Genomic DNA, 56,044 nt, shown 5'->3' on the forward strand with positions numbered 1-56,044 from the left:
GTTCCACCGTTTGGCCAGGATGTGGCCGAAGGACGACACCAGCATGGCGGCGACCGAGGCGAGGACCCCCGGGACGCTCACGCTTCCCACCCCGCCGAGCAGCATGAGGCAGACCCCTCCGAGTCCGATCACGGCGCCGGCCAGATGGGCGGTCCGCGGCCGCTCGGACACCAGGGGCCAGGCGATGAGCATCATCGTCAACGGGGCCACCGCCATGACGGTCGAGGCCACGCTCGTCGGAAGCAGCTGGGAAGCGGCGTAGACGAGGACGAAGAACACGCTCATGTTGAGCAGCCCGAGCACCGCGGACCGCCACCACCACGCGCCGCGCGGCAGTTTCCTGCGCACGGCGAGCAGGACGAGGCCGGCCGGCAGCGCCCGCAGGGCGGCCCCGTAGAGCGGCCGGTCGGCCGGCAGGTACTCGTGCGTCACGAAGTAATTGGTCCCCCAGGCCACCGGCGCGACCGCGGTCAGCGCCACCCATCGCATATTAGCTTCCATGGAAGACAATATAACTTCCCGGGAAGCTACAATGCCAGCCATGGAGCACGGTGAATCCCTGGACCGCGTGGCCCGCATCCAGGCGGAGTGGCGTCGCGAGCGACCCGACGTCGACATCACCCCGCAGGGAGTGATCGGCCGACTGCACCGCCTGGCCGACCGGCTCGGTGAGGAACTCCGCCTCGTCTACGACCGCTACGGTCTGGGCGAGGGCGAGTTCGACGTCCTGTGCGCGCTGCGCCGCGCCGGTGAGCCCTACGAACGGGCACCCGGCGAACTCGCCGCGCACACCATGGTCACCACCGGCGCGATGACCAAGCGGATCGACCGCCTGGAGCGGGCCGGACTCGTCACCCGCCGCCGTTCCGACGACGACCAGCGCGGCCGGATCGTCGCGCTCACCCGGCCCGGACGCGAACTGATCGACCGGGCCTTCAGCGACCACATGCGCAACGAACGCCGCCTGCTGGACCTGCTGACGCCCGCCGAGGCCGAGTCGCTCGAAACGCTGCTCACCGCCTGGCTCTCCCAGGTGGAGCATCCGCGCGTTCCCGACGGCGGGTGACCGGGCCCCGGAGGTCGGGAAAGTTGTCCGAGTGGCCCGCTACGTTGGCAACATGATCGAGGAGAAGAACAGAACCGGCCACATCCGGCCGCGCCGCTTCCACGAGACCGCCGGTCTGGAGGACTGGCGCGTGGTCGGCGAGGGGGCGTGCGCGTACTTCCGTACCGGATCGTTCGCCGCCGGGGCCCAACTCGTCCGGGCCATCAGCGAGTTGCCCGGCGTGGTCGACGACCACCCGGACGTCGACCTGCGCCGGGAGGGTGTGACCGTACGACTGATCGCGCTCACGGACGACTACTACGGACTGACCGAGCGGCACATCGATCTCGCCGGACAGATCTCGGCGATCGCGCGCTCGCTGGCCCTCCCGGCCGACCCGTCCGCCGTCCAGACCGTCCAGGTCACCGTGGACGCGCTCTCCGGCGCCGACGTGGTGCCGTTCTGGCGCGCCCTGCTCGGTTACCGGGACCGCGCGAAGAGCGACGAGGACCTGGTCGACCCGGGCGGCCGCGGGGCGCCGTTCTACTTCCAGCGGATGGACGCCCCACGGCCCCGGCGCAACCGCGTCCACATCGACGTGTGGGTGCCCTACGACCAGGCCGAGGCACGGATCGCCGCGGCCCTGGCGGCGGGCGGCCGCCTGGTGAGCGACGCCGACGCCCCGTCGAACTGGGTGCTGGCCGACCCCGAGGGCAACGAGGCCTGCGTCGGCGTGGCCGGTCCCCCCGAGCCGCTCACCGGAGGCCGGTAGGCTCGCGCGAACACATCTGGAGCAGAGGGCGGGCCGAGCGGTGATACGAGACCTTTACAACGTCCGGACGCGGCCCGCGGAGGACGCGCCCGAACCCCTCACCACCGAGGAAGAAGCGCGTTTCCGGGCCCTGCTGTTCACCGAGCTCGGCAGCAGGATCGCCGACGAGGGATGGGCGCGGTACCCCGCGTACACCCGGGAGGACCGCCGGCGGCTGGTCGACGTCGCCCACCGTCTCACCGCCCACTGGGGGCGGCAGGTGGGTGTCGAGGCGGAGGACGAGTGCCGCCTCAGGCTCTTCCTCGTCGGTGACGAGGTGCCGGGCACCTCGTCACCGGACGGTCCGGGCACCCCCTGAAGCACCTCATGTGCGCGTCCTGAGCCGGGGTGATCGAACCCCGTGTTCTACGGGGTCGCGCCGCGGCAACGTGCATCGTCCCGGGACCGCCACGAGGCCGGAGGTTCCGTGACTCCGCGGTCGAGCAGCCAGGCCGTCGCCTCCACCAGTCCTCCGGCCGCTTCGAGCGGTGTCGTGAAGGTCCCCGCCTTCTCGGCGAGGATGTGGCCGCCGCATTCCCGTACCTGGTCGCACACGGCCATGACCTCCGCCGTGACCTCCCAGGGAGGACCCCATCGAAGGTCCCACGGACACCGGCGGGGAAAGTACAGCTCGGCGGTGAAGGTGAGGCCCTCCGCCTCGGCGGCGCCGAAGAGGCCCGCCACCACGATCCCCTCGACCCGGTGGAATTCGAGGCCGCCGCCCGCCCCGCCCGGAAGCACACCGAGGTGCCGGGCCAGGGCCCGGACCTGTACGTCCGCCTCGGACAGGGCACCACGGACCGTGCCGGGGTCCCGGACCTCGGGGAAGACCCACCGCAGGTCTCCCCGGCTCAACGGGATGGTGTCCGTACGCCCGCTCCGGTCCTCCGTCACGTCATTCCTCGGAGCGCATACCGGCCAGCTCCGTCGCCCTCTTCAGCGCCGGCACGAACTCCGGTTTCGCCTTCAGGACGAGGATCGCCACCGGCTTGGCGTCGGTGCGCACCAGATCGAACCGGTGGAAGGTGAGCAGGGGCGTCAGGTTGGACATGTGCTTCAGGACGGCGAGCCGGTCCCACGGCACGACGTGCTTCACCTGGCCGAACAGACCGGTGACGACGAGACCGCCGGTGTGGATGTGGCACACGCGCACCCCGAGGCGCGCGGACGTCCAGCCCCACGCCGCCCGCAGGCCGACCAGACCGAGGATCACGGCCGCCGCGATCAGTCCCTTGGAGAGGTCGCCGTCGGACCCCTTGTAGATATTGAATCCCAGCAGGATGAGACAGAAGAGTATGGCGAACCGCCGGAACATCTGCAGCAGCGTCCCGGTGACGCCCGCTATCGGGTAACTCCCGCGTCTCGCACCGAGTTCCGCCTCGTTCCCACCGCGTCGCACGGCTCCGCCCCCTCGTCACCTGAACCGACCCCACCGGACGGACAAACTATCAGGGTGCTCCTCTCGCCCTGACAAGGCCGTGTATGTGCCCGGCTGTCCGTGCCCGGCCCGGCGACCGCGTCACGCGGCCCCGGAATCCGGGCACTTGACCCTCACGCGGCGTCATGCCGCATCGTCGGCCGCATGGAGGAACACCTGACCGTGGGCCGCGTGGCCGAACTGGCCGGCGTGAGCGTCCGCACGCTGCACCACTACGACGAGATCGGCCTCGTACGGCCGTCCGCGCGAACAGCGGGCGGATACCGGGCCTATTCGGCGGGCGACGTGGAGCGGCTGCGGGAGGTGCTCGCCCACCGGCGGCTCGGCTTCGGACTGCGGGAGATCGCGGATCTGGTCGACGACCCGGCCACCGACGCGGTCGCGCGTCTGCGCCGGCTGCGCGGCCTGTTGCTGGAACAACGCGACCGTGCCGCCGCCATGGTGACGGCGATAGACGAGGAACTGGAGGCACGGGCCATGGGGATCAGGACCACGCCGGAGGAACAACTGACCATGTTCGGAGCCAAGTTGTACGACACCATCGGGTCCGCCTACCCGGCCACACGGCGGACCGAGCCGCGGATCGCCGCACGGGTCTGGGACGCGCTCGGGGACGCCCGGACGGTACTGAACGTCGGCGCCGGTACCGGCTCCTACGAGCCCCCGGACCGCGACGTGACCGCGGTGGAGCCGTCGGCGGTCATGCGGGCCCAGCGTCCCGCGGGCGCGGCACCGTGCGTGGCCGCCGAAGCGGAGAGCCTCCCGTTCGAGGACCGGACCTTCGACGCGGCGATGGCCTTCAGCACCGTCCACCACTGGCGGGACCCGATCGCCGGGCTGCGCGAGATGCGGCGCGTGGCCCGCCGCGTGGTGGTGTTCACGTACGACGCGAGTGCCACCGGCGGACGTGACCGGTTCTGGCTCGCGCGCGACTACCTGCCCGAGTTCGCCGACCTGCTCGTCGGCCGGCCCTCGCTGGCCGACCTGACCCGCGCGATCGGGGGGCGGGCGGAGCCGGTGCTGATTCCGTGGGACTGCGCCGACGGCTTCTTCGAGGCCTACTGGCGCCGGCCCGAGGCCTACCTGGAGGAACCCGTGCGGCGCGCGGTGTCGGTGTGGACCAGGGTCGGGCCGGAGGCCGAGCGGCGGGCGGTGAACGGCCTCCGCGACGACCTGTCCTCGGGCCGGTGGGCCGAGCGCAACCGCGACATCGTCGCCCTCGACACGGCGGAGCTCGGCCTCCGCCTGCTCGTCGCCTGAACCCGACGGGGCGTTCCCTCGCCCCGGGCGCCGTCGCGCCGCGGGAGAAGGCCGCGAGAGGAGAGCGCCGGTCCGTCCGGACCGCACATGGCGAAGGCAAGGAGAGCCCTCTCCTTGCCTCTCTCAACGTATAGCGCACCGGGGGTCTTGCCGCAAGGCCCCCGTCACGGCGCACAATCGTCGGCCTGTGCCACGGCCCGCGGAGACGCGCAGGCGTGCCGCCCGACCGGCGGAGCGGCCGGGCGGCGCGCGGACGGGAAGACGATCAGGGATGGGAACGTGCCCGACAAGAGGTTCGACGGAGTGGGAGACGCCGGTGATGCGACCGGACACCGCGGTACGAGGGAGCACGGCCGCCTCGGAGGCGTCGCGATGACCGAGCGGTACGTGCTGGATCTTCAGGAGGCCGACGAGACGCTGGGCGCGGTCGTCGGCGGCAAGGGCGCGCATCTGGGCGGGCTGTCGCGGATCGAGGGCGTCCGCGTGCCGGACGGTTTCTGTGTGACGACGGACGCCTTCCGGCGCGTCATGGCGGAGGCGCCGTCGGCCGACGAGCTGCTCGACCGGCTGTCACGCGTGGACCCGGACGACCGGGAGGCGGTCCGGACGCTCAGCGCGCGGATCCGCCGGACCGTCGAGGAGGTCGCCGTCCCGGACGATCTCGCGGCGGCGATCACCGGCGCGCTCGCCCGGTTCGGCGAGCGTTCCGCGTACGCCGTCCGCTCCAGCGCGACGGCGGAGGACCTGCCGACGGCGTCCTTCGCCGGCCAGCAGGACACGTACCTGAACGTCGTGGGGCCCGCGGAGATCCTGCGGCACATCAGCCGGTGCTGGGCGTCGCTGTTCACCGAGCGCGCCGTGATCTACCGGCGGCGGAACGGCATCGACGACCGTACGGTCCACATGGCCGTGGTCGTGCAGCGGATGGTCTTCCCCGACGCGTCCGGGATCCTGTTCACGGCCGACCCCGTCACGGGCAACCGCAAGGTCGCCACCGTGGACGCCGGCTTCGGCCTCGGCGAGGCCCTCGTCTCCGGCCTGGTGAACCCGGACGTCTTCAAGGTGCGCGACGGCGAGGTCGTCGCCAGGACGATCTCCGCCAAGCGGCGTGCCGTTCACGCCGTGCCCACCGGCGGCACGCGGGAGGTGGCGGTCGACGAGGAGTCGCAGGAGCGGCCCGCGCTGACGGACGAGCAGGCCGTACGGCTCGTGCGGCTGGGACGGCGGATCGAGGCGCACTTCGGCCGCCCGCAGGACATCGAATGGTGCCTGGTCGACGACGGTTTCCGGATCGTCCAGAGCCGGCCGGTCACCACGTTGTTCCCGGTCCCCGAGAGCGACGACCAGGAGAACCACGTCTACGTCTCCGTCGGCCATCAGCAGATGATGACCGACCCCATGAAGTCCCTGGGGCTGTCCATGTGGCGGCTGACGGCCATGGTGCCGATGCACGAGGCCGGCGGGAGGCTGTTCGTCGACGTGGCACCGCGCCTGGCCTCGCCCGCGAGCCGCGCCGCGCTCCTGGACGTCATGGGGAGGGGCGATCCACTGGTCAGGGACGCCCTGGAGACCGTCCTCGGCCACGAGGACGGTCTCCCGTCGCCCCCTGACACGGGTCCCGGCGGTCCGCCGGTGGCCGATGCGTCCATTCCGGCCGAGGCCGATCCGGCCATCGTCACGGAGCTGATCGAGCGCAGCCGGGCGTCCGTCGCCGCCCTGGAGCGCGACATCCGCACGAAGACCGGACCGGCGCTGTTCGAGTTCCTGCTGGAGGCCTTCGAGGAGCACAAGCGGGTCCTCGGTGATCCTCTGAACATCCGGGCGATCATGGCGGGGATGGAGGCCACGTGGTGGCTCAACGACAAGCTCCTGGAGTGGCTGGGCGAGAAGAACGCCGCCGACACGCTGACGCTGTCCGCCCCCGACAACATCACCTCGGAGATGGGCCTCGAACTGCTCGACGTCGCCGACGTGATCCGGCCCCACCCGGAGGTGGTGGCGTTCCTGCAAGGTGTCGAGGACGAGGGTTTCCTGGACGAGCTGGTGAAGCTGCCGGGCGGGACCGAGGCCCGCGACGCCATCGAGGCGTACCTCGACCGGTACGGCATGCGCTGCGTCGGCGAGATCGACATCACGAGGCCGCGGTGGCGCGAGCGCCCCACCACGCTCGTGCCCGTGATCCTCGACAACGTCAGGAACTTCGGGCCGGGCGCCGCCGAGCGGCGCTTCGAGCAAGGGCTGCGCAAGGCCCGGGAGAAGGAGCGGGAGGTGCTGTCGCGCCTGCGGTCCCTGCCGGACGGGGAGCGCAGGGCCGACGCGACCAAACGGATGATCGACCAGGTCAGGGCCTTCGCCGGGTACCGGGAGTATCCGAAGTACGGCATCGTCAGCCGCTCCTTCGTCTACAAGCGGGCCCTGCTGGAGGAGGCCGAGCGGCTCGTGCGGTCGGGCGTGCTCCGCGAGAAGGAGGACGTCTTCCACCTCACGTTCCAGGAGTTCCACGACGCCGTGCGCACGAACCGGGTGGACGACCGGCTCGTCCGGCGGCGCGAGGAGGCGTTCCGGTCGTACCGGGCGCTCACGCCGCCCCGGGTGCTCACCTCGGACGGCGAGGCCGTCACCGGGTCGTACCGGCGCGACGACGTGCCGGCCGGCGCCCTGGTCGGCCTGCCCGTCTCCGCCGGGACCGTCGAGGGGAGGGCCCGCGTCGTCCTCGACATGGAGGAGGCCGATCTGGAAGCGGGCGACATCCTGGTCACGCCCTTCACGGACCCCAGCTGGTCGCCGCTGTTCGTCGCGGTCGCGGGGCTGGTGACGGAGGTGGGCGGTCTGATGACCCATGGCGCGGTCATCGCCCGGGAGTACGGTCTGCCGGCCGTCGTGGGCGTGGAGGGGGCCACCCGGCTGATCCGGGACGGACAGCGGATCCGGGTGCACGGCACCGACGGGTACGTCGAGATCCTGTCCTGACCGACGGCCCCGGCGGGCCCGGTCCGCGAGCACGGCCGGGGACGTTCATCCGTACGCAAAAGGGGAACCCGGGCCGTACGCCGACACCGCTCGGCCGTGGGTGTCGAGGGGTCACTTTTGGGGACTCGGGGTCTTGCGCACACCGTCGTCGGCAGTCGCCGACGACGGTGTGTCCCGATGCCTGTGGCAGGAAGGTGGCACGACGTTGCGTACCGTCGGGGTGGAGGAGGAGCTTCTCCTGGTCGATCCGGTGACCGGGGAGCCGAAGGCGTTGTCGGGGGCGGTCCTGGCCCACGCCGACCGGGACGACCCCGGGCAGGACGTCTTCGAGAAAGAACTGTTCGGGCAGATGCTGGAGTTCGCCACGCATCCCCGGTCGGACCTGGCGGACCTCGGGGACGAGATCGTGCGGTGCCGCAAGGAAGCGGCACGCCTCGCCGGTGAGATCGGCTGCGCGGTCGCCGCCCTGGCGACCTCCCCTCTGCCGGTCAGCCCGTCGGTCAGCGTGAACGACCGCTACCGGTGGATGGCCGAGCAGTACGGCACCACGACACGCGAGCAGCTGGTGTGCGGCTGCCACGTCCATGTGTCCGTGGCGTCCGACGAGGAGGGCGTGGCCGTCCTGGACCGTCTGCGCCCCTGGCTGGCGGTGCTGGCCGCGCTCAGCGCGAACTCGCCGTTCTGGCAAGGGCAGGACACCGGCTACGCCGGCTACCGCAGCCGGGCGTGGGACCGCTGGCCCTCGGCGGGACCCTCGGAGCCGTTCGGTACGGCCGAGCGGTACCACCGCCGCGTGAGGGACATGGTGGCGACCGGCGTCATCCTCGACGAAGGGATGGTGTACTTCGACGCACGCCTGTCCGCGAACTACCCCACCGTGGAGATCCGGGTGGCCGACGTGTGCCTGCGCTCCGACACCCCCGTCCTCATCGCGGCCCTGGCCCGCGCCCTGGTGGACACGGCCGCACGTGACTGGCGGGCCGGCCGGCCCGCACCGGACCACAGCGTGAACGTGCTCAGGCTCGCCGCCTGGAAAGCCGCCCGCTGCGGCCTCGAACAAGACCTCCTCGACCCCACGACCATGCGTCCCCGGCCCGCGGCACACGTCCTGCGCACACTGCGGGAACACGTCGACGACGCCCTGACGCGCAACGGCGACACCGACCTCGTCGACAGGACACTCGCGGAACTGCTGCGCCGGGGTACCGGCGCCCATGAGCAGCGCCGGATGTGGGAGCGCACGGGCAGCCTGCGGGACGTCGTCACCGAGTGTGTCCAGCAGAGCCAGGGGTGAACGCCGCCGGGACCGTGCCGCCGCGCACCGAGGTGCGGGCGGTCGAGGGGCCCGGCGTCGAGGGACCCAGCAAGGCACCGGGCCCCTCGGCCGTTTCCCGGCCGGGGTGAGCGGTCAGCCGGTCTTGGGGCAGATCGCGTGGACGGCCGCGGTGTACGTGTTGCTGCCGCCGTCCAAAAAGCCGGCGGTCCAGCCGACGGGTGTGGTGCCGGAGACGATCGGGTTGGAGTGCAGCGTCGACCGCCGTCTGCAACTGCACGGCGGCTACGGCTGCATGACCGAGTACCCGATCGCCAAGGCGTTCGCCGACGGCCGTGTCCAGACCATCTACGGCGGGACGACCGAGATCATGAAGGAGATCATCGGACGCTCCCTGCTCGCCTGATTCGCTGTGTACGGTGCGGACATGTCCGCCTTCCTTCAGCAACTCCCGGCTCTCGTGGGCGTCGTGATCGGCGCCCTGGGTTCGTATCTGGCCCTCGTCCGCAGCGATCGCGAGCGCTTCGAACGGGACCGCGCGGACCGGTGGGACGAGCGGCGCCTCGCCGTGTACTCCGAGTACGCGCGGTCGCTGAAGAAGTCGGTGACGCTCACCTACCGCGTCGCCGCGCACATGGGAAACGACCCGCACCCGCACCCCCTGCCCCTGGCCGAGGCCGAACCGCTCCTGGCCCGGGCCACCGACGACCGCGATCCCGCGGGCGAGGCCCTGATCATGCTGGGCAGCCGCGAAGTGGTGGACCGGGCCCGGGACTGGGTGACCGTGGTGATGGAGATGGAACGCTTCCAGCGCGCCGGCACCCTCGATCCGCAGGCGTGGCAGGCACTCCTGGAGCGCCAGCGCAGGGGTCGCGAAGGCTACTACGCGGCCGTGCGCGAGGACCTCCGGCTGCCTCCCGGCCATCCGGGCCGCTGGCTGACGAGCCTCGGGACGTGACACCGGAGCACACCTGTCAGCGGGCCGCCGGGCGCGCCACCCCGGTCCACCGTCACACTCGTCCCGTACCGCTTCACTCCCGCCCGCCACCCCGCGGACCGTCCGTCCGCGACGGCCACCGCGGCGGATCGGCACCCGGCACCCGCCCGAGGAGGAGAACGTTGGCCCCCACCGATGTCACCTACGCGATCACCGGGTCCTCCGGCCGCCTGGGCGGGCGCGTCGCGCGCAGACTGGCCGCCGCCGGCATCGCGCAGACCCTCCTGGCCCGCACCCCTTCCCGCGCTCCTCGGCTGCCCGGCGCGATCGCGGTCCCCGGCTCCTACGACGACCACGAAGCCCTGGTGCGCGCCCTGCGCGGCACCGACCGCGTCCTGATGGTCTCGGCCTCGGAGTCCCCCGACCGGCTCCGGGACCACCGCACCTTCGTCGATGCCGCGGCCCGGGCCGGTGTCGCGCACCTGGTCTACGTCTCCTTCCACGGGGCCGCGCCGGACGCGACCTTCACCCTGGCCCGGGACCACTGGCACACCGAACAGCACGTCCGCGCCGCCGGGATCCCCTTCACCTTCCTGCGTGACAACCTCTACGCCGACTTCATGCCCGCCCTCGTGGGTGCCGACGGCGCCATCCGCGGGCCGGCCGGGGACGGCAGGGCGGCCCTGGTCGCCCAGGACGACATCGCCGACGCCGCGGTGGCGGTCCTGCTCGATCCGGGTCCGCACGCCGGCCGCACCTACGAGCTCACGGGACCGGAGGCGCTGGGCCTGGCCGACGTGGCCCGGATCCTCACCGCCGTCGGCGGCCGGCCGGTCTCCTACGTCCGGGAGACGACCGAGGAGGCGTACGCCTCCCGCGCGGTGTACGGGGCACCCGACTGGCAGCTCGACGCATGGGTGTCCACCTACGCGGCGATCGCCGACGGTTCCCTCGCCACCGTGACCACCGCCGTCGAGGACCTCACCGGACACCGGGCGACACCGCTGGACCAGGTCCTGCGCGCCGCGGCCGACGGCCCCGCCTCCCCTTGACCGGGCGCGGGGCCGGGCACGAGCGACCGCCCCGAGGGATCCGACGGCGAGGTCCCCGGCCGCCGCCGTGGAGGGCCGGAGCGAGGACGGCGTAAGGTGACGCCCTTCCATCCGTGCGAGACGAGGGGCAGGCCATGGCTGCGGCGGACGAGAGACCACGAGAAGTCGGCAAACGGGACCTCCCCCTGTCCGGCGGGCGGACGCTGCGGGTGACGGAGTACGCCAACGGCAGCATCCGGATCGCGGTGAGGACCGGATCCCCCTACGTGATCACCAGCCTGGAACAGATCGACAACGAGGCCGTACTGAGGATCTCACCCGGACGTGAGGGGTCGAACGCCCACAAGAACTGGGTGCAGGACCACGGCGCCGACGGCGGAGAGGGCTCGTAGGAGCCGCGTTCAGCGCGGGATCACCCAGTCCGGGGTCCAGGTCCCGGCGGCGTCGCGGCCGGCCGCCGTGGCGGCGAGGTGGGTGCGCAGGGTGGCCAGCGCCGGGTGGGGGTTGTCGCGGTGCCACAGCAGCGAGTGCGGGTAGACGGGCGTCGGGTCGGTCACCGGGATCAGGCGCAGACCGTGGCCCGCGGGCCAGACGAGCCGGGTTTGCTCGCCCATGAAGGTGGCGAGCGCCGGGGTGTCGGCGACGGTGTCGAGGAGCGCGTCGGAACCGAAGTTGGGGCCGGTCGCCTCGATGGTGAGGCCGAACTCGGCGACGAGGTCCTCGTAGTAGGCGGCCCACTCGGTCCCGGGGACGATGCCCGGCATCCAGATCCGGTGACCGGCGAGCCCGGCGACCGTCACCGACTTCGCGCCCGCCAGCGCGTGCGCCGGGCCGGTGAGCAGCTGGAGCGGTTCGTCGAGCACCCGTACGGACTCGATGTCCTCGGGGAGGGGCCGGCCGGGCACGGCGACGGCGCGGAAGGACGCGTCGATCGCGCCGGACCGGATGGCGGCGACGGCCGTCTCGATGTCGAACAGCATCACCACGTCGAGGTCGACCTCGGGGTACGTACGGTGGAAGCCGCGCATCAGGCCCGAGGCCGCGCCGCGCGAGGCGATGATGTCGACGCGCAGCGGACGGCGGCCGGTGCGCACGGACGAGACCGCGCGTTCGGACACCCGCAGCAGCTCGCGCGCGTGGGGCAGGAACGCCTGCCCGTCGATGGTCAGCTCGGCGCCTCGCGGCGTACGGGTGAACAGGCGCACGCCGAGGGTGCGTTCCAGCGCGGCAACGCGTTTGGAGACGGCCTGCTGGGTGACCGCCAGCTCGGCGGCGGCCTCCTGGAACTGCCCCGCGTCGGCGACGGCGACGAAGGTCCGTACGGTGTCGAGGTCCACGCCTCACCCTAGCTCCACAACCGATGGTTGTGGCGTGCGGTCTCCCGGTTGTTTGATCCCGGCTCACCGCGCTCGCTTTGATGTCCTCGGACGCGGATCGGTTGTACGGGCGAGTGGTGAGGAGGGGCGGGCATGAGGAGCGGGCACCGGCTGGGGCGGCGGTTCGGGTGGTTCTGGGGAGCCTACGGAACCAGCGCGCTCGGCACGTGGCTCGCCTTCGGCTCGTTCGAGCTGATCGCCGTCCGGGTGCTGCGCGCGGGGCCGGCCGAGGTAGCCGCGCTCGCCTCCGTGGGGGCCGCGGTGGGCGCGGCCGTGGCGGCACCGCTGGGGCCGTGGGTGGAGTTCCGCCGCAAGCGGCCGGTGCTGATCACGATGGACCTGGTGCGGTTCGCGGCGCTGCTGACGATCCCCGCCGCGTTCGCGCTGGGAGTGCTCACCTTCCTTCAGCTCCTGCTCGTCTCGGTCGTCGTCGCGGCGGCCGACATCGCCTTCCGTGCCGCCTCCGGCGCGTACCTGAAGACGCTGGTGCCGGCCGAGGACCTGCTCGTGGCGGGCGCCCGGTTCGAGTCGACGGCGTGGACGACGACGATCGTCGGACCGCCGCTGGGCGGCGCGGCGATCGGCCTGCTGGGCCCGGTGGCGACGGTGGTGGCCGACGGGGTCAGCTACCTGCTCTCCGCCCTGGGCGTCCGCGCGACGGGCGGGCACGAACCGGGGCCCGAACGCCGGGAGGCCGCGCGCGTGCGGGCCCCGGACCTGCTCGACGGCTGGCGGTACGTCCTCGCCGACCCCACGCTGCGTCCGCTGTTCTTCAACACGGCCCTGTTCAACGGTCTGGTCATGGCCACCCAGCCGCTGCTGGCCGTCCTGATGCTCGGCCGGCTCGGGTTCACACCGTGGCAGTACGGCCTCGCCTTCGCCGCGCCCTCGATCGGTGGGCTGCTCGGTTCGCGACTGGCCCGGCCGCTGGTCACCCGCTTCGGGCAGCCCCGGGTCCTGGTCGCCTCCGGGACGCTGCGCGCGATCTGGCCGCTCGGCCTGGCGTTCCTGGGGCAGGGCACCGGCGGACTGGCATGGGTGATGGGCGTGGAGTTCGGACTCATCTTCTGCTGCGGGGTCTTCAACCCCGTCTCCTCCACCTGCCGCCTCGAACGCACCGCGAACGACCGGGTCGCCCGGACGCTGACCGCCTGGGCGGTGACGACCAAGGCCTCGACCGCGCTCCTGACCGCGCTCTGGGGCGTACTGGGCGCCCTGCTCGGCCCGCGCACGGCCATCGCCCTGGCCGGCGTCCTCCTGCTGGCGACCCCGCTGCTGCTCCCCCGGCGGGCCGCGGCGCCCGGTACCGCCGGGGCGGAGGCGGCACCGGCGCCGGGTCGCGCCTGAGGAGAGGCGGTGCGCTCAGGAGGTACTGGTGCCGGGGCCCGCCGCGAGGCAGTGTCGCGGCGCGGCCCGCGGCCCGCGCCGCCGAGGACGCGGCAGGGGGATCGGCTGGCCCGGCCGCTACCGAATGTCTGCCCAGTGCTCCACCCTTCAGGGTGGAGATGAAGGGCATCCTGCCCATGGCGGCCCGGAGGGCCGCAGCGGCATGGCAGGATCGCCTTGCCGGACGACGGAGTTGTCCGGCCTACCGCCGGACGGGCGGGAAGTCAGGCCTGCGGAGGCCACGTGAGACCGACCCTCACCGGTCGGCGGAGGCCCGTGAAACAGGAACCCACGATGGTACTGCGGAGCAGTACGGACCGGAATCACCTGCCCCCGGGCAGGTGAGGACGTCAAGCCAAGGGGCATTCGGCCAGCAGTGCCGAAGCGTCCGCGTCGGCCGGGCGCGCCACGGTGTGGCCGGCCGACGGGCGTCCTTCACCGGCCAGCCAGCGTTCCAGCGCCGTGAAGGCCGAGCGGTGACAGGGGGTCATCGGACGGAGCCGGTCGGGGAACGCGTCGACGAGCGAGTCGGTGTGCGTCCCGTCCTCGATGCGGTAGTACCGCAGCAACGGGCCCCGCCCGGCCGCGCGCACCATCCTGGCGTAGACGTCCCCGTCACGACTGATCGGCAGCAGCACGTCAAGTGTGCCCTGGAGGGTGATGAGCGGTTTGCCGATGCGCCCGGTCAGCGCGATGCGGTCGACCGCTCGGTGCACGGCCCGCCGTCTCGTCCCGTAGTCGTAGTCGGCGTCGCAGCCGGGGGTGCCGGAGGCGCAGAACGGGGTGCCCGCCTCGGTCTCCCCGTCGTAACCGGGGTCCAGTTCCTCACGGTAGAGGCGCTGGGTCAGGTCCCAGTAGGTCTTGTGGTGGTACGGCCACAGGAACTCCGACCCGGCCGGATAGCCGGCCGCGTGCAGGGCGTCCCGAGCCGCGTCGGCGCCGGGTCCGCCGGCCGCGTAGACCGGGTACGCGCGCAGCGCGGGCGGCAGGAAGGCGAGCAGGCCGCCGTCGGAGTTCCAGAGCGTGCCCTCCCAGTCGACTCCCCCGTCGTAGAGCTCGGGGTGGTTCTCCAGTTGCCAGCGGACCAGGTAGCCGCCGTTGGAGATGCCGGTGGCGATGGTGCGGGAGGGGGGCTTCCCGTAGCGCTCCTCGACGACGGCGCGGGCGGCCCGGGTGAGCTGGGTGAGCCGGGTGTTCCACTCGGCGACGGCGTCGCCGGGGCGGCGGCCGTCCCGGTGGAAGGCGAGGCCGGTGTTGCCCTTGTCGGTGGCGGCGTAGGCGTAGCCGCGCGCGAGCACCCAGTCGGAGATCGCGCGGTCGTTGGCGTACTGCTCGCGGTTGCCCGGTGTTCCGGCGACGACGAGTCCGCCGTTCCAGCGGTCGGGCAGCCGGATGACGAACTGCGCGTCGTGGTTCCAGCCGTGATGGGTGTTGGTGGTGGACGTGTCGGGGAAGTAGCCGTCGATCTGGGTTCCGGGCACCCCGCTGGGCGTCGGCAGGTCCTTGGGCGTCAGACCCGCGTAGTCGGCGGGGTCGGTGTGGCCGGAGGCCACGGTCCCGGCGGTGGTCAACTCGTCGAGGCAGACGGCCTGTTGGCGATCAGCCCCGGGCACCCGCGGCTGAGCGCCCGCGGCGCAGGCCCCGGTGCGCGGGCCGTGGGCGCCGGCCGCGGACGACGGTGCGGCCGACGCGAGGACGCCCGGACCGGCGGTCGCGAGCACCAGCGCGCACAGCGCGGCGCGCCATCGGGGCCGCCGTCCTCCGGGTGGGGTGACGTCCGTACTGGGGTGGGGCATCCGGGACCTCGAATCCGAGTGGGGACGGTGTGGACGCGCCGGAGGCTAGTGACACGAGGACCCGTGGGAACATGTGCCGGACCGCCATGATGGCGAGGGCGGGAGCAGCGTCGGCCACCATGGCGGTCCATGTTCCCGTGTGCGGACGGGACCTGAGGTCCGGTCAGGGGCAGCCGCCGTCGGCGATGGTGTAGGTGCCGACGGGTGATTCCTTGAGGGTGTGGGTGACGAAGGTGTTGTACAGGCCCATGTTCTGGTTCGTGCCCTTGGCGTAGGTGTAGCCGCCGCCGGTGACGGCCCGGCCCGCCTGGACGTGGGCGTAGTTGCTGCCCGTCCAGCAGGCCGCGGTGCCGCCGGTGGTCGTGACGGTGATCGTCCCCGAGCGGGGGCCCGCCGTGCCGGCGTCGTCGCGCGCGGCGACCGCGTAGGTGTGCGTGGTGCCCGCCGTCAGTCCGGTGTCCGTGTACGACGTGCCGCTCGTCGTCCCGACCGGGCCGCCGTCGCGGAACACGGCGTAGTCGGCGGCGCCGCTCACCGCGTCCCAGCGCAGACCGACGCCGGTGCCGGTGACCGCTGTCGTGGCCAGTCCGGTGGGTGCGGGCAGCGATCCCCCGCCGGGCGACGAACCTTCGAGGCCGAAGAAGCGGGCGATCCAGTAGCTGGAGCAGATCGAGCCGAGGAAGTACGGGGCGCCGGTGGCGCCGCACTGCCGGTCACCGCTGCCCGGTTCGACCGGTGTGCCGTGCCCGATGCCGGGTACCGCGTCGACCTCGACGGCGACCGTGCCGTCCGCCGCCAGGTATTCGTCGTGCCGGGTGGAGTCGGGCCCGATCACGGAAGTGCGGGCGGGGGTCTGGGACAGTCCCTGGAGCGCCGTCCACTGGTCGCGCAGTTCGGCGGCGTTCAGCGGCACGACGGTGGTGTCCTGTTGGCCGTACCAGATCGCCGTACGGGGCCAGGGACCGTCGTACGACGGGTAGGCGTCGCGGACCCGCTGGGCCCAGGCGCTCGGGGCGAGGTCGACTCCGGGGTTCATGCAGGTGTACGGGCTGTTGTCGCGGGTGCAGTCGTAGGGCAGACCGGCGACGACCGCGCCGGCGGCGAAGACGTCGGGGTAGGTGGCCAGCATGACCGAGGTCATGGCGCCGCCCGCGGACAGACCGGTGACGTACACGCGCCCGGGGTCGGCCCCGTAGGCGGAGACGGCGTGGCTCACCATCTGCCGGATGGAGAGGGCCTCGCCCTGGCCGCGCCGGTTGTCCGTCGTCTGGAACCAGTTGAAGCACTTCTGGATGTTGTTCGAGGAGGTCGTCTCCGCGAGCACGAGGACGAACCCGTCCCGGTCGGCGAGCCGGGGCAGCCCGGAGTTGTCGGCGTAGACCTGGGCGCTCTGCGTGCATCCGTGCAGCGCCACGACCACGGGCGGGTGCGCGGGCAGGGACGCCGGACGGTACACGTACATGTTCAACTGGCCGGGATTCGAACCGAAGTCGGCGACCCGGGTGACCGGCACGGCGGCCCGGGCGGCGGGCGCGGGGCCGGTCAGGGCGGCTCCCAGGACCAGGGCCACGACCGTGAGGAGGCGGATCGTCAGGCGGGCCGGCCGGTTCCGGCGCCGTCGTGGTGCTGGTGAAGGGCGGTGCATGCGCGGCTCCCTCTCTGGGGGTGTCCGGCCCCGCCCGTCCGGAGCCGTCCCTGGCCATCGGACGAGCGGGGCGTTGCGGAACCCCAGGGTCGGCCGCCTGTGACCGCCATGACATGGCGTCCGGCACCACAACCGTGGGCGAGTCCATCGTCATCGCACGGATTGCGGGAGCGCCGCCCGCTCTGCTACGTCGAGCGGATGCCGGATGGTCCTCCGGTCGTGTCGGAGGCCGCCCACAGGTCCGGGCAGAGCACCGCGACGATGCGTTCGAAGCGCGCGGCCATCTCGTGGGCGGTCTGCTCGGGGTGGTGCCGCCACCAGGCGACGGCGGCGCTCACCGTCCCGTACCAGAGGTGGGTGCCGAGATCGGCGTCGAGCGGCTCGACGGCCGGGGACGCCCGCAGGAATTCGGCCACGCCCACCGCGCCCATCCGGTTGAGTTCCCGCCGGTACCCGGTCGCCGCCTCGTACAGCGGGCCCTCGGCCGGAAGGGTCCCGTCGTAGACGAGTTCCCAGTCGTGCGGGCGCGATTCGAGCGCGCGGAAGACGGCTTCCAGGGTGCGCACGGCGCGCGAGAGGTCGGAGGGCCCCTGCTGGGCGGACGCGACGGCTTCGACGAGGCGGGTGCCGGCCTGTTCGAGGCAGGTCAGGTACAGGCTGTCCTTGGACCCGAAGTACTCGTAGATCATGGGTTTGGTGATGCCGGCCCGTGCCGCCACCTGCGCGGTCGACCCGCGCGCGTAGCCCTTCGCGCCGAACTCCCCGGCGGCCGCCTCCAGGATCAGCCGCTCCCGGTCCTTGCGGGGCATCCCCTTGGTGCCCACGCCCCGTGTCTCCTTCGCGTGGTTGCTCATGTCACCACCCTATGCCAAAGTGACCGCCCGGTAAGTTACCCGACGTTCAGTTCGGACGACTGGAGGAACGATGAGCGGCAAGACCCGTTCGTGGTGGGGCTGGGGAAACGTCGAGGACGCCGTGACCGGCGCGGAGCGGGCGGAACTCACCCGGCGCACCGCCGAGTTGCTCCCCGACGCGGATCTGACCGTGCACTCGGCTCCTCCGGTCGGATCGTTCGACGTGGCCCCGGGCAGGATCTCGCCTCCGCCCTCGCTGGCCGGGCTCGCCTCGCACGACGTCCGCGACCGGCTGGCGCACAGCCACGGCCAGGCGTTCCGCGACGTCGTCCGCGCGCTGCTCGGACGACTGCCCCATGTGCCGGACCTCGTCATGCGCCCCACGTCGGAGGCCGAAGTGGTGCGGGTGCTGGAGTGGTGCGACGGCGCCGGCGCGGCGGTCGTCCCGTTCGGCGGCGGCACCTCCGTGGTGGGAGGCGTCGAGGCCCGTACGGGTGCGGAGTACGCCGGAGTGGTCAGCCTGGATCTCGGCTCCCTGGACCGGGTCCTGGAGGTCGACGGGACCAGCCGGGCCGCGCTCGTCCAGGCCGGCGTCCTCGGCCCGCACCTGGAGGAGCAGCTCAGGCCCCATGGGTACACGCTCCGTTTCTTCCCCCAGTCCTTCGAGTTCTCCACCCTCGGCGGCTGGCTGGCGACCCGGGCCGGCGGTCACTTCGCGACCCGCCTCACCCACATCGACGACCTCACCGAGTCGCTGCGGGTGGTCACCCCCGCCGGTGTGGTCGAGAGCCGCCGTCTGCCCGGCTCGGGGGCCGGTCCCTCGCCCGACCGGATGTTCCTCGGTTCCGAGGGAACGCTCGGTGTCGTCACCCAGGCCTGGGTACGCCTCCAGGACCGGCCGCGGTGGCGGGCGGGGGCGTCGGTCGCCTTCGGGGACTACGAGGCGGGCGTCCGGGCCGTACGGGCCCTGGCGCAGTCCGGGCTCGACCCGGCGAACTGCCGGCTGCTGGACCCGACGGAGGCGTTCATCAACGCGGGCAGCCCGACCGCGGTCCTGGTGCTCGGCTTCGAGTCCGCCGACCACCCCGTCACCGCGTGGATGGAACGCGCGCTGGAGCTCTGCCGCGATCACGGGGGCACGCTGCCGGAGCCGCCGCGCCACACCGACACCGCGGACGCGGGCGCCCGGACCTCGGCCGCCGACACCTGGCGCTCCGCCTTCCTGCGGATGCCCTACCAGCGGGACGCCCTCGCCGCCCAGGGCATGATCGTGGAGACGTTCGAGACGGCCTGCACCTGGGACCGGTTCGCCGGCCTCCGGGCGGCCGTCGACGCGGCGGCCCGCGACGCCATGCGCCAGGTCGGCGCCACGGGTGTCGTGACCTGCCGGTTCACCCATGTCTATCCCGACGGCCCCGCCCCGTACTTCGGGGTCTACGCCGCGGGCACGTGGGGCAGGACCGTCGAGCAGTGGGACGAGATCAAGCAGGCGGTCTCCGAGGCGCTGATCGCGCACGGTGCCACCATCACCCATCACCACGCGGTGGGCCGGGACCACCGGCCGTGGTACGACCGGCAGCGCCCGGACCTCTTCGCCGCAGCCCTGCGGGCGGGCAAGGCCGTACTGGACCCGTCCGGGATCCTCAATCCCGGCGTCGTGATCGACCCCCTTCGCTGAATCGCCCCACCCCGCGGGGGCCGAGCGTGCCCGGCCCCCGCGGTCACGGACCCGGCCGCCACGACATGGCGACGCCCACAGCGGCTTCAGACATCGGTCTGCGCCTCCGTGAAGCGATTGAGTCCCAGCACGGCGAGCAGACCCAGCTTCTCGTGGCCCTCGGTGCGGGGCGGGGCGGTGAGGACGAGGAGGGTCTGGGACTGGTCCTCGGTGAAGAGCGCCTGGCAGTCCAGCTCGATCGGGCCCAGTTCGGGGTGCAGGAGCGTCTTGTGGTCCTCGAAGCGCTGCGCGACCTCGTGCCGGTCCCACAGCTCGGCGAACTCCGCGCTCGTCCTCTGGAGAGTCCGTACGAGTGTCCCGGCACGTGACTCCGGTCCGCGCAGCCCGTGGGCCGCCCGCAGATTGGCGACCTGGGCGCGGCTCTGCCGTTCGTGATCGTCCTCGGGGTAGAGGGCGCGTTCCGACGGATCGGTGAACCAACGGTAGATCGCGCTGCGGGCGAGCCCCGTGTGCCGTGAGGCGTCACCGAACAGGGCGATGGCCATCCGGTTCTGCACCAGCGCTTCGTTGAGGTCGGTCAGGATCATCGCGGGCGTGTCGTCGAGGTGGTCCAGCACGCGCAGCAGTGCGGGAGCGACATGCGTGTGGGCGGACAGCCTGGCCGGCGCGTTGCGTCCGGCGATCCGGTAGAGGTAGGCGCGCTCGTCATCGGTCAGCCGCAGGGCACGGGCGAGCGAGGCCAGCATCTGCTCACTGGGCTGCGGGCCACGCCGCTGCTCCAGCCGGGTGTAGTAGTCGGTCGACATCACCGCGAGGGACGCCACCTCCTCGCGCCGCAGGCCCCGGGCCCGTCGCCGTGCGCCCGGAGGAAGGGCGACGTCCTCCGGCCGTAGCGCCTCGCGGTGGCGGCGCAGGAATTCAGCCAGTGCTGCTCGGTCCATGGGGCCATTGTCGTCCGCTCCCCGAGGACGAACCAGGGATCGCCGATCCCCCGATAAGTGGTCTCTGCACCCGCGTCGACGGGGCGGTGAGGATCGGAGCATGAACATCTCCGGAAACACCGTCTTCATCCCTGGGGCCACCAGCGGTATCGGTCTCGCCCTCGCCCTCGCGCTGAAGGCGAGGGGCAATACCGTCATCGTCGGCGGCAGGCGCGCCGACCTGCTGGAACGGATCGCGGCCGAGCACCCCGGCATCGACACCGTACGCGTCGACACCGCGGACGCGGCGAGCATCACCGCCGCCGCACGGCAGGTGCTGGCCGCCCATCCGGACCTCGACGTCCTGGTGACGATGGCCGGAATCATGCAGGCCGAGGACTGGCGCAAGCCCGAGTCGTTCCTCGCCAGCGCCGAGTCGACCGTGACGACGAACCTGCTCGGTCCGATCCGGCTCATCGCCGCGTTCGTCGAACACCTCCAGACCCGGCCGGCCGCCACGATCATGACCGTGTCCTCGGGCCTGGCGTTCACCCCGCTGGGGATCACGCCGAGCTACAACGCGTCGAAGGCCGCGATCCACATGCTCAGCGAGTCCGTCCGGCTGCAACTCGCCGGTACCTCGGTGAGCGTCGTGGAGCTCGAACCGCCGGCGGTGCGCACCGCGCTGATGCCCGGTCATGAGGAGAACGAACACGCCATGCCGCTCGACGAGTTCGTCGCCGAAGTGATGAGCCTGATCGAATCCCGGCCCGACGCCAAGGAGATCCAGGTCGAACGTGTGAAGTTCCTGCGCTACGGCGAGGCCCGTGGCGACTACGACCAGGTCGTCGAGACCCTCAACCCTTCACTGCCGATACATCCGTGAGCGGAACCGAACAGGAACGACCGCCCCTGCCCCCTCGGACCTACAAGGCCTGGGGGGCGGGGCATTCCCGGGACCTACCGGTGGTTCCCCTCTTCGGCGCGGATGCGGGCGGAGCGGCCACGTCCCTGAAGATGGCCGCGGAGGGCGAGCGATCGTCGAGACCTGTGGATCGGCGGTCGCCCCGCGAGGCTTCGGCCCGTGGACGAAACCGAGGTGCGCGCGGCCTTCGTCGTTGACAGGCTGCGCCGGTGAACCGTGAACAGATCTCCATGATCGCCCATGCCGACCACCCGATAAGGTCTCCGCTCGACGACGACTCGGTGCGTCAACTGCTGGAACGCGGGCTCCCACGCGGCGACGAGCGCGTGCTCGACCTTGGATGCGGCAGCGGGGAGTGGCTTCTGCGCGCCCTGGCCGCGCGTCCGCACCTGCACGCCGAGGGCGTGGACGTCTCCGAGGACGCTCTGGCGCAGGCCCGCCGGGCGGCAGGCGACCTCGGCGTCCAGGAGCGCCTTGTCCTCCACCACCGGAAGGCCGCGGACTTCGCGTCCTCGCAGTCGTTCGACCTGGTGCTCAGCGTCGGGGCCACGCACGCCTTCGGTGGTCTGCTCCCCACCCTCGCGGCGGCACGCGAGCACTTGGCTCCCGGCGGCCGTGTCCTCATCGGTGAAGGGTTCTGGGACCGCACTCCTTCGCAGGAGGCCGTCGAGATGCTCGGGGACTTCACCGACCTGGCGACCACGATGGACCGCGTCGTCGCCGATGGCTGGACTCCCGTCCACGGGCACGTCAGCACGCGCCGTGAGCTGGACGACTACGAATGGGCCTGCTGGGGGTCACTGGCCTCATGGGCCCTGGACCACGAGGCCGATCCGGACAGCGCGTACGTGCTCGGAACGGCCACCACCCGTCGCTCCGAATGGCTGCGCGTCTACCGGGACACCTGGGGCTTCCTGTCCCTGGTTCTGCGCCGGACGCCCGACTTCCCCTGACCCGGCTCCGGCGCCCGAACCCTTTCGCCGGGCCACCGCGCCGCGCGGCCCGGGGCACACGGTCCGACGAGGCCCCTCTCTCCGGACCGCACTCCGTCCGAGGTAACCGACCTCGGACAGGGCGCGCCGTGGTGATCGTGGGCCGGTCACCGGACCATCGTGGTGCGGCAAGCCGATGGCGCTACGGATGGGATACGCGGATGCCGGAATCGACCCGGGCCATGAGTCGGCGCAGTCTGATCATCACCGGTGGAGCGGTGGCGACCACCGTCGCTGCCACGGGCGGGTCCAGTGCTCTGGCCAGGGAGAAAGCGGTGCCGCGGGGCGCGGGAAGCGGGGATGACGCCGACCGGGCGAGGATTGACGTCCATCACCATTTCACCGCTCCGGCATGGGTCGACTGGGCCGAGCGCGAGGGCCTGGTGCGGCGGCAGGAGCTGCCGTGGTGGGCGCGTTGGGATCTGGACTCCACTCTGGCGCTGATGGACCGGGTGGGAATCGCGACCGCGGTCCTCAACCCGACCATGCAGGACCGGTACCGCTCCGCGGCGCAGGCCAGGGAAGGTCTCACTGTCGTCTTTGAAGCGCTGACCGACTTGGTGGCCCTGCACCCGAACCGTTTCGCCGTCCTCGGCCCCGCTGTCCTGGACCATCCCGAAGTGACCACGTGGGCCCTCCGACGCGCCTTCGACGAGCTCGGTGCCGTCGGAGCCAGTGTGAAAGCCAACTACAACGGTGTCTACCTCGGTGATCCCTCGTACGACCGCTTCCTCGCAGAGCTCGACGAACGCGCTGCGGTCGTTTTCACCCACCCGCTCGACCTCCCGGGCGGGCCCCCCGGTGTGCCCACTGTCCCCGGAATTCCGAACTTCATGTGCGATTTCCTGCTGGACACCACGCGTGCCGCCGTGAACCTGATCCGTACCAGGACGCTCGACCGCTACCCGCACCTGTCTGTCGTCCTGCCGCACGCCGGCGGATTCCTCCCTCAGATCGCCACCCGCATGGAGGCTTTCGGCGGCTTCTGCACCCCACCCCTCGATCCTGCCCGTGTGCAGGACCATCTTCACCGCTTCTACTACGACACGGCGGGCCCGCTGGCCCCCTCGGGCACCTTGGTGGCCACGGCCGGCGCCGACCGGATCCTCTTCGGTACCGACTGGCCGGCCGCCTCCGCCTACATCATCACCGACTTCACGGTGCCCGCCATCGAGACCGACCCCGTCCTGACCGACCGCCAACGTCGCGGCATCAACCGCGGCAACGCGCTCCACCTCATGCCCGCGCTGAGGCGCGCCCAAGACCGCGGAGCAACTCCGAAAGATCGTGTAAGTCCGTGATGTGGAAGCTTGGCCGAGGCTCGTGATTCGGGTTGTCGAGCACCGGAGTTCGCGGAGGAACCGTCAGGGTTCAAGGGTGGCGATGGCCCGTTCGACCAGTGCCGAGACCTTTGCGTGGGACCGGTTGACGGCCTGTCGTCCACCCAGCAGTTGATGCCGGCCCGGGCGAGAGCCGGTCACAAGGCCGGCCGTTGCGGAGGTGGACGAGTGAGCGGTGCCTCTCGGCCCGCGCTCAGGCGCCGCCATCGGGTGCCGGGAGCGTGACGGCTTCCCTTCACGCGGGTGGCAGTGAAGCAAAGGGCAGAGCTGGACACGTCGACACCGGACAGGTAGACAAGCACGCGAAGTCCCGGGGGGGAGGCGGCTCTCTTGGTCGAAAACCCGTCTACGAGAGGCTTCATCCGTCCGTCAGGCCAACCGCTCAACCGGTGCACGAGGTCGGAAAAGGCTCACTGCTTCTTTCACCGAGGACGTCATGGATTGCCGTTGCACTAAATAGAGTTGGCCGGACGTCGTTCGCCAAGGGGGATATCCATGACCTCACCAGCCTCATCTTCCGACGAGCCCGCTCTGTCCTTCTGGGTGTCGTACGACGAGGAGCCCGGGGACGAGGGTGACTCCATGGGCCTGTTCGGGGGCGGTGGAAGCACCGAGTCAACCCTGCGAAATGTGCCCCTGGGGCCCTTGCGGAACAACCTCGCGGAGGCCGTGGACGCGTTACAGCTCCTCTTCGCCGAAGCCGTCGCGCGCGGAGGTCCGCTACCGCTGCGAGAGGCGCATCTGTCCTTCCAGGTGACGGCCAGCGGCGGCGTCCAGTTCATCGGCAGCGCTCAGGCGCAGAGCAACCGCGGCATCGTGCTGGTTTTCAAGCAGTGATCGGTACGTGATGGGACGTCACAGAGCGCTGCTCATCGGAGCCAGCGGCTACGAGGTGTCGGGGGTCTCGTCGTTGCCCTTCATCCCCGACGACCTTGCCCGTCTCGGCACAGCCCTCAAGGAGCGCGGGTTCGACGAAGTCCAGGTCCTGGCAGCGCGGGAGGGCGGCAAGCAAGTCTCCGCCAACTATGTCAACGCGCGTGTCATCGGATTCCTGAAGCGCGCTCGCCAGGGCGACACCCTGCTCATCTTCCTGAGTGGACACGGTGTGCATTCCAGGGGGCGCGACTACCTCGTGCCGGAGGACATCGACGAGGACACACACCCGTTCGAGTCGGGGTGCGTGGCGATCGACTGGCGGCAGCACCTCGATGAGACTCTCGCCGGCCACGTCGTCTTCCTCATCGATGCCTGCCGCGAAGGGATCGAGCAGGCCTCAATGGGTATGGCCGGTGTCCAGCAGTGGAGCCGGCAGAAGATCAGCGCGGCACTGCGACGCAAGGTGGCATACGTATACGCCTGTTCACCAGGTCAACTCGCGCTTTTCGTACGCGCGCAGGAGTCGCCGATCCAAGCGGTGGAAGGCATCGAGCCGGGTGAATCTTTCAGCCTCTTCTCCCGGTCCGTCTCGGACGCCGTTTCCGTCCAGCCCGCGACCGGGATGCTCGCACTCGATGAATTCAAGGAAACCGTCCAGGGCCGGATGGCAGAGTTGCATCGCGCATACGCGAAGAGGGGAGCTCCACAGACACTACGGGTCGTCACGGACATTTCATCAGGGAGCTTCTATTTTCTCCCCTCCTCGAAAGCCGGGCCCACCGCCGCGCCGCCGTCTTCATCCGCACCAAACGGGGCTTTGAGTGATGTCGCGGGCATCGGCGCCGGGCGGCACGCGGTCCGCAGCCGCCGACAGATCCTCGCCGCACTGGCTCTGGTTGCAGTGCTCACCGGGGTGGGCTGGGGCGTTTTCTCGCACTTCACCGGCACAGGGTCGTCGACTGGCAACAGTCTGCTCGAGGGCGCCAAAAGCAGTTTCTCCGGTAATGTCGATCTGTCGAAGGAGGGAAAGATCGACTGGGTGCAGTGGGGGTATCTGTCCAAAGATCGAGACGTGACAGCAGAATTCTCCGGCGGACCGGCGGAGACGGAGTGTCAGCATCTCAATGTCTACTGCGTCACTCGCAAGGCGGACTCCTTCGAGATCGGCGACTTCCGATCGCTCGGTACGGAGCCCCCGACAAGGCTGTACGCCGGTCGGCAGCCTGTCTCGTTCTCCTGGACCGGAGGCAGCGCCCCGCATCAATCGGCGAGCGGTGTCCGCTCCGTGGTTTACCAGGGCGGCCCTGGTGCAGGATTCCGCGTCCTCGTTCCCACAACGGCCACCACTCGTACATTCCGCCTGTACGTCTCCTACCGCCAAGGTGGAATCCGTTTCTCCGCATCCCTTCGAGGTGACAGCTCACACTCCTACACGGATACGGCCGATACGGAGTCGGGTGAACTCAATACGAGCTACTTTCGGGTTTACAAACTGACATGTCGCACCCCGGAGCCCTCTCTGCTCGAAGTGAACATCAAACTTGAAAGAAATCACGGAGGCGGGAACGTCACCCTCATGGCTGCGACTCTGCAATAGAACCACGGGAAACCACAAAGGTGGCTCTCACGCCTCTTCGGGCAACCCTTGGCCCGCGATGTCGCCGAGGCACAGGGCGGCCAGCCGTGGGAGGCGGCTGTGCATCTCGGCCGCGTCGTCGAAGTCGAAATCCTCGCCCATGTCGCCGCTGCCGCGGGCGAGACGGTCGCTCGAGGCCTCGTATTCGGTCCACGCCTCGTAGAAGTCCTCTTCGTCGCCGGTGACGCGCCCGAAGGCGCGGGCGGCCGCGTAGTTGGTCTCCTCGTCGAAGAGCGCCTCGTCGTGGTGCGCCCCGGCCGCGGCGATCACCGCCGGGTGCTCGGCGAGTCGGTCCGGGACGGCCGCCGCCTTCTCGTACCAGTCCCGGCCCTGCGCGATGAGGCCCGCGCGGAAGTCCATGAAACCGTCGTCCGAGCAGCCCCCGCCGATCAGGTAGGCGGCCGCCCACACGTCCCATCGGTACACGGCACCGCTCACCTCGTCGAAGCGCTCCTGATAGCGCAGGATGTCTTCCTTGGTGCGGGTGGCCAACTCGTCGGTCAGCGCTTCGGCGAACGGCTTGTCCGCCGTGGCGGCCGAGCGAGCGGCTTCGATCGTGGTCCAGAACTCAGCGGTCTCCATGCCCGGGAACTGTGCCAGCCGGGTCTGACAACGGCGCCGCAGCCATGAAACGGCTCACGACCAACTGGAACGACGCCCTGACCGTTCGGGGTGTCGGGGGTGTTCGCCCCGTGCTCCGTGTCCCGGGGTCGGGCGTCTCACGGGGCCGGGGGACAGTGCCAACTGGCGGGCTCGGGCGTCCTCGTCGACGAGGACGCCCGCCTCCGGGACCCGCGCCTTCAGGCCGACGCGGTCACGGCGGCATACGCCGCGAAGCGATCCGGCCGTGCGTGTGCGTCAGTGGTTGCGGTCGAGTACGACCACGTCGTCGCCCATGCCGATGACGAGGGCCGGACCGGCCGCCGTCACGCACTGGGCCCGTGTCGGCAGCGCGACCTTCTCCAGGAGCCGGGCCGGAGCGAGGTCCCAGACGTGGACCGTGCCGCTGCCGTCCAAGGTGATGGCGTCCGTACGGTCGTCCCGCGTGGCGCAGGCCACCGCGAGGACTCCTGCCCGGTGTCCGGGGAGGGTGGACCGCAGGGTGCCGTCCGTCAGGTCCCACACCTGTACTGCGGTGTCGTTCGCGCCCACGGTCAGCGCGTGCGGACGGCCGTCCAGGACGGTGCCGGCGAGTGCCCGTATCCAGTGGTGCCCCGTATGGACGGTGGCGGTGACGCGTCGGCCTTTTCCCGTGAGCCTCCACAGCCGCAGTGCGGCGTCATCGCTGCCCGTGAGGAGGTGGGGGCGGCCGTCGACGACGACGGACTCCATGGCCCGCACCGCCGACCGGGTGCGGTCGGTGAGGAGCGGGTGCTCCACGTCCTCGTCCGGATCCCACACGCGTACGGTGCGGTCCTGGTCGGAGGTGACCACGTGGGGACGGCCCTTGACGTCCGCCCACGCCACGGTCTCCACCCGGTGGTCGGGGCCGGGAAGATCCCGAAGTCCGGTCCCCGCGGCGAGGTCCCAGACCCGGGTGACGCCGCAGCAGCCTCCGGCGGCGGCGTGAGGGCTGCCGTCGACCGTCGTGCACGCCAGCGCCTCCACCCGGTGACCGTGGGACAGGGTGCGTCGTTCCGCCCCGTCGGCCAGGTCCCGGACCCGTATCGTGGTGTCGCCTCCGGTGACGACGTGCGGACGTCCGTCGATCTCCACGGCGTCCACGGCCCGCACGGTCCCGGTGTGCCCCTCGCGTGCCGCGGGCAGGACGGCGTCACCCAGGTCCCACACGCGCGGGCTCGCGGAATGGCCGCCGCTCACGGCGTACGGACGCCCCTCGAACTCCGTACAGGCCAGCACGTCCACATAGCCTTGGTGTCCGGTCAGGACGGCGCGCTCCGTGTCCTCGGTCAGGTCCCACACACGTACGGTGCAGTCACCGCCGGCGGTCAGCACGTGGGGACGTCCGCCGAGGTCGACGCAGCTCATGGCGGATATCCACGAGGTGTGCCCGCCCAGCGCGGCGCGCTCCGAGCCGTCGGTCAGGCACCAGACCCGTGCCGCGCGCTCCCCGCCGCTCCCGGTGACGGCGTGGGGAATGCCGTCGATCACCGTGCAGGCCACCGAGTAGACGGCGGACGTGTGACCGGTGAGCACGGCCCGCTCGACGCCGTCCTCCAGGTCCCACAGCCTCACCGTGCTGTCCTGGCCCCCGGTCACGGCCACGGGGCGACCGGCGACCTCGGCGAACGCCACCGCTCGTACCTCTTCGGTGTGGCCGGGCATCCGTGCCCGTTCCGACCCGTCGACCAGGTCCCACAGCCGGACCAGACAGTCCTCCCCCGCGGTGACCGCGTGCGGCCGGCCGTCGATCACCGTGCAGCCCACCGCGCGTATCCAGCCCTTGTGGCCCTTGAGGGCGAACCGCTCGGCCCCGGTCTCCAGATCCCACACCCGTACGCCGCCGGAGCTGGTTCCGGTGACGACATGGGGACGTCCGTCGATCTCGGCGCAGTCCAGTGCGTAGACCCCGTCGTCCTCGGTGATGACGAGGCGTTCGGTACCGTCCACCAGGTCCCAGACGCGGACGGTCGAGTCGTAGCAGCCGGTCACCGCGTGGGGACGCCCGTCGATGACGGTGCACGCGGCGGCGTCCACGCCCAGTCCCGTCCGGGTGAAGCGCAGCGCGGGGTGGACCGTCGTGCCGGTCGCCCAGCGCGGCCGCCACGGGCGGCCGCGGGACAGTTCCCGGGCGAGGCCGGTCTCACCGTGGCGCGCGGCGTCGATGGCGAGGATGTCCCGTCTTTCGGGCAGGCTCGCGGTGGCGTGGACGTGGACGGATGCCCGGTAGATGCTCCGCCGCACCCGCCCCTGGGCGGAGCCGGGGGTGTTGAGCGCGCGGAGCAGCCCCCGCGGGGCTGCGTGCACCAGGTACTCGGCGTCCTCCAGCACCTCGTCCAGGACACCTGCCGCGGCGGCGTGGGCGGCGAGATGGTCGACGATGTACGGCGCGGCGGCCGACCAGTCGCGGTGCCCGCCGTCCCCGTCGAGGGGCACCTCGTCCAGCAACGCGTTCGTGACCGCCTGTTGCGTCCGCCGCTCGCCCGACCGGTCTCCCCGGGCACGCAGCCGGTAGACCGCGCCCGCCGGTGTCCGCGTCTCCACCAGGAGTTCGCCCGCCTGGTCCCGGAACACGCTCACGTCCTGAGTCGTCCACGGGCGACCCGACAGGGCGCGTGCCAGGACCACCCACAGGGCAAGGGGCAGGCCCTCGCCTTCGGCGAACGCCAACGGCCGCAACAGCGCGGCTTCGTCATCGGAGTCCGGCATCAGCCCGTCGGCCCCGTCACAGCTCGCCATCGCCACACGCTCCTCGCAGTCCGTTCACGACTCCGTCCCTCCCCGCCGCGGGTGGTCGGACCAGCAACCCGGCCACGGATGCTACAGACAGCCACTGACAGCACCGGCGGATGCGGCTGCGCCGGTGGTGACGGCTTCGAGCCCTGTCGGCGTTACGCCTCCCCCCGGGGGGGGCGGCTCACCCGTCTGGATGCGCCGGACTGTGCGCGTGGTGCGTTGGCCCGACGCTGGAAGCGAACGCGTGCTGCCTGTCCTCCAGGAGCGTGATCATGGCCCGGAACCGCCGTCTGATCCTGAGCCCGCCGTCCGAGGTCTGGCGTCTGCTGTCCGACGGCCACCGTTACGGGGAGTGGGTGACAGGAACCCAGCAGGTCCTCGCCGCAGACCCGCACTGGCCGGAAGTGGGCGCCCGGCTGAAGGTCCGCGTCGGTGCCGGCCCCCTGACTCTCGACGACACCTGTGTCGTCCGCGTCTGCGAACCGCGACACCGCCTGGAACTGGAGGCGAAGGCGGATCCCTTCGGCGCCGCGCGCATCGCCATGAAGTTGATTCCCTGGGGCGAGCACACCCTCTTCACCCTCGACTGGCACCCTCTCCGGGGACCCGGCACCAGGATGCACGGACTCCCCGTGGACTACATCGTCGCGGTCCGCAACGGCATGATGCTGACGAAGCTGGCCCGCATCGCGGTGCGCGAGCGTGCGCCGTCCGCGACCCGGGTCTGAGAACGGCGTCCGACGGCCGCGCCCCCGCGCAGGCGTACAGAGGCGGGCGCTCGGTCCCGCGGAGCCGGGGAAGCACCGTGCGCCGGTCCGTCCGAACGGACAGACGGCCGGACCGGCTCAGCACGGGCTGATGCCTACCGCATCCGCCGTACGGCCCGGTACTGGCGCAGCAGCACTCCCAGCAGAGCCGGTACGGAAGGACGTGCGCCGCCGTCGACGAGGCCTCCGCCCTTCCGGCCGACCGCACGCAACTGGAGTTCCTGCACCTGCAGCAGGGCGGTGACGAAGGGGCGCGTCCGCGGACGCACCAAGCTCACCAACTGCCCGCTCGCGGACAGTCGCGGACGGGCCAGTTCGACCTGTTCCGCGACCAGTTGACCCAGCCGTGCTCGAACAGCGTCCGTGGGACTGCGCAGAGCCTCCACCGACAGGCCGTGGCGTTCGAGATCCTTGCCCGGGATGCCGACCTGTCCCTGTCCGGCGTCCTCGGCGAGGTCGTCGAGGAAGTCGATGCGCTGCATCGCCTCGATGAGGTCGCGGCAGCACTGCGCGAACATCTCGTCCTCCGTGGTGTCCTCTCGCTCCAACAGGCAGGCCAGGAGCATGAAGCCGGGCAGCGCGTACCCGTCGACATAGGTTTGCAGTTCGTCCTCGGTGTCGAACCCGGCGTAGTCGACCTCGTGTCGCGCTCCTCGCAGGAAGTCCTCCACGTACTGCCGCAGTTGGTCGTGCCGCGTGACCGCGTCCGCGAGCACCCTGAGCGTCGCGTCGCCGGTGGCCGCGCCGCCGAGCGCCGAACGTGTGGCGGACGCCCACGACTCCAGCGCCGCGGCGCGCGCCTCGCGGGTGCCGGTGTCGATGCGGTCGTCCGTCTCGTGCATGAAGGCGACCGCGGCGACGGCCGGTGGGTGCAGGCGTGCCGGAAGCAGGAGCCGGACGGTCAGGAACTCCGCGGGCTTGAAGCGCCGTACGAACCCGAGTTGTCGGCCGTACGCGGTCCGCAGGTCCGGCTCCGTGATACCGGTCTCGCGCAGCGTGCGGGTCCACGTGGGCATGTCGCGTTCCTTGGTCTGCCGGCGGGTCGGGGGGTGTGGAACCCGGCCCGCGCGGCGGTCGTCGCGTGGAGTGTGCTCCTGCAGAGTACGAGTTCTCCCCCGACGACGGAGACGGCATGAAGCTCCTGGCGGTCAGCGGTGGTCATGGTCGTGACCCCGTCCGCCAGGAGCTTCATCGTCGTGCGGTCCGCGGACTCAGCAGGGGAAGGTGCCGCTGTAGACGGCGTGTCCGTAGGAGGAACTTCCGGAGCCGAAGCCGTAGATGCCGTCGTCGGACCAGACCGCCTCACGGAAGCCGCTGACGCACGTCGAGGTCGGCGCGATCGCGAAGCCCTCCAGGTTGTCGGCCGGCATGACGGACGGGTTCGTGTAGGTCACGTCCGGCACGATCGCGCCCGAGGCGTTGACCTTCATGAACGTGTGGGTCTCGCCGCAGGTGTTGTCGCAGGTCGCGATGACGCGCTGGGTTCCGGCGTCGTACGTCACGTCCATCACCGAGGACTTGCCGGTCGCGATGGTGCCGAACGTGGTGAACGTGCCGTCGGAGTTGAGGCCGTAGACGTGCAGCGTGCCGTCCCACTCCAGGCCGGCGAAGAACAGACCCGAACCGTGCAGCGGGTAGTTCGCCGGGTTGTACGCGGCACCGGTGAGCGGGTCGACCCAGCCGTTGGCGGTCAGCCAGCTGTCCGGGACGTGACCGACCCCCTCGAAGCCCAGGTTGGCGTCGTCCTTGCTGCCGGTGTTCAGCTGCGGGAACTGCGAGGTCATGTCCCACTGGTGGACCGGCGTCAGCGTCGTGCCGGTGGCTGTCGGATCGAACTCCATGATCGTGTCCTTGGGCACCGTGTTGTTGGCGTTGTCGCGCTCGGACGTCACGTAGATGTGGCCGTTGCCGCCGACCGTCAGTCCCTCGGAGTCCGGCTGGCCCGAACCGCCCAGGAAGCGGAGCTGCTTGCCGGTCGCGCTCCACGAGGCGTCGGGGACCCACAGCCCGTTGCTCTTGACCAGCTTGTAGAGCCAGTTCTTGTTCTTGGCCGCCCACAGTACCGACGGGTTCGACGGGTCGAAGGCCAGGCCGCTCACGTCACGGCCCTCGGGACCGGTCGACGTGGTGAACGCGCAGACGTTGTCGGCGATGGTGACGTCGAGGCCACCCGGCCACGCCAGGGTGCCCGAGGGGGTGGAACCCGTACCGCTGGGTGCCTCGGGGGCGCAGCCACTGGTGAGCGAGCCGCCACCGCCCAGCAGTTGGCCGGTCGGAGTGCCACCGCCACCCCCACCGCCGCTGCCGGAGCAGGAGTTGGCGCTGCCGAGGGTCGCGGTCGCGGAGGTCTGGAACCAGCCGGTGCCGTCCGCGCAGCGCTCGTCCGACGGCTTGGCGCCATTGGCCGCCCACGTCACCGAGTCGACGGTGTTGCCGCTGCCGTCGAGGAGGAGGACGGAGTCGTTGTCGCCCAGGCCGAGGGTGGAGTTGAACGTGACGCGGCCGCCCGCGGGAATGCTGGTCGCGCTCGGCGAGGAGGACGAGACGGTGACCGCGGAGTGGGTGGTGTCGTTGTCGACGTACTTCCACGAAGCGAGGCTGACGGCGCTCGAACCGCCGTTGTACAGCTCGACGGTGTCCGCGCCGTCGGAGGTGACCTCGTTGATCCGTACCTTGCTCGCCGCGGGGATCGACGACGGACAGCCGGAGGCGTTCGCGGCGCCGAACGTGGCCGCCGTGGTCGTGGTCATCCACGCGCCGGTGCCGTCGCCGCCGCAGCGCGCCATCGCGGGCTTCGCCTTGTCGGTGGCCCAGTCGACGCGGTCGACCACGGTGCCGTCGGCAGCGTAGATCACCAGCTTGTCCGAGTCCCCCAGTCCCTTGGGCGAGTTGAAGGTGACGAAGCCGCCCGCCGCGATCGTGGTGGACGACGGGGTGAACGACTGCTGGGAGAAGCTGTCGTCGGACATCTTCCAGCCGCTGACGCTCACCGAGGCGGAACCGGCGTTGTACAGCTCCACCGTGTCGTTGCCCGACGAGGTGACTTCGTTGATCCGGACGTTCTGGTAGCCGGCCGGGGCCGCGGCGGCCGCGGCCGGCGCGGCGACCAGCCCTGTGAAGAGCAGACTTGAGACCGTCAAGGCCCCGGCGCATACCGAGGCGACGCGCTTACGCGAGTGAGAGAAAGGCACGAGGCCGAACTGTGCTGTCACAGCCTTGACGCAGCGTGCACTCCAGCTGAACACCACCCACTGGCCGAACGAACCCCGTGTGCGCATCACCGCAGGGCCGCCGCCCGGCACCGCGTCCGCCCCGGGATCGCCCGGGAAAACCGCCCGTACCGGCGGCTCTCGCCCGGTCGGCAGCCGTCCGGCTGGAGTTCTCCCAGGGGCCGTGACGTTCAATTCGCTCGCCGGTCGGCGCTTTCGGGTTCTACTCTCGCGATGATCCAGGAGCGATGAAAGGGCGGGCATGGCCAGTAACGGCACAGTCAAGGCCATCAACGGACTGACCACGCGTTGGGCCGCGACCCTGCCCCACGACGACGGCACGGTACTCGCCGCGGCCGGGGTGTGGCCGTTGCTCGGCCTCCTCGCCGACGGTGCCACGGGTCCCGCCCGGCAGGAGCTCTCGGACGCGCTCGGCATCCCGGCGGACGGCGCCGCGACGGCCGCACGGGACCTGCTCTCCGCACTGGGGGCGACACGCGGTCTGAGCGCGGCCCTGGGACTGTGGACCCGCGGCACCCTGCCCGTCGAACCGGCCTGGCTGGACCGGCTGCCCGCCGACGTGCACGGGCAGCTCACCGGCGACCCCGTCAGCGACCAGTCGCACCTCGACGCATGGGCGGCCAAGTGCACCCAAGGACAGGTCGACACGATGCCCGTCACCGTGAGCGACGAGACCCTGCTGGTGCTGGCCAGCGCCCTGACCCTCCGTACCGACTGGATCCGGCCCTTCGCCCAGGACGGATTGAGAGCCGAAACAGGGCCCTGGCGCGACAGGGACCTGGCCGGCCTGTCCCGGACCACCCGTCTCCTGAACCGGGTCGGCGTCGTGGAGACGGCAGCCGGTCCCCTCACCGAACTTCAGATCATCGGTACCCATGGCATCGACGTCCACCTGTACCTCGGAACACCCGAGGCAACCGCGGGCCAGGTGCTGACTGCCGCCGTGGGCGCACTGCACGACCGCCGGGCGGTGGTCTCCGGCGATCACCTCGCCCTCGGCACCCCGGGCCCCGGACTGTCCGTGGCTCGCGTCCCCAGCGTCGACGGCGAACCCGCGCTCCACGTGTCCACCGTGCCGTTCACCGTCAAGGCCCACCACGACCTGCTCGACCACCCCGACCTGTTCGGCCTGCGCGCGGCGGCGGACTCCTCGCGAGGCCACTTCCCCGGCATCAGTGCCGAGCCGCTTGCCGTCCAGGCCGCCGCGCAGTCGATGACGGCCACGTTCGGCGCGCACGGCTTCCGCTCCGCGGCCGTCACCGCCTTCGGCGTGGCGGCCGGCAGCGCCCCGTACCACCCCTTCCGGGCCCGCAGGATCAACGTCAGCTTCGACCGCCCCTTCGGGTTCCTCGCCCTGCACCGCACCTCCCGGCTCGTCCTCAACGCGGGCTGGGTCACCGACCCCGACCCCTTCGAGGAAGACTTCGAGGAGGACTTCTGGGACGAGTGAGCGCTCCCCCACGGAGCGGAGCGGGGGCGCGGAGTCAGTCGACGGGGGGAAGCATCGGGTCGGTGCGCGTGCTCCTCCACTGGCCGAGCAGGCGGCGGGTGGAGGCGGTCGTCGGGTTGTCGGTGCCGAGCGCGCGGTCCATGGCGTCGAGGACGGCGGTCAGTTCGTCGACCGCGGCGGCCTTGTCCGCGGGCGTGGCGCCGGGGCGTTCGTGGCGCAGGATCGTCAGGGAACTGCGCGCGACGAGGGTGATGTCACTGTCGGGGCCGACACTCTCGGTCGCCGTGGCGATGAGGCCGCCGAAGGCCGTCTCGGCCTCGTCGGTGCGGCCGTCCTGGGAGAGCCACTCGGCACGGCAGTAGCGAGCGGCCAGGGTGTCGGGGTGTCCGGGGCCGAGGACCCGGGTGAGGTCCTCGATCAGGTCCGCCACGGCAGCGAGGCGGTCCGGCAGGCCACCGTGTTCACCTCGTACCTGGAGGTTCAGACTGCGGGCGGAGAGGGTGTCGGGGTGATCAGGCCCGAGTACGCGGACGAGGTCCGGCAGCACGTGCTCCAGCCGGTGCACCGCCAGGCCCGCCTGCCCCTGCTGCAGTGCCATTGCCGCCGTCATCGCCCGGGCGCGCAGCACTTCGGGGTGATCCCCACCGAGCCGCCACTGTGCCACGGCGATCGGGAAGGGAACCTCACGGTGCGCGATACGCACGAGTGTGATGATCGCGCCGACGGTCACGCAGAGCTGTAACCAGAGCAGCGTGCCGATCGGCACGAACAGCGCGCCCACCGCGGAGAGCACGAGGCCGCCCAGAGGCCAACGCCACGCCCTGGACAGTCGTCGCACCCGCTTCACATGCCCCATGCGGACATCATGGCGTCCCCGGCGATCAAAAAGGAAGGCCTGAAGTCCCTTGCCCCGGGCTCCCGTTGAGCAGGAAGACGGCGGATGCGAGCCGATCTACCGAGGGCGAGGCGCATCAGGCTTCCTTCGCGGGTTCCCGGCGGGCACATCCGGTCAGTCCGGCCGCGGTCAGGGTGAGGTGCTGGGCCAGTACCTCGGCCGCGGTGTCGGCGTCGCGGACGAGCGCCGCCTCCTCCAGTCGGCGGTGCTCTCCGACGTGGTCCCGGTCGGGGTGGCGGTTCGCCGACCAGCGGCGAGCCAGCTCGCTCGCGGTCCACGTCCGGTCGAAGGTTTCCAGCAGGACGCGGTTGCCGCAGCCTTCCAGCAGGGTGCGGTGGAAGACCCGGTGGGCTTCGGACCATGCGCCGCTGTAGTACTCGCCCTCTTCCGGCACGTACACCGGAGTGCGGGCCAGGCGGTGGTGGGCGGCTCGTACGCGGGCCTCCCAGTCGACGTCGCCGCGCTCGATGGACATGCGCAGCACGACCGGTTCGATGGTCCGGCGGGCCTCCGCGATGTCCTGCCAGCGGCGGTCGGAGACGGCCGGGACGGCGAAGCCGCGGTTGGGCAGCCGGTCGGCGAGGCCCTCACCGACCAACCGCACGAGCGCCTCACGCACGACGGCCAGGCTCACGCCCTGTTCCTTGGCGAGGTCCTGCGGTTTGAGGGCGTCTCCGGGGGCGTGGCGCCCGCCCATGATCGCGTCCCGTAGGTGTGCGTGGACCTGCTCGGAGAGCATCTGCTTCGCCGGCTGGGTCGAGGTGGGGGCCGTCTGCGTCACGACCGTCAGCATAGACGATCCCGAGAATAATCGATTATTATTACTATAGTCGATTCATGGTCGACGAGAGGGCGACGGCGGTGCCTCCGCGCGCCCTCTCGTCGGCCACGTCACCGCCGTCCCGCAGTACGGCCCGAGAGGAACGACGCGATGAGCGCCAACGACCCCTTCGCCCGCCTCCCCGAGGCGGCCTCCTTCACCGTCACCAGCACCACCGTCACCGACGGTGCCGCCTTACCGCCCGAGCAGTTCTCCGGCGTCTTCGGCGTCCCCGGCGGGAAGGACACCTCCCCGCAGCTGTCCTGGAGCGGTGCCCCGGACGGCACCAGGAGCTACGCCGTCACCGTCTACGACCCCGACGCCCCCACCGGGTCCGGGTTCTGGCACTGGGCGGTCGCCGACATCCCCGCCACCGTCACCGGGCTGCCCGAGGGCGCCGGCGACGACACCGGATCGGGCCTGCCCGCAGGCGCCTTCCAGCTGCCCAACGACGCCCGCGCCGCCCGCTTCGTCGGTGCCGCCCCGCCGGCCGGACACGGCCCGCACCGCTACTTCGTCGTGGTGCACGCCCTCGACGTCGAGTCCATCGGCGTCGCGGCCGACGCCACCCCGGCCGCCCTCGGCTTCACCATGGCCGGCCACGTCCTCGGCCGCGCGGTCCTGACCGCCACCGCCGAAACCCCCGCCTGACGAAACCGAGCGCCGAGCCCGGCCGGACGCCGACCCGTCGCGCAGCCGGTGCGGGCCCGGGAGCGGCCCCCGACCACGATCCCGGCCGGGGGCCGCCCCCGGGGCGGCAACCCACAAGGCCCCGGGGCCTCGCGGTGCGCCGGTTACGCTGGCGCACATGTCCGCACTCCGCGCGATGCCGCTGCTCACGGTGAGCGATCTCGATTCCGCGGTGGAAGCCCACATCAGGGTCACCGGAATGGAAGTGATCATGAATCACGGCTGGATCGCCACCCTCGCCCCGCCCACGGACCACTCCGTGCAGGTCAGCCTGATCACCAAGGACCCCACCGGGCCGGTGAACCCGGCGGCCTCCCTGGAGGTGGAGGACCTGGACGCGGCCCTGGCCGGGGCCCGCGCCGCCGGTCTGGAGATCCTGTACGGACCGGCGGACGAGGAGTGGGGCGTACGGCGCTTCTTCTACCGGGACCACGACGGCAACGTCATCAACGTCCTCACCCATCTCTGACCGCCGCGGATGCGGCTCGACGGAGATGTCGGGGACGGCCGAACGCTCGGGACCTTGTTCCGGAGCGAGGACGTGTCGGCGGCCGGCCGGTTCGAGTACCGGCGGGAACCGGTCGGCCGGACACGTTCTCCTCACGAGATCACCAGCGTTCACACCATCGACTTCCGGGCCGAGCACCGGCTGATGGAACTGGGGCCGACGGCAGTACGGCCGTCCTCGTTCCTGCCCGCCCGCTACCGGCGCAGCTCCCGTCAGGTGCGGCGGTCCGACCCCGAGACCTACCACCTCACCCTGCTCCTCGAAGGCAGACTGAGGCTCGACCACGCCGGACGGAACACCGTGTTCGGGCCGGGCGACCTGCACCTGGTCGACAGCTCGCGACCGTACGACCTGAAGCCGGTCGACGACGGGGAGCGTCGGGCCGTCAGTGGAGTGGGGGGTCGACTTCCCCAAGGCGCTCCTGCCCGTACCACCGCACCGGATGCGGGAGTTGCCGGGCCGGGCGTTGTCCGGTCGGGAGGGCGCCGGCGCGCTCCTCGCAGACTTCCTGGTCGGCCTCGGCCGGCAGGCCGAGACGCTCCGGCCGTCCGACGCACCGCGCCTGGGCACGGTCGTACTCGGCCCGGTGTCGGCCCTGTTCGCCCAGGAGCTCGACTCCGAGGACGCCCTGTCACCGGAGGCGCGGCAGCAGGCCGTGGCGGAACGCGTTCGGTCGTTCATCCGGCAGAACCTGCACGACCCGGAGCCGGCTCCTCCCACGATCGCCGCCGCGCACCACATCTCCGTCAGCTACCTCCACCGGATCTTCCAGCAGCGATGCCGGGGTGAGACGGTCGCGGCCTGGATCCGCCGCCAACGGCTGGAGGGCGCCCGCCGTGACCTGGCGGATCCCGCGCTGCGCGGCACGCCGATCCACGCCGTCGCCGCCCGCTGGGGTCTGCCCCGCGCTCCCGACCTCACCCGCGCCTTCCGGACCGCCTGCGGTCTCTCCCCCAGGGAATACCGGCTCAAGGCGCTGTCCGGGCCCACCGGAAAGCCCGAACCGGCGCCCGTCGGCTGAGGGTTGGGACGTTCTTCCGCATCCATCCGCGTCCGGCCGCTTCCTCGGTGCGTCCGTGTGGACGCTGAGCCAAGTCACTGTCGACGCACAGGCAACGACAGCATCCCGGCGCCCCGGCATCCTGGTGTGCGGCCGGGTGCACCCGCCTGCCGTCAGTACTCGGCGGAGGGCGGTGCGCCGCAGCGATACCGGTGCACAGGGGACATCGGTATCGCTGCGGATTCCGCTGTCCGGCGGCGGCGCGCGGACGGGGCAGCGGGATGCCGTCGGTCGCCCAGGGGCACCGGAAGGCCTGCGTTCCCGCCAGGCCCGGGTGGGACGGGGTTCACTCGGAAGGCGGCAGGTTCCACGGGTGTTCCCGGCCGGGGGGGGCCGCGTCGCGCCGTACCGGCGGGCGCGTCCACAGCACGACCGTTACGTTTTGCATGTCCGCTGTGCACCGAACGGCGTGCTGACCCGAGGAGTCCCGCGATGACCGCGTTCCCGACCGATCTGTCCCCGCTGACCGGCCGCTACACCATCGACCCCGCGCACAGCCGTATCGGCTTCGTGGCCCGGCACGCGATGGTCACCAAGGTCCGGGGCGCGTTCACCGAGTTCGAGGGCAGCATGTCCTTCGACGGCGCCGACCCGTCCCGGTCGGGGGGCAAGGTGATCATCCAGGCCGACAGCGTGGACACCCGCAACGCGGATCGCGACAAGCATCTGCGCAGCAACGACTTCCTCAACATGGACGAGTACCCGCAGATCACGTTCGTCTCCACGGCCGTCCACCGCAGCGGCGACAGCAGCTTCGACGTCACCGGGGATCTCACCATCAAGGGCGTCACCAAGTCGGTGACCATCCCCTTCACCTACGAGGGCACCGCCACCGACCCGTTCGGCAACATCCGCGTCGGCCTGGAAGGCTCGCTCACCATCAACCGCAAGGACTACGGCGTCATCTGGAACGCCGCGCTGGAGACCGGCGGTGTCCTGGTGAGCGAGAAGATCCAGCTCGAGTTCGAGATCTCGGCGATCAAGGAGGCCTGAACGGCCGCGGCCCTTCCCTGCTGCGCGGCCCGTGTGCGGCGTGGTTCGAAACCGGCTCGCGGCCGTTCAGGCTTGCTCGGTCATGGCGGCAGCAGCGGGGCTCCGACCGGGCCCATGACGAGGATGGACCGGGGCACCAGCCGGAACCGGTACAGCAGCGTGCCGAACAGCAGCGCGTCGACGCAGGGCATGAAGCACGGGCCGGGCAGGAACGTCCAATCGCGGACGGCCACGAGCGCCTGTCCGGTGGTCACCAGCGGCGCCCGTCGTCGAGCCGGACGACGAACGGGTTGGCCGGTCGAGGACTTCGAGCATCGCTCTGGCGTCCCAGGACCTCTTCGACCAGGCAGTCGACGACGTACAGGTCGTCGCCCGCGAATCCGGCGACGAAGCCCGAGACGTCCTCCCGTCCCCGGTCGTCAGGTTCAGCGCGGCGGCGTCGTTGAGGTGGGCGGCGACCCCGTCGGGGGTGAAGCGGAGGTCGGCGGCGCGCAGTTCGACCAGCTCGCCGCGGGCTCGGGGCCGGGCGAGCGGCAGCGCCGGGTCGGCGCGGGCCCAGATCACCGGGTGCACCCGCGGCGGGAGGTGGCCGAGCAGGAACGTCATGCCCGGACGTCCGGTCCGACTGCGGCAGCGGCAGGACCCCGGCGCCCACGCCAGGTGCAGCCCGCTGCAGGGCGGTGACCACGTAGGTCCAGAAGGACTCGGACCGGCTGTCGCGTGCGTCGAGGGAGAGCCACGCCGCGCTCCGCCGGCCGTCGGCCGCGTGCTGCAGCCACCCACGGCACGGCATGTCGCCCAGGCGTGGGCGCGCCACCACGCCTGGGCGGACCCGAAGCCGGTACAGCTTGGCCTCGATCGGGGGGCTTGCCCTACGGGATCCCGCAATGGCGGTCCGCGGGTACGCCCGCTCCGTCGTCCCCGTCATCGATCGTCCTCGCCGTACAACCATTCGGCCGCCGGCGATGTCGTAGAGCGCGGTCGATCAAGTTCACCGGTCGGTCGCAGCACGTTCTCGACAACGGAGACCCATGCACGCCAGACATACCGCCCTCGCTGTCGCCGTGGCCCTCGCGGCCGTAGTCGGCACACCCGTCCTGATGGCCCCCGCGGCATCGGCGGCCCCCGCCAAACTGTCCGACGACTTCAACGGCGACGGCTACCGCGACCTCGTCATGCTGGGCGGCTCGCACGGCAAGGACGGCCGCGTCACCGTCGTCTACGGCACGTCGTCCGGTCCCGGCACCCGCGTCCAGGTCATCCACCAGGACTCCCCGGGCATCCCGGGCGCGGTGGAGACCGACGACGGGTGGGGATCCGCCGCCACCACGGCCGACCTCGACCGCGACGGCTACGCCGACCTGGTCGTCTCCTCGCCCGGCGAGGATGTCGGCGACGTACAGATGCGCGGCGGGCTGACCGTGGTCTGGGGCGGCGCGAAGGGTCTCGGCCCGGGCACGGTCTTCAACTCGCCGGTTCCCCAGGAGTACGAGGGCTCGGGCGACGCGTTCGGCGAGGACGTGGTGTCCGGCGACTTCGACGGCGACGGGGACCAGGACCTGGCCGTCACCAGCAACAGCCAGGCGGGCGTGGTCCTCCTGAAGGGCCCCTTCACCCGTGCCGGCGGCAAGAGCGGCTGGGAATCCCTGGGCGGCTCCTACGGCTACCTGTGGGCCCCCAACCTGGTTGCCGGCAAGGTCACCGCCGACTCCGCCACCGACCTGTACATCCTCGGCTCCGACCTCCAGCGCAACAGCGACGGCGACCTGCGGGCGTTCTTCCACCGCGGTGGCAGCACCTTCACCCAGAAGGCCGGCGAGGTACGGGTGCCCGACGACCGCGGCCACCAGGGCGGTGACATCCTCTCCGTCGGCGACTTCGACAAGGACGGCTACGGCGACCTCGCCATCGGCCGCGGCTATGAGACGGACGACAGCGAGCGCGGTTACGTCACCGTCCAGTACGGCGGCCCGAGCGGTCCCGACACCGCCCGCAAGCCGGTCAAGTTCACCCAGAACACCACCGGCGTCCCCGGCTCCTCCGAGAACGAGGACTACTTCGGCTCCGCCGTCGCCGCCGGCGACATCAACGGCGACGGCTACGCGGACCTCGCCGTCGGCGCCCGGGGCGAGGACTTCGGCACCATGCGCAACGCCGGCTCGGTCACCGTCCTCTTCGGCCGCGCGGGCGGTCTGTCCGGCACCGGCGCCAAGTCCTACACCCAGGACACCTCCGGCATCACCGGCGCCGCCGAGACCCAGGACCAGTTCGGCTCCAACCTGAAGCTCACCGACTACACCCGCGACGGCCGCGCCGACCTGGTGATCGGCACCAGCGAGCAGCTGGGCTACGAGGACCGCTGGGGCCTCGTCCACCTGCTGAAGGGATCCGCCTCGGGCGTCACGACGACGGGCTCGAAGTCGTACTCCGTGACCTCGCTGAAGCTGTCGTACGCACGACTGGGCGGCCCGTTCGCCCGCTGACCCCCTGATCGCGGTCCGCCGACCGCTGAGGACCGATCCGCAATGCCCCCGCCCACCGGCACCGAGCCCGCGGGTGGGGGCGTCGCATCCGGAGAGACAGTCCTACGATCTCGGTTCATGACGACTCCCGGCTGTTACGCGTGCGGCAAGGAAGCGGAGTTCGACGACCTTCCACCACGTGAATGCGTGGTGCATGACCAGCACTGGCGGGTGGCCCACGCCGTCGACACCGCGGTGCCCGGCCGGCTGGTTCTGCTGCCGCGGCGGCACGTGGCCGCGGTTCACACCCTGACCGATGCCGAGGGCTTCGCGCATGCGCACTTCCGCATCGTTCCGCGCATGGCGGATCTGCCGCCGGAGCATCGCGGGCCGGGCATTTTCGAGCTGCTTCGACGGCCGGCGCGGGAGCGTGTGAAGGCCGACCAGGCAGACCGGACGGCCCGCTCTCTCCGAGCTCGGCCTCATGAGCACCTGAACGCTCGGTGAGCGGACCACGGCAATCAGCAGCCGACATGGAAGTCGACGCTCTTGTCCGCATACCGGATGGAGAGCTGGAATCCTTCGTCGGAACCGGTGTAGGTCCCGTGGACTGCGATGGTCTGCCGTTCCCCGGCCGGGACCGATCCCGAAGGCGGGTCCACGATCACGCCGGAGAGGGCGTCGGAGCCGGAGGCGTCCGCGGTGCCGCCGAGGCCCGCGCTCCACTCGACCGTGCCGTCGGCCGCGAGGACTGTGACAGAGCCGTCGAGTGCGGAGCAGTCAGCGGGGGCGATGCCGGTGGAGCCGGCGTCGGTGAGGGTCGCCCGTGGCGAAGAGTCCGTGGTGCCCGGCGTCGGTGAGGGGGTGTCGGCCGGAGCGGTCAGGTCCACCCGGGAGGCGGGTCCGGGAGCATTCTGGTGGACGACGAGTTGCGCGGTGTACCCGGTCGGCTCGTCGCTCCGCACGGCCCAGACCCTCAGCCTGCAGTCCTGATCGGGCTGTATGACCTTGTGCTCACAGTCGCCGCTCCGGTGCCAGGCAGCCGCGCCCGCACCCTCGAATGTCATCGAGGTGAGCCGCAGGGGTGCGGCACCCGTGCTCGTGATGGTCACTTCCTGTCGGCACTCCTTGCCGAGACAGGACAGTTCGACCGAGGCCGGGGACACCCCGGCGCCCGCGTCCGGATCGATCGTCCCTGGACCGGTGGTGGGGGTGGGGGTGGTGTCGGGCGTGGTGGCCACCTTGGCGCGGTACTTGTCGTACACGGCCCGGACGGTGGTCACGCCGCCCTCGTCGGACGGCCCGTGGGCGATCGCGGTGAGGGACGTGTCCAGCGATGTCTCCAGCGCCGTGACCGAGGCGAAGGGGATGACGAGAGCCACCACGGCCAAAACCAGCTTGGCCGATCGGGCCGCCAGCGCGGTCACCGCCATCACCACACCGGTGCCGGTGAGTCCGGTGAAGGCGGCGAGGTGACCGAAGTGTGCCAGGACCGTGGAAATGACCAGGCCGACTACGGCCTCGGCGAGTTGAGTTCGAATGATGCGCCCCATGGCGGCCCTTCCGAGAATGCGTGATGACGGGAGAACACCCGCCGGCAGCCCCCTTCGTGGCGGTCCGACTCCCGGGAGCCGACGCCGACACGGAAGGCCCCGGCATCGGTGCGCCTACGATGAACCCCGTACGTCGCCCGGGTCGTCAGTACTGGCACTTACCCCCCGTACGTAGAAGCGATGTCGGTCCCTCACGGCCCCGGCTCGCGGGATACTGCCGCCATGGCAGGCGACTTCGTCGGGCGGGCCGACGAGCTCGCGTCCCTGGCCCGGCGGATCGAGGCCGCGGCCGACGGCACCGGATCGGTGGTCCTGCTCGCGGGCCCGGCGGGCATCGGCAAGAGCACGCTCGCGGCCGAGGCGCTGCGCCGCCACGCCGACCCCTCGGGTCATACCGTCGTACGAGGCCACTGTTCCCGGAACGAGGTGGCGCCCCCGTTGTGGCCGTGGCAGCGCGCGCTGCGGCACGCGGGAGTCGATCCGAGGCTGTCTGCGGGGCAGTCGGTGCGGACTTCCTTCGCTCCGGCCGACGCGGCGGAGGCGCGATTTCTGGAACTGGCCCGGATGAGTGAGGCGTTGACCGCGGCGGCCGCCGAACGCCCGCTGTTCATCCTGCTGGAGGACCTGCATTGGGCCGACACCGCCAGCCTCGACCTCCTGAGCCAAGTGGCCAGACAGGGGGACAACCACGGGCTGCTGGTACTGGGGACCGTCCGGGAGCCGGTGCCGGATGAGGCCGCCGGAGCCCTCACGGACCTTCGCCGGTACGGCGCCGACACCCTTCGCCTCACACCGTTCAGCAAGACGGAGGTGGCCCAGTGCCTGGGCGCGCGGGCGCCGGGCGCGACGGAGGCGGTCGAGGAGGCGTACCGGCGCACAGGCGGGCTGCCGCTGCTCGTCGCCACCTTGCGCACGTACGCGAACGAAAACCTCGGCACCGTCGTCAGTGGCCTACTGGCCGGGCTCACCGCCGAGCAGCGAGAGGTCGTACGGGCTGCGGCCGTGCTCGGGGAGCGGCTCGAACCCGGGCTGCTCGCCGCCGTGCTGCCGGAGTCGGACGAGACCGTTGTCGCCGAGGCGCTGACGGCGGCCTGGCACGCAGGTTTCCTCACCGCCGCCGGGACCACGGCGGACACCGGCCGCGCCTACCTCTTCGCCCACGATCTCGTACGGGAAGAGGTGCTGGGCCGGACCGCCCCCGCCGCCACCCGTGCCTTGCACCGGGCGGCCGCAGAGGCACTGGAGCTGGAGCAGGCCTCCGTCGGCGACCCCGCCGAGCCGGCCCGCATCGCCGCGCACTGGCAACGCGCCGGGCGGGAGCCTGCTTTCCGCGCCGCTGCCGCGCGCTGGTCGCGGACCGCTGCGGAACTGGCCCGCGGACAGCACGCGTACGACGACGCCGCCCGGCACCTGGCGCACGCCGCCGCCGCGCTGACCTCGGCGGACCCCGATCGCGCGGCCGTCCTCGTCGAGCTGGCCCGCGCCGAGTACCTCTGCGGACGCTACGACGCCTGCCTGCGCCACTGCGCGGAAGGGGCGACGGCGGCGCGCGAGGCCGGGCGGCCGGAACTGCTCGCCGACATCGCCCTGGTCCTGCAGGGTGTCAGCTTCCCGAAGGCGTCGGAGGCGGTCATCCGGCTGTGCCGGGCCGCGCTCGCGGTCGAGGACCAGCCCGGTGCCGTACGAGCCCGGCTGCTCGCCCAGCTCGCCGCCGCCTCCGCCGATCTCGGTGCGCTCGACACGGCGGTCGGACACGCCCGTGCCGCCTTCGCTCTGGCCAGGTCCACCGGTGATCCGAGAGCCGAACTCGACGCGGCCCGGGCGGTCGAGATGACCCTGGCCCATCCGAACGGCACTCTCGAACGCCTGCGACTGGGCGAGCTGACGGTGACCCGCGCCGAGCGGCTCGGCGACCCCCTCTCCGCGGTGATGGGCCACGAGTGGCGCGTACAGGCCGGATACCTGCTCGGCCGTCTGGATCTGGTGGACCAGGCCGTCCGGGGCATCGGGGACATCGCGGACCGGTGCGGGCTGCCGCTGGCTCGCTGGCACCTGCTGCGTGTGAGCGCCGCGCGGGCTGTGCTGGAGGGGCGCTTCGACGCCGCCCGTCAGCACAACGAGGACGCGTCAGAACTGGCGCTGGCGAGCGGGGACGAGACCGCGATCGCCATGAACCACGTCCTGCGCCTGCAGTTGGCCCTGGTGCGCGGCGACGCCTCGGAGCTGACGGAGGACATCTGGCCCCTCCTCGACCGGGCGCCGCAGCTGCCCCTGCCTCTGTACCAGTCCGTACGGGGCCGGGCGCTGTTCCTCGCGGGACGGCTGGACGAGGCACGGGAGACTTACGCCCGGCTGCGACCGATGCTGCCGCTGCCGACGGTGAATCCGTCCTGGCCCGCGGTGCTGCTGCACATGGTCGACCTGATCGCCCTGGTCGGGGACGCGGAGGGCGCACAACTCGTGTACGACCAGCTCTCGACGATCCGGCCGTACCCGGGTGCCGTCGGTGCGCCCACGGCGTACTTCTCGGGCACGGTCAGCCGCGACCTCGGTCGTCTAGCCGCGATCGCGGGCCGTCCGGCGGAGGCCGAGGAGCTGCTGCGCGAGGCACTGCGGCGCAACCGAGCGCTGGGCGCGCGTCCGGATGTGGCACTGACGTGTCTGGATCTGGCCACCGTGCTGCGCGACCGGGGTGAGCACGGCGCGCGGGACGCGCTGACGGAGGCGGCCGGACTGGCCGGCGAGGCTCTGACGATGGCCGGGCAACTCGGCCAGCCAGGTCCGGCCGCCACCGCGGTGCGTCGGCTCGGTGAGATCGCCGGTCTGCGGGAGGAGACGGATCCCCTCACACGGCGGGAACGCGAGATTGCGGAGTTCGTGGTACGGGCACACACGAACCAGGAGATCGCGGCGCACCTGTTCATCTCCGAGCGCACGGTGGAAACCCACGTCAGCAAGATTCTGCGCAAACGCGGCTGCGCGAACCGGACAGAGCTGGTGGCACGGTGGGGGGCGGACGAGGACTAGTCTCGCGGAGCGTCCATCACGGTTTCATGAGGCGTCGTGCCGCGATGCCGTGTCCACGGCGATCGTGCACAGTCTCTTGGTGGCGCGCGTGAGGGCGACGTACAGGTCACGCCCACCGCTGGGGCGGGCCGTGGCGATCTCCTCCGGGGCGGCGACGACGACCGCGTCGAACTCCAGGCCCCGGGCCTCGGAGGCCGGTACGAGGCGTGCCCACCGGGCGACACCCGCGGATTCCAGCTCCTCGACCCGGTCGTCCGCGCAGATCACGGCGAGCAGTTCACCCGGGTGCGCCGCGGCCTGCGCCCGGAGTTCCTCGGTCACTGTGGTGGCGATCGTGTGCGGTGCCGCGGTGAGCCGACGCGGCGGCTCACCGCGGCGGATCGACCGGCTCGGCGTCTGTCCGGGGGCGATCCGCGACAGCAGGCCGTGGGTGGTCGCCAGGATCTCCTGCGTCGTGCGGTAGCTGACGGTGAGTGTGTGCAGGGCGAACCGGCTGCCGAGGTGGGGGCCCAGCGCCTGGGACCAGTCGTTCGCCACCGTCGCGGCGCCGGCCTGGGCGAAGTCGCCCACCAGCGTCATCGACCTGGCCGGACACCGGCGCATCACCATCCGCCACTGCATGGCGGTCAGCTCCTGGGCCTCGTCGACCACGACGTGCCCGTACGTCTGCTCGGGCGGCCCGTCCACCAGGGCCGACGCCTCGTCCAGCAGGGGCAGATCGGCATCGGTCCACGGGGCCTCAGGAGGTCGGGCCAGCCGGGCGCGCTCGTCGTCGGTGAGCGACGCCAGGTGCCCGGTCGTCGCGCGCGCGTCCACCAGCAGGGTCCGTACGAGCCCTTCGGGCGTCAGCCGTGGCCAGAGGGACTCCACCGCGCGGTCGACGTGGGCGTCGTCCATGAGGTTCGCGCGGACGGCGTCGGCGTCGAACACCTCGGCCGGGTCCGCGGCCGGAGCGTCGTCGAGGCCGAGGGCCCGCAGGTCGGCCGCGGCCGCGGCGTCGAGGTTCATGCCCGTGCTCTCGGCGATCTCGGCGTCGATGCGTTCGAGGGTCTCGACGGCGCCGCGCTCCAGGGCGCCCGTGACCGTGCCGATCAGGTGCTCCTTGAACACCTCCCGGGCGGGGTTGTGCGCCAGGCCGCTCGCCGTCGCGGCCTCCCGCGCCGCGGCGACGTCCACGCTCTCCAGGTGGACCCGCTCCTGCCCGACACGCACCGCGAAACCGCTGCCGGGTGCCTGCCGGGAGCGCACCAGGTCCGCGAGCGCCTCGGCCAACGCGGAACTCCCCTTGAGGCGCGCGACGTCGAACGGCTCCACGGCCGCGGGCAGCACCCCGGCCAGCTCCTCACAGGTGGCCAGGAGCACGTCGTTCTCCCCCAGGGAGGGGAGCACCTGGGACACGTAGTCGAGGAAGCGGGTGTTGGGCCCGAGCACCAGCACGCCCCGGGCGGCGACGCCCGGGAACGCGTACAGCACGTAGGCCGCCCGGTGGAGCGCGACCACGGTCTTGCCCGTACCGGGGCCGCCCTGCACCACCGTGACACCCCGGTGCGGGGACCGGACGATCGTGTCCTGCTCCGCCTGCAGCGTCGCCACCGCCGAACGCATCCGTCCCGTGCGCCGCGCCTCCAGCGCCTCGGTCAGGGGGCCGTCGCCGACGACGTCGTCGGCCGCGGCCGCGGATCCGTCCAGGAGCTCGTCGCTCACCGTACGTACGGCGCGGTCCTCGACGCGAAGATGACGGCGTCGCCGCAGCCCCATCGGGTGGACGGCCGTCGCCTCGTAGAAGGGCCGCGCCGCGTCCGCCCGCCAGTCGACGAGCAGCGGCACGTCGCGGTCGTCCACGTGCAGCCCGACCCGTCCGATGTGCAGGGCGGTTCCGTCCGCACGGTCGATCCGGCCGAACGCCAGCCCCTCCTCGGCTCCCTCCAGCCGGCGAAGACGACGGGCCAGTCGCTCCGCGGCGGCATCGCGCTCGTACACCTCGCCCGCGCTGTCGGCCGGCGACCTCAGCACCTCCGCCAACTGCGCCCGTACGTCCGCCGACCGCTCGTCGAGCAGCCCGTACATGGCGGCCACGTGGACCTGCTCCGCCTCGACCTGTTCTGCGGCACCCTCATGGAACTGCGGCAACAGCGGCCCTTCCCTCGATTCGGCCCCCACTATGCAGCGAGATCTCCTCGAAAGTAAGGCTTGACTTACTTATGCGGCTCGCGTCTCCCTCGAGGAAGTACGGCGAGTCTCGCGCGGCCCGGACGAAACGGCCCGGGCCTCCGTCGCCCCCGTGGTGCGGCAGAGACTGGCGAAGGCCGTGTGGGTGCGCCAGCCGAGGGACTCGTACAGCGCGCGGCCCTGGTCCGTCGCGCCGAGGACGGCGCGGGTGGCGCCCGAGGCCAGAGCCTGCCGCTGGAGCGCCCGCATGACGACGGAGCCGAGGCCGCGCCGCCGGTGGGCCGGGGCGGTGAGGATCTGGTCCGCCACCGCCACCTCGCCCGCCACGCCCATCTGCCCGCGCGCGGCGAGCGCTCCGTCGGGAGCCGCGACCAGCACGCGGACGACGTCGCCCCGGGTCCAGACGCGCAGCGCGTAGTCGGGCGGGAGCGTGCCGGGCGTGACCGGCTCCAACTCGACGGACATCAGGAACGCCGCCTCGTCGAACGCCCACTCCGGTCCGAGCCAGGTACGGACCCGCGCCTCCGGCGCCTCGCACGGCTCCGGCAGGAAGACCTTGAGCCACCACCCCTCCCCCCTCGCCTGCGCGGCGGCCTCGCGCACCCGCGTCTCGTCCGCGTCGACGACCACGTGCCGCGCCACCTGCGCCGGCTGCCCCACGTCGACAGTCCAGCCCCACGGCCGCGCCATGGGGTCGGACGCCCCTCGCGACACCACCCAGCCGGAGACCCAGTCCTCCACGACAGGCGTACATGTAAGTGACGAAGAAGGCATGTGTCTATTACATCAGCGAGCCGTGTCGTGCGCCAGCCCCAGCCGGGCGGCCTTGGTCGTGAGGTAGCGCTGCTCGGGGACGCTGGTGGTGAGGGCGGCCGCCCGGCGGTAGTGGTACAGGGCCCCTGCCGGGTCCCCGGCCATCTCCAGCAGGTGGGCCCGCACCGCGTGCGTCCGGTGGTGGCCCTCGAGGGGACCGCGGTCCTGCGCGTCGAGTCGACCGAGCAGGGCCAGGGCGGCGGCCGGACCGTCGACCATCGCGAGGGCGACCGCCCGGTTGAGGGTGACCAGCGGGCTGCCCGTCATCTGTTCCAGCAGCTCGTACAGGCCGTGGATCTGTGGCCAGTCGGTGTCCTCGGCGCGGGCCGCGTCGTCGTGGACGGCCGCGATGGCGGCCTGCAACCGGTATGCGCCGGGACGCCCCCCGCGCGCGAACGTGCCGATCAGGAGCGCGGCGCCCTCCCGGATCAAGCGGCGGTTCCAGCGGGTGCGGTCCTGCTCGGCCAGGGGGACCAGCTCGCCGTGCGGGCCGGTGCGCGCGGGCCGACGGGCTTCGGTCAGCAGCATCAGGGCCAGCAGTCCGGCCACCTCGCCCTCGGCCGGCAGGATCCGGTGCAGCTGCCGGACCAGCCGGACGGCTTCCCCCGACAGGTCCGCGCGATGCAGCACCGGGCCCGTGGAGGCGGTGTAGCCCTCGTTGAACAGCAGGTACAGCACGTGCAGTACGGAGCGAAGCCGTGCCGACCGGTCCGGCGTGCCCGGCACGGGCACCTCGAACACCACCGACGACGCCTTCAAGCGCTGCTTGGCCCGGCTGATGCGCTGCGCCATCGTCGCCTCGGGCACCAGGTAGGCGGCGGCGATCTCCGCGGTCGTCAGTCCGCCGACCGCCCGCAGGGTCAGGGCGATCGCCGAGGCGGGTGTCAGTGCCGGATGGCAGCACATGAACAGCAGCGCCAGGGTGTCGTCGTCGGCCTGCTCCGCGGCCGGGGCCGGAACCTGCTCCCGCGCCACGCGTTCCTCGCGCTGCCGTCGTGCCGCCTCGCTGCGCACCTGGTCCGTGTAGCGGCGCGTGGCGGTCAGCAGCAGCCAGCCGCGCGGATTCTCCGGTGTCCCGTGGACGGGCCAGTGCCGGGCGGCGGCGATCAGCGCTTCCTGGACCGCGTCCTCGCACGCGTCGAAGTCACCCTGCCGCCGGGCGAGCAGGCCGAGGACCTGCGGCGCCAGCGAGCGCAGCAGGTCCTCGACACCAGGTCCGTCGGTCACAGGTCGAACGCGACGGCGTCCATCACCTGGCGCACCTCGACCGGTTGCCGCGTCGGAACCCCGCCGGGACCGGGCACCGCCGAGATCCGGGCCGCGATCTCCAGGGCGCGGGCCTCGGACTCCACGTCGACGACGTTGAACCCGGCCAGCACTTCCTTGGACTCCGGGAACGGCCCGTCGGTCACCACCGGGGCGGCGGCACCGTCCGAGCGCACGATCCTGGCCAGACGCGGATCGGCCAGCCCCGTGAACTGCACCATCTCGCCACTCGCGACCAACTCCTCGGTCAGCGCCGCGTAGTAGTCGAAGTGCGCCGTGATGTCCCCCGGAGCCCACTCGTCCATGGGCTGCTCGAACTCTCCACCGTCGTGGTTGACCATCAGCAGGAACTTCGGCACGTGAACTCCTTGATCGTCGGCGCGCCCAGTGTGACGCACTCCCCCTATGAACGGAGCCGCCGAGCCGCTCTCTACATCGCCCGGGACGATGTTCCTGTGACTTTGACGCCCACCTGGCCGACTGCGACTCGCAGTCGGCCAGGTGGGCGCACGCCCGGAACGTGCGGGTTGTGACCGGACCCCCGTCCCGGTCACGGCCCGCACGTCGTTCGAGGCGGACGCCCGGGGTCAGCAGCCTCCGGAAGCGGAGACCGGGCCGCCGATGGCCAGCGTGGCGGGGACCTCGCAGCAGCCTCCGCCGGTCTCCTCGGCGGCCGCGGGCTGATCGAAGAGACCGGCGCCACCGCACACTCCGGTCTCGGGGAGGGTGAGTTCGACGCGTTCGGCGGCTTCCTGGTCGCCGGCGAGGTGGGCGGCGACGGAGCGGACCTGCTCGTAGCCGGTCATGGCGAGGAAGGTCGGGGCGCGCCCGTAGGACTTCATGCCGACGAGGTAGACGTCCTTCTCCGGGTGGGACAGTTCGCCCTCGCCGTGGGGGTGGACGGTGCCGCAGGAGTGCTGGTTGGGGTCGATCAGCGGCGCGAGCGCGGTCGGGGCCTGGAGGCGCTCGTCGAGGCCGAGGCGGAGCTCGCCGAGGAAGGTGAGGTCGGGGCGCAGGCCGGTGAGGACGATGACCTCGTCGACCGGTTCGAGGCGGCGGCCGTCCTCGCCGACGAGGACCAGGCGGCCGTCGGTGTCGCGTTCGACGGCGTCGGTGCGGAAGCCGGTGACGGCGTCGGCGTGGCCGTCGTCGACGGCGGCCTTCGCCGCCAGGCCGAGGGCGCCGCGGGCGGGCAGCTGGTCGGCTTCGCCGCCGCCGAAGGTGGATCCGGAGATCCCGCGGCGGAGGATCCAGGTGGTGTGGGTGCCGGCGCCGTCGTCGGACTTGGCGAGGTCGGCGAGGTGGGCGAGTGCGGTGAAGGCGGAGGCGCCGGAGCCGATGACCGCGGTGCGCCTGCCGGCGTACCGGGGGCGGACGGCCGGGTCCTTCAGGTCCGGGATCCGGTAGGAGATCCGTTCGGCTGCGGCCTTCTCGCCGAGGGCGGGCAGGCCGCTGCCGCCGGCCGGGCCGGGGGTGGACCAGGTGCCGGAGGCATCGATCACGGCGCGGGCGTGAATCCGCTCCTCGGTGCCGTCGGGGCCGGTGCAGTGGATGACGAAGGGCTGGGCGTCACGGTCGGCGTCGACGATGCGGTCACGGCCCGCGCGGGAGACGCCGGTGACGGTGGCGTCGTAGCGGACCTTCTCGCCCAGGACGTCGGCCAGCGGCTGGAGGTAGAGGTCGGCCCAGTCGCCGCCGGAGGGGTAGGTGGCACCGTCGGGGCGGACCCAGCCGGTGGGGGCGAGGAGCTTCTCGGCGGCCGGGTCGACGACCTCGGACCAGGGGGAGAACAGCCGCACGTGCGACCAGGCACGCACCGCCGTCGCCGCGGCGGGCCCGGCCTCCAGCACCAGGGGCTCGGTGTCGCGCTCGATGAGGCGGGCGGCTGCGGCCAAGCCGACGGGGCCGGCGCCGATCACGACGACGGGCAGGTCTGCGGTGGATGCGTTCACGACGGGACTCCCCAGCTAATTCGACAAGTATCGATGTCCTGGGTTCCAGCCTGGCACCGATATCGACGTTCGTCAACATAGACATTCATCGAAGCTTCGGGGACGATGGGGGCATGACTACGAAGGTGTTGCCGCTGCTGGAGCCGGAGGCCGCGGCACCGTGCTGCCCGCCGCTGTCGGAACGACCGCTGACGGCCGGGGAGGCCGAGCGGACCGCGGTCATGTTCAAGGCCCTCGGCGACCCGGTGCGGCTACGCCTGTTCTCCCTGGTCGCCTCCCACGCGGGCGGGGAGGCTTGCGTGTGCGACATCTCCGACGTCGGGGTCTCCCAGCCCACCGTCTCCCACCACCTCAAGAAGCTCCGCGAGGCCGGCCTGCTCTCCTCCGAGCGGCGCGGCACCTGGGTGTACTACCGCGTCGAGCCGTCCGTGCTCGCCGCCATGGGCCGGCTCCTCACCCGCGCAGCCGGCGCATGACCATCCGCATCACGCCGTTGACCGGGGCGTATGCGGACGAGGTCCTGGCGATCCACCAGGCCGGCATCGACGAGGGCGACGCCACCTTCGAGACCACCGCCCCCACCTGGGCGGAGTTCGACGCGGCGAAACTGCCCGAGCACCGGTTCGCCGCCGTCGACGCCGACGGGAAGCTGCTGGGCTGGATCGCGGCCACCCGCGTCTCCGACCGGTGCGCGTACGCGGGCGTCGTCGAGCACTCCGTGTACGTCCACCCCGCCGCCCGCGGCCAAGGCGTTGCCGGGCGGCTCCTGGCCGCCCTGGTGGAGTCGACCGAGGCGGCGGGGATCTGGACGATCCAGTCCGGGATCTTCCCCGAGAACACCGCCAGCCTCGCCGTTCACGCCCGGGCCGGGTTCCGGGTGATCGGCACCCGCGAGCGGATCGGCCGCCACCACGGGGCCTGGCGCGACGTCGTGCTGCTGGAGCGCCGCAGCTCCCGCATCGACTGAACGCTCCGGCGGCACGGGCCCGGCCCGAGGGCCCGGCTCAGGTCCGCAGGAGTTCGGCGATCTCGCGGGCGGCTTCGCGCGCCGGGCGGCCCACCCCGATGAGCGTCGCGGAGGCCGGGCCCGTCCAGTCGCCGTAGCCGAGCAGGTGCAGGCGCGGTTCGTCCACGGCCCGGGTGCCGGCGGTGGCGATGCGCCCCCGGCTGCCGCGCAGGCGCAGCCCCGCGAAGGGGGCGAGCGCGGGTCGGAAGCCGGTGCACCATATGACCGCGTCTACTTCCGCCGCGCTGCCGTCAGCCCACCGAACGCCCGTGGTGGTGAGCCGGGCGAACATCGGCTCCGCGGCCAGGAGTCCGGCGTCGCGGGCGGCGCGTACGGACGGGACGGCGACGATGTCGCCGAGGGAGGCGACGCCCCCGGTGTCGGTGCGGCCTTCGTCCAGGGCGCGGCGTCGGGCGGTCGCCGCGTCGAACAGGGCGCGGCCGTCGATGTCGTCGGCGAGGTAGCGGGGCGGGCGCTGGGCGACCCAGGTCAGGTCGGTGCCGGCATGGGCGAGGTCGGCGGCGATCTGGGCGCCTGAGTTGCCGCCGCCCACGACGACGACCCGCTGTCCGGCGAACTCGGCGGGGTCCTGGTACTGGACGGTGTGGAGCCGGCGGCCGGTGTACTCGCGGCGGCCGGGGACGGCCGGGACGAAGGGGCGGGTCCAGGTTCCGGTGGCGCCGACGACCGCACGGGCCTGCCAGTCACCACCGTCCGTCGCGACCCGCAGGAAGGCGCCGTCCCGGCGGACCGCGGAGACCCGCACCCCGCGCCGCACGGGCAGGTCGTACCGCTTCTCGTAGTCGGCGAGGTAGTCCTCGACATGCCGCGCGTCCGGGTAGGTCCGGCCGGGCTGGACGGGCATGAGCCGCCCGGGCAGGGACGAGTACTCCGCGGGCGAGAAGAGCCGGAGGGAGTCCCAGGTGTGCTGCCACGCTCCGCCGGAGGCCGCCTGGGCATCGAGGATGACGTGCTCGATGCCCAGGCGGCGCAGGTGGTAGCCGGCGGCAAGCCCGGATTGGCCGCCGCCGATCACCACCACGTCCGTGCGCTGCGTCATGCCGAAGGCGTCCCGGCGCCGGTCCTGCCGCGCATGAAGATGACCGCGACCAGCGCCAGGCCGAACAACGCGCCGATCAGCTGCATGCAGATGAAGCCGGGCACCGAGGCCGGGGCGATGCCCGCGAAGGTGTCGGTGAACGCGCGGCCGATCGTGACGGCCGGGTTGGCGAAGGAGGTGGAGGAGGTGAACCAGTACGCGGCGCCGATGTAGGAGGCGACCGCGACGGGGGCGAAGCGGAGCCGGTCCGTACGCGCCAGGCCGAAGATCAGCAGGATCAGGCCGGCCGTCGCGACGACCTCGCCGAGGAGGAGGTTGCCGGCGGAGCGGTCGTGCTGGGACCACTTCACCAGCGGTTCGCCGAACATGGCGTCGGCGAGGATCGCGCCCGCGATCGCACCGGCGACCTGGGAGGGGACGTAGACGGCGAGCTCGCGGGCGTTCACACCGGCGCCGCCGCGGCGGGCGGTCCACCACTCGGCCAGCGTGACGGCGGGGTTGAAGTGGGCGCCGGAGACCGGGCCGAGGAGGGCGATCAGGACGCCGAGGCCGAAGACGGTGGCGGTGGAGTTGGCCAGCAACTGCAGGGCGACGTCGTCGGTGAGCCCAGTGGCCTGGATGCCGGAGCCGACCACGATCGCGACCAGGGCGGCGGTGCCGACCAGTTCGGCGGCCGCACGGGCGATCAGCGGGGTACGGGGCGGGGTCGCGCCGGGCGCGGTCCGCGGCGCCGTGTCGGCGGCCATGGCGTCGCTC

The 56,044-nt window shown here is 71.9% G+C and carries 49 protein-coding genes and 3 pseudogenes (2 of these 52 only partly in view); 28 read left to right on the top strand and 24 right to left on the bottom strand.

Going from position 1 to position 56,044, the window contains the following annotated elements; genetic code table 11:
• Nucleotides 1-489: the 5' portion of an EamA family transporter gene (locus tag ACICHK_RS03185; protein ID WP_406841153.1), read on the bottom strand. 408 nt of this gene lie to the left of the window's left edge; the window shows 489 of its 897 coding nt (coding positions 1-489); its start codon is at nucleotides 487-489; the stop codon falls past the left edge of the window.
• A 52-nt stretch (nucleotides 490-541) separates the two neighbouring features.
• Here ACICHK_RS03185 and ACICHK_RS03190 point away from each other — a divergent pair, with 52 nt between their 5' ends.
• The 3 genes from ACICHK_RS03190 to ACICHK_RS03200 are packed head-to-tail and all read left to right on the top strand — an operon-like array spanning nucleotide 542 to nucleotide 2,175.
• On the top strand, nucleotides 542-1,066 hold the full coding sequence (locus ACICHK_RS03190; protein WP_406835567.1) for a MarR family winged helix-turn-helix transcriptional regulator: 525 nt from the start codon (nucleotides 542-544) through the stop codon (nucleotides 1,064-1,066).
• Between the two features lie 31 nt (nucleotides 1,067-1,097).
• The gene (locus ACICHK_RS03195) at nucleotides 1,098-1,817 is read left to right on the top strand and encodes a VOC family protein (protein WP_406835568.1); all 720 of its coding nucleotides are present in this window, start codon (nucleotides 1,098-1,100) and stop codon (nucleotides 1,815-1,817) included.
• Between the two features lie 40 nt (nucleotides 1,818-1,857).
• Nucleotides 1,858-2,175, top strand: a complete 318-nt coding sequence (locus tag ACICHK_RS03200; RefSeq protein ID WP_406835569.1) for a hypothetical protein — start codon at nucleotides 1,858-1,860, stop codon at nucleotides 2,173-2,175.
• 47 nt (nucleotides 2,176-2,222) lie between these two features.
• Here the strand turns inward: ACICHK_RS03200 and ACICHK_RS03205 are convergent, their stop codons facing one another.
• Nucleotides 2,223-2,750 carry a hypothetical protein gene (locus ACICHK_RS03205; RefSeq protein ID WP_406835570.1) on the bottom strand — a complete coding sequence of 176 codons (528 nt, stop codon included), beginning with the start codon at nucleotides 2,748-2,750 and terminating at the stop codon, nucleotides 2,223-2,225.
• Between the two features lies 1 nt (nucleotide 2,751).
• Entirely contained in the window at nucleotides 2,752-3,255 is a 504-nt protein-coding gene (locus tag ACICHK_RS03210) for a hypothetical protein (protein ID WP_406835571.1), read from the bottom strand.
• A 183-nt stretch (nucleotides 3,256-3,438) separates the two neighbouring features.
• Here ACICHK_RS03210 and ACICHK_RS03215 point away from each other — a divergent pair, with 183 nt between their 5' ends.
• The 7 genes and pseudogenes from ACICHK_RS03215 to ACICHK_RS03245 all read left to right on the top strand — a co-directional run bounded on the left by ACICHK_RS03215 (nucleotide 3,439) and on the right by ACICHK_RS03245 (nucleotide 11,178).
• Nucleotides 3,439-4,554, top strand: a complete 1,116-nt coding sequence (locus ACICHK_RS03215) for a MerR family DNA-binding transcriptional regulator (RefSeq protein WP_406835572.1) — start codon at nucleotides 3,439-3,441, stop codon at nucleotides 4,552-4,554.
• A 372-nt stretch (nucleotides 4,555-4,926) separates the two neighbouring features.
• Entirely contained in the window at nucleotides 4,927-7,524 is a 2,598-nt protein-coding gene (rph, locus tag ACICHK_RS03220) for a rifamycin-inactivating phosphotransferase (RefSeq protein ID WP_406841154.1), read from the top strand.
• A gap of 205 nt (nucleotides 7,525-7,729) precedes the next feature.
• On the top strand, nucleotides 7,730-8,818 hold the full coding sequence (locus tag ACICHK_RS03225) for a glutamate--cysteine ligase (RefSeq protein ID WP_406835573.1): 1,089 nt from the start codon (nucleotides 7,730-7,732) through the stop codon (nucleotides 8,816-8,818).
• 238 nt (nucleotides 8,819-9,056) lie between these two features.
• A pseudogene (locus ACICHK_RS03230) lies at nucleotides 9,057-9,203 on the top strand (acyl-CoA dehydrogenase family protein); the annotation flags it as partial.
• Between the two features lie 21 nt (nucleotides 9,204-9,224).
• The gene (locus ACICHK_RS03235; protein WP_406835574.1) at nucleotides 9,225-9,755 is read left to right on the top strand and encodes a hypothetical protein; all 531 of its coding nucleotides are present in this window, start codon (nucleotides 9,225-9,227) and stop codon (nucleotides 9,753-9,755) included.
• Between the two features lie 161 nt (nucleotides 9,756-9,916).
• Nucleotides 9,917-10,786: an SDR family oxidoreductase gene (locus tag ACICHK_RS03240; RefSeq protein ID WP_406835575.1), complete on the top strand. Its 870-nt coding sequence runs from the start codon at nucleotides 9,917-9,919 to the stop codon at nucleotides 10,784-10,786.
• A 134-nt stretch (nucleotides 10,787-10,920) separates the two neighbouring features.
• Nucleotides 10,921-11,178, top strand: a complete 258-nt coding sequence (locus tag ACICHK_RS03245; RefSeq protein ID WP_406835576.1) for a hypothetical protein — start codon at nucleotides 10,921-10,923, stop codon at nucleotides 11,176-11,178.
• A 9-nt stretch (nucleotides 11,179-11,187) separates the two neighbouring features.
• On the opposite strand, the gene ACICHK_RS03250 is transcribed toward ACICHK_RS03245, so the two are convergent.
• On the bottom strand, nucleotides 11,188-12,123 hold the full coding sequence (locus ACICHK_RS03250; RefSeq protein WP_406835577.1) for a LysR family transcriptional regulator: 936 nt from the start codon (nucleotides 12,121-12,123) through the stop codon (nucleotides 11,188-11,190).
• Between the two features lie 132 nt (nucleotides 12,124-12,255).
• Between ACICHK_RS03250 and ACICHK_RS03255 the strand changes: the two genes are divergently transcribed.
• Nucleotides 12,256-13,509 (top strand): MFS transporter, encoded by a 1,254-nt coding sequence (locus ACICHK_RS03255; RefSeq protein ID WP_406835578.1) that lies wholly within the window; start codon nucleotides 12,256-12,258, stop codon nucleotides 13,507-13,509.
• A gap of 389 nt (nucleotides 13,510-13,898) precedes the next feature.
• Here the strand turns inward: ACICHK_RS03255 and ACICHK_RS03260 are convergent, their stop codons facing one another.
• From ACICHK_RS03260 to ACICHK_RS03270, 3 genes are all read right to left on the bottom strand, one after another.
• The gene (locus tag ACICHK_RS03260; protein ID WP_406835579.1) at nucleotides 13,899-15,344 is read right to left on the bottom strand and encodes a tannase/feruloyl esterase family alpha/beta hydrolase; all 1,446 of its coding nucleotides are present in this window, start codon (nucleotides 15,342-15,344) and stop codon (nucleotides 13,899-13,901) included.
• Nucleotides 15,345-15,507: 163 nt separating this feature from the next.
• Complete coding sequence (locus ACICHK_RS03265) at nucleotides 15,508-16,989, bottom strand: PHB depolymerase family esterase (protein WP_406835580.1); 1,482 nt, start codon at nucleotides 16,987-16,989, stop codon at nucleotides 15,508-15,510.
• A 185-nt stretch (nucleotides 16,990-17,174) separates the two neighbouring features.
• The gene (locus tag ACICHK_RS03270; protein WP_406835581.1) at nucleotides 17,175-17,843 is read right to left on the bottom strand and encodes a TetR/AcrR family transcriptional regulator; all 669 of its coding nucleotides are present in this window, start codon (nucleotides 17,841-17,843) and stop codon (nucleotides 17,175-17,177) included.
• Between the two features lie 70 nt (nucleotides 17,844-17,913).
• Here ACICHK_RS03270 and ACICHK_RS03275 point away from each other — a divergent pair, with 70 nt between their 5' ends.
• Nucleotides 17,914-19,521, top strand: a complete 1,608-nt coding sequence (locus ACICHK_RS03275) for an FAD-binding oxidoreductase (protein ID WP_406835582.1) — start codon at nucleotides 17,914-17,916, stop codon at nucleotides 19,519-19,521.
• An 86-nt stretch (nucleotides 19,522-19,607) separates the two neighbouring features.
• Here ACICHK_RS03275 and ACICHK_RS03280 read toward each other — a convergent pair whose 3' ends face one another.
• On the bottom strand, nucleotides 19,608-20,462 hold the full coding sequence (locus ACICHK_RS03280; RefSeq protein WP_192582588.1) for a helix-turn-helix transcriptional regulator: 855 nt from the start codon (nucleotides 20,460-20,462) through the stop codon (nucleotides 19,608-19,610).
• Nucleotides 20,463-20,562: 100 nt separating this feature from the next.
• Between ACICHK_RS03280 and ACICHK_RS03285 the strand changes: the two genes are divergently transcribed.
• The 3 genes from ACICHK_RS03285 (at nucleotide 20,563) to ACICHK_RS03295 (ending at nucleotide 23,659) form a co-directional block, all read left to right on the top strand.
• Nucleotides 20,563-21,327, top strand: a complete 765-nt coding sequence (locus ACICHK_RS03285; RefSeq protein WP_406835583.1) for an SDR family oxidoreductase — start codon at nucleotides 20,563-20,565, stop codon at nucleotides 21,325-21,327.
• Between the two features lie 248 nt (nucleotides 21,328-21,575).
• Entirely contained in the window at nucleotides 21,576-22,319 is a 744-nt protein-coding gene (locus ACICHK_RS03290) for an SAM-dependent methyltransferase (protein WP_406835584.1), read from the top strand.
• 221 nt (nucleotides 22,320-22,540) lie between these two features.
• Nucleotides 22,541-23,659 carry an amidohydrolase family protein gene (locus ACICHK_RS03295; RefSeq protein ID WP_406835585.1) on the top strand — a complete coding sequence of 373 codons (1,119 nt, stop codon included), beginning with the start codon at nucleotides 22,541-22,543 and terminating at the stop codon, nucleotides 23,657-23,659.
• A 66-nt stretch (nucleotides 23,660-23,725) separates the two neighbouring features.
• Here ACICHK_RS03295 and ACICHK_RS03300 read toward each other — a convergent pair.
• Nucleotides 23,726-24,000, bottom strand: a pseudogene (locus ACICHK_RS03300) (hypothetical protein); the annotation flags it as partial.
• 193 nt (nucleotides 24,001-24,193) lie between these two features.
• Here ACICHK_RS03300 and ACICHK_RS03305 point away from each other — a divergent pair.
• Both ACICHK_RS03305 and ACICHK_RS03310 read left to right on the top strand, forming a co-directional pair.
• A complete protein-coding gene (locus tag ACICHK_RS03305) occupies nucleotides 24,194-24,535 on the top strand; it encodes a hypothetical protein (protein WP_406835586.1) in 342 nt (113 codons plus the stop codon).
• A 10-nt stretch (nucleotides 24,536-24,545) separates the two neighbouring features.
• On the top strand, nucleotides 24,546-26,171 hold the full coding sequence (locus ACICHK_RS03310) for a caspase domain-containing protein (protein ID WP_406835587.1): 1,626 nt from the start codon (nucleotides 24,546-24,548) through the stop codon (nucleotides 26,169-26,171).
• A 27-nt stretch (nucleotides 26,172-26,198) separates the two neighbouring features.
• Here ACICHK_RS03310 and ACICHK_RS03315 read toward each other — a convergent pair whose 3' ends face one another.
• Nucleotides 26,199-26,792, bottom strand: a complete 594-nt coding sequence (locus ACICHK_RS03315; protein ID WP_406835588.1) for a DUF4240 domain-containing protein — start codon at nucleotides 26,790-26,792, stop codon at nucleotides 26,199-26,201.
• A gap of 276 nt (nucleotides 26,793-27,068) precedes the next feature.
• The gene (locus ACICHK_RS03320) at nucleotides 27,069-29,570 is read right to left on the bottom strand and encodes a WD40 repeat domain-containing protein (protein WP_406835589.1); all 2,502 of its coding nucleotides are present in this window, start codon (nucleotides 29,568-29,570) and stop codon (nucleotides 27,069-27,071) included.
• A gap of 269 nt (nucleotides 29,571-29,839) precedes the next feature.
• Between ACICHK_RS03320 and ACICHK_RS03325 the strand changes: the two genes are divergently transcribed.
• A complete protein-coding gene (locus ACICHK_RS03325; RefSeq protein ID WP_151471938.1) occupies nucleotides 29,840-30,295 on the top strand; it encodes an SRPBCC family protein in 456 nt (151 codons plus the stop codon).
• Nucleotides 30,296-30,429: 134 nt separating this feature from the next.
• On the opposite strand, the gene ACICHK_RS03330 is transcribed toward ACICHK_RS03325, so the two are convergent.
• Together ACICHK_RS03330 and ACICHK_RS03335 are read right to left on the bottom strand one after the other, a co-directional pair.
• On the bottom strand, nucleotides 30,430-31,350 hold the full coding sequence (locus tag ACICHK_RS03330; protein ID WP_406835590.1) for a phytoene/squalene synthase family protein: 921 nt from the start codon (nucleotides 31,348-31,350) through the stop codon (nucleotides 30,430-30,432).
• Between the two features lie 195 nt (nucleotides 31,351-31,545).
• On the bottom strand, nucleotides 31,546-33,474 hold the full coding sequence (locus ACICHK_RS03335; RefSeq protein WP_406835591.1) for a lamin tail domain-containing protein: 1,929 nt from the start codon (nucleotides 33,472-33,474) through the stop codon (nucleotides 31,546-31,548).
• Between the two features lie 331 nt (nucleotides 33,475-33,805).
• Between ACICHK_RS03335 and ACICHK_RS03340 the strand changes: the two genes are divergently transcribed.
• On the top strand, nucleotides 33,806-35,014 hold the full coding sequence (locus ACICHK_RS03340) for a serpin family protein (RefSeq protein WP_406835592.1): 1,209 nt from the start codon (nucleotides 33,806-33,808) through the stop codon (nucleotides 35,012-35,014).
• Between the two features lie 34 nt (nucleotides 35,015-35,048).
• Here the strand turns inward: ACICHK_RS03340 and ACICHK_RS03345 are convergent, their stop codons facing one another.
• Together ACICHK_RS03345 and ACICHK_RS03350 are read right to left on the bottom strand one after the other, a co-directional pair.
• Nucleotides 35,049-35,870: a tetratricopeptide repeat protein gene (locus tag ACICHK_RS03345; protein WP_406835593.1), complete on the bottom strand. Its 822-nt coding sequence runs from the start codon at nucleotides 35,868-35,870 to the stop codon at nucleotides 35,049-35,051.
• Nucleotides 35,871-35,985: 115 nt separating this feature from the next.
• Complete coding sequence (locus ACICHK_RS03350) at nucleotides 35,986-36,690, bottom strand: GntR family transcriptional regulator (RefSeq protein WP_406835594.1); 705 nt, start codon at nucleotides 36,688-36,690, stop codon at nucleotides 35,986-35,988.
• A 150-nt stretch (nucleotides 36,691-36,840) separates the two neighbouring features.
• Between ACICHK_RS03350 and ACICHK_RS03355 the strand changes: the two genes are divergently transcribed.
• From ACICHK_RS03355 to ACICHK_RS03370, 4 genes and pseudogenes are all read left to right on the top strand, one after another.
• Nucleotides 36,841-37,380, top strand: a complete 540-nt coding sequence (locus ACICHK_RS03355) for a YbhB/YbcL family Raf kinase inhibitor-like protein (RefSeq protein ID WP_406835595.1) — start codon at nucleotides 36,841-36,843, stop codon at nucleotides 37,378-37,380.
• A gap of 157 nt (nucleotides 37,381-37,537) precedes the next feature.
• Nucleotides 37,538-37,888: a VOC family protein gene (locus ACICHK_RS03360; RefSeq protein WP_225860730.1), complete on the top strand. Its 351-nt coding sequence runs from the start codon at nucleotides 37,538-37,540 to the stop codon at nucleotides 37,886-37,888.
• A 9-nt stretch (nucleotides 37,889-37,897) separates the two neighbouring features.
• Nucleotides 37,898-38,948: pseudogene (locus ACICHK_RS03365) on the top strand (helix-turn-helix domain-containing protein).
• A 471-nt stretch (nucleotides 38,949-39,419) separates the two neighbouring features.
• Nucleotides 39,420-39,980 carry a YceI family protein gene (locus ACICHK_RS03370; RefSeq protein ID WP_406835596.1) on the top strand — a complete coding sequence of 187 codons (561 nt, stop codon included), beginning with the start codon at nucleotides 39,420-39,422 and terminating at the stop codon, nucleotides 39,978-39,980.
• An 80-nt stretch (nucleotides 39,981-40,060) separates the two neighbouring features.
• On the opposite strand, the gene ACICHK_RS03375 is transcribed toward ACICHK_RS03370, so the two are convergent.
• Nucleotides 40,061-40,234: a DUF4386 family protein gene (locus ACICHK_RS03375; RefSeq protein ID WP_406835597.1), complete on the bottom strand. Its 174-nt coding sequence runs from the start codon at nucleotides 40,232-40,234 to the stop codon at nucleotides 40,061-40,063.
• Between the two features lie 777 nt (nucleotides 40,235-41,011).
• On the opposite strand from ACICHK_RS03375, the gene ACICHK_RS03380 reads away from it, so the two are divergent.
• Nucleotides 41,012-42,463 carry an FG-GAP and VCBS repeat-containing protein gene (locus ACICHK_RS03380; RefSeq protein ID WP_406835598.1) on the top strand — a complete coding sequence of 484 codons (1,452 nt, stop codon included), beginning with the start codon at nucleotides 41,012-41,014 and terminating at the stop codon, nucleotides 42,461-42,463.
• 117 nt (nucleotides 42,464-42,580) lie between these two features.
• Complete coding sequence (locus ACICHK_RS03385; protein WP_406835599.1) at nucleotides 42,581-42,949, top strand: HIT family protein; 369 nt, start codon at nucleotides 42,581-42,583, stop codon at nucleotides 42,947-42,949.
• Between the two features lie 14 nt (nucleotides 42,950-42,963).
• Here ACICHK_RS03385 and ACICHK_RS03390 read toward each other — a convergent pair whose 3' ends face one another.
• A complete protein-coding gene (locus ACICHK_RS03390) occupies nucleotides 42,964-43,995 on the bottom strand; it encodes a hypothetical protein (RefSeq protein ID WP_406835600.1) in 1,032 nt (343 codons plus the stop codon).
• Between the two features lie 222 nt (nucleotides 43,996-44,217).
• Here ACICHK_RS03390 and ACICHK_RS03395 point away from each other — a divergent pair, with 222 nt between their 5' ends.
• The gene (locus ACICHK_RS03395; protein WP_406835601.1) at nucleotides 44,218-47,022 is read left to right on the top strand and encodes an AAA family ATPase; all 2,805 of its coding nucleotides are present in this window, start codon (nucleotides 44,218-44,220) and stop codon (nucleotides 47,020-47,022) included.
• Nucleotides 47,023-47,046: 24 nt separating this feature from the next.
• Here the strand turns inward: ACICHK_RS03395 and ACICHK_RS03400 are convergent, their stop codons facing one another.
• The 5 genes from ACICHK_RS03400 to ACICHK_RS03420 form a co-directional block, all read right to left on the bottom strand.
• A complete protein-coding gene (locus ACICHK_RS03400; RefSeq protein WP_406835602.1) occupies nucleotides 47,047-49,152 on the bottom strand; it encodes a HelD family protein in 2,106 nt (701 codons plus the stop codon).
• Nucleotides 49,153-49,221: 69 nt separating this feature from the next.
• Entirely contained in the window at nucleotides 49,222-49,932 is a 711-nt protein-coding gene (locus ACICHK_RS03405) for a GNAT family N-acetyltransferase (RefSeq protein ID WP_406835603.1), read from the bottom strand.
• Between the two features lie 45 nt (nucleotides 49,933-49,977).
• Nucleotides 49,978-51,231: an RNA polymerase sigma factor gene (locus ACICHK_RS03410; protein WP_406835604.1), complete on the bottom strand. Its 1,254-nt coding sequence runs from the start codon at nucleotides 51,229-51,231 to the stop codon at nucleotides 49,978-49,980.
• A complete protein-coding gene (locus ACICHK_RS03415) occupies nucleotides 51,228-51,629 on the bottom strand; it encodes a YciI family protein (RefSeq protein WP_151471923.1) in 402 nt (133 codons plus the stop codon). Before ACICHK_RS03415 ends, ACICHK_RS03410 begins: the two co-directional genes overlap by 4 nt.
• 228 nt (nucleotides 51,630-51,857) lie before the next feature.
• Nucleotides 51,858-53,222 (bottom strand): NAD(P)-binding domain-containing protein, encoded by a 1,365-nt coding sequence (locus tag ACICHK_RS03420; RefSeq protein ID WP_406835605.1) that lies wholly within the window; start codon nucleotides 53,220-53,222, stop codon nucleotides 51,858-51,860.
• Nucleotides 53,223-53,335: 113 nt separating this feature from the next.
• On the opposite strand from ACICHK_RS03420, the gene ACICHK_RS03425 reads away from it, so the two are divergent.
• Together ACICHK_RS03425 and ACICHK_RS03430 are read left to right on the top strand one after the other, a co-directional pair.
• The gene (locus tag ACICHK_RS03425) at nucleotides 53,336-53,698 is read left to right on the top strand and encodes an ArsR/SmtB family transcription factor (protein ID WP_406835606.1); all 363 of its coding nucleotides are present in this window, start codon (nucleotides 53,336-53,338) and stop codon (nucleotides 53,696-53,698) included.
• Nucleotides 53,695-54,189: an N-acetyltransferase family protein gene (locus ACICHK_RS03430; RefSeq protein WP_406835607.1), complete on the top strand. Its 495-nt coding sequence runs from the start codon at nucleotides 53,695-53,697 to the stop codon at nucleotides 54,187-54,189. Before ACICHK_RS03425 ends, ACICHK_RS03430 begins: the two co-directional genes overlap by 4 nt.
• A 37-nt stretch (nucleotides 54,190-54,226) precedes the next feature.
• Here ACICHK_RS03430 and ACICHK_RS03435 read toward each other — a convergent pair whose 3' ends face one another.
• Together ACICHK_RS03435 and ACICHK_RS03440 are read right to left on the bottom strand one after the other, a co-directional pair.
• Nucleotides 54,227-55,288, bottom strand: coding sequence for an ArsO family NAD(P)H-dependent flavin-containing monooxygenase (locus ACICHK_RS03435; protein WP_406835608.1), 1,062 nt, complete (start codon nucleotides 55,286-55,288; stop codon nucleotides 54,227-54,229).
• Nucleotides 55,285-56,044 carry the 3' portion of an aquaporin gene (locus ACICHK_RS03440; RefSeq protein WP_406835609.1) on the bottom strand. It continues 23 nt past the right edge of the window, so only the last 760 of its 783 coding nucleotides appear in the window; its start codon lies beyond the right edge, outside the window; the stop codon is at nucleotides 55,285-55,287. The genes ACICHK_RS03435 and ACICHK_RS03440 overlap by 4 nt, the downstream gene beginning before the upstream one ends.

The organism is Streptomyces sp. AHU1 (assembly GCF_045343905.1).
GTDB classification, from domain to species: domain Bacteria; phylum Actinomycetota; class Actinomycetes; order Streptomycetales; family Streptomycetaceae; genus Streptomyces; species Streptomyces triticiradicis.

Excerpts from the sequence above, each read along its gene's own strand:
- ACICHK_RS03275 (WP_406835582.1), top strand. The coding sequence starts at position 17,914 with ATGAGCGGCAAGACCCGTTCGTGGTGGGGCTGGGGAAACGTCGAGGAC.
- ACICHK_RS03435 (WP_406835608.1), bottom strand. The coding sequence starts at position 55,288 with ATGACGCAGCGCACGGACGTGGTGGTGATCGGCGGCGGCCAATCCGGG.
- rph (WP_406841154.1), top strand. The coding sequence starts at position 4,927 with ATGACCGAGCGGTACGTGCTGGATCTTCAGGAGGCCGACGAGACGCTG.
- ACICHK_RS03315 (WP_406835588.1), bottom strand. The coding sequence starts at position 26,792 with ATGGAGACCGCTGAGTTCTGGACCACGATCGAAGCCGCTCGCTCGGCC.
- ACICHK_RS03380 (WP_406835598.1), top strand. The coding sequence starts at position 41,012 with ATGCACGCCAGACATACCGCCCTCGCTGTCGCCGTGGCCCTCGCGGCC.
- ACICHK_RS03330 (WP_406835590.1), bottom strand. The coding sequence starts at position 31,350 with ATGCCCACGTGGACCCGCACGCTGCGCGAGACCGGTATCACGGAGCCG.
- ACICHK_RS03385 (WP_406835599.1), top strand. The coding sequence starts at position 42,581 with ATGACGACTCCCGGCTGTTACGCGTGCGGCAAGGAAGCGGAGTTCGAC.
- ACICHK_RS03255 (WP_406835578.1), top strand. The coding sequence starts at position 12,256 with ATGAGGAGCGGGCACCGGCTGGGGCGGCGGTTCGGGTGGTTCTGGGGA.
- ACICHK_RS03295 (WP_406835585.1), top strand. The coding sequence starts at position 22,541 with ATGAGTCGGCGCAGTCTGATCATCACCGGTGGAGCGGTGGCGACCACC.
- ACICHK_RS03280 (WP_192582588.1), bottom strand. The coding sequence starts at position 20,462 with ATGGACCGAGCAGCACTGGCTGAATTCCTGCGCCGCCACCGCGAGGCG.
- ACICHK_RS03215 (WP_406835572.1), top strand. The coding sequence starts at position 3,439 with ATGGAGGAACACCTGACCGTGGGCCGCGTGGCCGAACTGGCCGGCGTG.
- ACICHK_RS03360 (WP_225860730.1), top strand. The coding sequence starts at position 37,538 with ATGTCCGCACTCCGCGCGATGCCGCTGCTCACGGTGAGCGATCTCGAT.
- ACICHK_RS03190 (WP_406835567.1), top strand. The coding sequence starts at position 542 with ATGGAGCACGGTGAATCCCTGGACCGCGTGGCCCGCATCCAGGCGGAG.
- ACICHK_RS03235 (WP_406835574.1), top strand. The coding sequence starts at position 9,225 with ATGTCCGCCTTCCTTCAGCAACTCCCGGCTCTCGTGGGCGTCGTGATC.
- ACICHK_RS03270 (WP_406835581.1), bottom strand. The coding sequence starts at position 17,843 with ATGAGCAACCACGCGAAGGAGACACGGGGCGTGGGCACCAAGGGGATG.
- ACICHK_RS03355 (WP_406835595.1), top strand. The coding sequence starts at position 36,841 with ATGAGCGCCAACGACCCCTTCGCCCGCCTCCCCGAGGCGGCCTCCTTC.
- ACICHK_RS03310 (WP_406835587.1), top strand. The coding sequence starts at position 24,546 with ATGGGACGTCACAGAGCGCTGCTCATCGGAGCCAGCGGCTACGAGGTG.
- ACICHK_RS03305 (WP_406835586.1), top strand. The coding sequence starts at position 24,194 with ATGACCTCACCAGCCTCATCTTCCGACGAGCCCGCTCTGTCCTTCTGG.
- ACICHK_RS03260 (WP_406835579.1), bottom strand. The coding sequence starts at position 15,344 with ATGCCCCACCCCAGTACGGACGTCACCCCACCCGGAGGACGGCGGCCC.
- ACICHK_RS03430 (WP_406835607.1), top strand. The coding sequence starts at position 53,695 with ATGACCATCCGCATCACGCCGTTGACCGGGGCGTATGCGGACGAGGTC.
- ACICHK_RS03425 (WP_406835606.1), top strand. The coding sequence starts at position 53,336 with ATGACTACGAAGGTGTTGCCGCTGCTGGAGCCGGAGGCCGCGGCACCG.
- ACICHK_RS03325 (WP_151471938.1), top strand. The coding sequence starts at position 29,840 with ATGGCCCGGAACCGCCGTCTGATCCTGAGCCCGCCGTCCGAGGTCTGG.
- ACICHK_RS03265 (WP_406835580.1), bottom strand. The coding sequence starts at position 16,989 with ATGCACCGCCCTTCACCAGCACCACGACGGCGCCGGAACCGGCCGGCC.
- ACICHK_RS03320 (WP_406835589.1), bottom strand. The coding sequence starts at position 29,570 with ATGGCGAGCTGTGACGGGGCCGACGGGCTGATGCCGGACTCCGATGAC.
- ACICHK_RS03395 (WP_406835601.1), top strand. The coding sequence starts at position 44,218 with ATGGCAGGCGACTTCGTCGGGCGGGCCGACGAGCTCGCGTCCCTGGCC.
- ACICHK_RS03390 (WP_406835600.1), bottom strand. The coding sequence starts at position 43,995 with ATGGGGCGCATCATTCGAACTCAACTCGCCGAGGCCGTAGTCGGCCTG.
- ACICHK_RS03345 (WP_406835593.1), bottom strand. The coding sequence starts at position 35,870 with ATGGGGCATGTGAAGCGGGTGCGACGACTGTCCAGGGCGTGGCGTTGG.
- ACICHK_RS03370 (WP_406835596.1), top strand. The coding sequence starts at position 39,420 with ATGACCGCGTTCCCGACCGATCTGTCCCCGCTGACCGGCCGCTACACC.
- ACICHK_RS03245 (WP_406835576.1), top strand. The coding sequence starts at position 10,921 with ATGGCTGCGGCGGACGAGAGACCACGAGAAGTCGGCAAACGGGACCTC.
- ACICHK_RS03340 (WP_406835592.1), top strand. The coding sequence starts at position 33,806 with ATGGCCAGTAACGGCACAGTCAAGGCCATCAACGGACTGACCACGCGT.
- ACICHK_RS03285 (WP_406835583.1), top strand. The coding sequence starts at position 20,563 with ATGAACATCTCCGGAAACACCGTCTTCATCCCTGGGGCCACCAGCGGT.